44 protein-coding genes are annotated in these 46,799 nt (G+C 70.3%); 28 read left to right on the top strand and 16 right to left on the bottom strand.

The window, feature by feature from the left end; translation table 11 throughout:
* The first annotated feature begins 279 nt into the window (after positions 1-279).
* From secG to ACWF62_RS04890, 13 genes are all read left to right on the top strand, one after another.
* Positions 280-513, top strand: coding sequence for a preprotein translocase subunit SecG (gene secG, locus ACWF62_RS04950; RefSeq protein WP_378506316.1), 234 nt, complete (start codon positions 280-282; stop codon positions 511-513).
* A gap of 483 nt (positions 514-996) precedes the next feature.
* On the top strand, positions 997-1,452 hold the full coding sequence (locus tag ACWF62_RS04945; protein ID WP_378506317.1) for a tellurite resistance TerB family protein: 456 nt from the start codon (positions 997-999) through the stop codon (positions 1,450-1,452).
* Between the two features lie 120 nt (positions 1,453-1,572).
* Positions 1,573-2,148, top strand: coding sequence for a TerD family protein (locus ACWF62_RS04940; RefSeq protein WP_378506318.1), 576 nt, complete (start codon positions 1,573-1,575; stop codon positions 2,146-2,148).
* A 170-nt stretch (positions 2,149-2,318) separates the two neighbouring features.
* Positions 2,319-2,894, top strand: a complete 576-nt coding sequence (locus ACWF62_RS04935; protein ID WP_378506319.1) for a TerD family protein — start codon at positions 2,319-2,321, stop codon at positions 2,892-2,894.
* Positions 2,895-2,973: 79 nt separating this feature from the next.
* A complete protein-coding gene (locus ACWF62_RS04930; RefSeq protein WP_452629543.1) occupies positions 2,974-4,092 on the top strand; it encodes a DUF475 domain-containing protein in 1,119 nt (372 codons plus the stop codon).
* 84 nt (positions 4,093-4,176) lie between these two features.
* Complete coding sequence (locus tag ACWF62_RS04925; protein ID WP_452629542.1) at positions 4,177-4,809, top strand: TerD family protein; 633 nt, start codon at positions 4,177-4,179, stop codon at positions 4,807-4,809.
* A 203-nt stretch (positions 4,810-5,012) separates the two neighbouring features.
* Positions 5,013-6,188, top strand: a complete 1,176-nt coding sequence (locus tag ACWF62_RS04920) for a hypothetical protein (protein WP_452629541.1) — start codon at positions 5,013-5,015, stop codon at positions 6,186-6,188.
* Positions 6,185-7,387 carry an HpcH/HpaI aldolase/citrate lyase family protein gene (locus tag ACWF62_RS04915; RefSeq protein WP_452629540.1) on the top strand — a complete coding sequence of 401 codons (1,203 nt, stop codon included), beginning with the start codon at positions 6,185-6,187 and terminating at the stop codon, positions 7,385-7,387. The genes ACWF62_RS04920 and ACWF62_RS04915 overlap by 4 nt, the downstream gene beginning before the upstream one ends.
* Entirely contained in the window at positions 7,384-8,679 is a 1,296-nt protein-coding gene (locus ACWF62_RS04910) for a phosphoribosyltransferase family protein (RefSeq protein ID WP_378506324.1), read from the top strand. Before ACWF62_RS04915 ends, ACWF62_RS04910 begins: the two co-directional genes overlap by 4 nt.
* Positions 8,676-9,803, top strand: a complete 1,128-nt coding sequence (locus ACWF62_RS04905) for a cysteine protease StiP family protein (protein ID WP_452629539.1) — start codon at positions 8,676-8,678, stop codon at positions 9,801-9,803. The genes ACWF62_RS04910 and ACWF62_RS04905 overlap by 4 nt, the downstream gene beginning before the upstream one ends.
* Before the next feature lie 41 nt (positions 9,804-9,844).
* Positions 9,845-10,663 (top strand): HAD family hydrolase, encoded by an 819-nt coding sequence (locus ACWF62_RS04900; RefSeq protein ID WP_378506405.1) that lies wholly within the window; start codon positions 9,845-9,847, stop codon positions 10,661-10,663.
* Positions 10,660-11,832: a TerD family protein gene (locus ACWF62_RS04895; protein WP_452629538.1), complete on the top strand. Its 1,173-nt coding sequence runs from the start codon at positions 10,660-10,662 to the stop codon at positions 11,830-11,832. Before ACWF62_RS04900 ends, ACWF62_RS04895 begins: the two co-directional genes overlap by 4 nt.
* Before the next feature lie 26 nt (positions 11,833-11,858).
* Positions 11,859-13,412, top strand: coding sequence for a TerD family protein (locus tag ACWF62_RS04890; RefSeq protein WP_452629537.1), 1,554 nt, complete (start codon positions 11,859-11,861; stop codon positions 13,410-13,412).
* Positions 13,413-13,433: 21 nt separating this feature from the next.
* Here ACWF62_RS04890 and ACWF62_RS04885 read toward each other — a convergent pair whose 3' ends face one another.
* The 6 genes from ACWF62_RS04885 to tkt all read right to left on the bottom strand — a co-directional run bounded on the left by ACWF62_RS04885 (position 13,434) and on the right by tkt (position 22,172).
* Complete coding sequence (locus ACWF62_RS04885) at positions 13,434-15,242, bottom strand: TerD family protein (protein WP_452629536.1); 1,809 nt, start codon at positions 15,240-15,242, stop codon at positions 13,434-13,436.
* 414 nt (positions 15,243-15,656) lie between these two features.
* Positions 15,657-16,403 carry a 6-phosphogluconolactonase gene (pgl, locus tag ACWF62_RS04880; protein ID WP_452629535.1) on the bottom strand — a complete coding sequence of 249 codons (747 nt, stop codon included), beginning with the start codon at positions 16,401-16,403 and terminating at the stop codon, positions 15,657-15,659.
* A 59-nt stretch (positions 16,404-16,462) separates the two neighbouring features.
* Positions 16,463-17,371 carry a glucose-6-phosphate dehydrogenase assembly protein OpcA gene (opcA, locus tag ACWF62_RS04875; protein WP_452629534.1) on the bottom strand — a complete coding sequence of 303 codons (909 nt, stop codon included), beginning with the start codon at positions 17,369-17,371 and terminating at the stop codon, positions 16,463-16,465.
* Positions 17,372-17,399: 28 nt separating this feature from the next.
* On the bottom strand, positions 17,400-18,944 hold the full coding sequence (gene zwf / locus ACWF62_RS04870) for a glucose-6-phosphate dehydrogenase (RefSeq protein WP_378506331.1): 1,545 nt from the start codon (positions 18,942-18,944) through the stop codon (positions 17,400-17,402).
* Positions 18,945-18,950: 6 nt separating this feature from the next.
* Complete coding sequence (gene tal / locus ACWF62_RS04865; protein WP_452629533.1) at positions 18,951-20,063, bottom strand: transaldolase; 1,113 nt, start codon at positions 20,061-20,063, stop codon at positions 18,951-18,953.
* A gap of 6 nt (positions 20,064-20,069) precedes the next feature.
* A complete protein-coding gene (gene tkt / locus ACWF62_RS04860) occupies positions 20,070-22,172 on the bottom strand; it encodes a transketolase (RefSeq protein ID WP_452629532.1) in 2,103 nt (700 codons plus the stop codon).
* 399 nt (positions 22,173-22,571) lie between these two features.
* Here tkt and ACWF62_RS04855 point away from each other — a divergent pair, with 399 nt between their 5' ends.
* Complete coding sequence (locus tag ACWF62_RS04855) at positions 22,572-23,552, top strand: heme o synthase (protein WP_378506334.1); 981 nt, start codon at positions 22,572-22,574, stop codon at positions 23,550-23,552.
* A gap of 23 nt (positions 23,553-23,575) precedes the next feature.
* Here the strand turns inward: ACWF62_RS04855 and ACWF62_RS04850 are convergent, their stop codons facing one another.
* Entirely contained in the window at positions 23,576-24,541 is a 966-nt protein-coding gene (locus tag ACWF62_RS04850) for a quinone oxidoreductase family protein (protein WP_452629531.1), read from the bottom strand.
* A 33-nt stretch (positions 24,542-24,574) separates the two neighbouring features.
* Between ACWF62_RS04850 and ACWF62_RS04845 the strand changes: the two genes are divergently transcribed.
* On the top strand, positions 24,575-24,940 hold the full coding sequence (locus ACWF62_RS04845) for a hypothetical protein (protein WP_378506336.1): 366 nt from the start codon (positions 24,575-24,577) through the stop codon (positions 24,938-24,940).
* A gap of 61 nt (positions 24,941-25,001) precedes the next feature.
* Here the strand turns inward: ACWF62_RS04845 and ACWF62_RS04840 are convergent, their stop codons facing one another.
* From ACWF62_RS04840 to mptB, 6 genes are all read right to left on the bottom strand, one after another.
* Positions 25,002-25,493, bottom strand: coding sequence for an SRPBCC family protein (locus ACWF62_RS04840; protein WP_378506337.1), 492 nt, complete (start codon positions 25,491-25,493; stop codon positions 25,002-25,004).
* Between the two features lie 63 nt (positions 25,494-25,556).
* Positions 25,557-26,537 carry a COX15/CtaA family protein gene (locus tag ACWF62_RS04835; protein WP_378506338.1) on the bottom strand — a complete coding sequence of 327 codons (981 nt, stop codon included), beginning with the start codon at positions 26,535-26,537 and terminating at the stop codon, positions 25,557-25,559.
* Between the two features lie 144 nt (positions 26,538-26,681).
* Positions 26,682-28,169, bottom strand: a complete 1,488-nt coding sequence (locus tag ACWF62_RS04830; protein ID WP_378506339.1) for a hypothetical protein — start codon at positions 28,167-28,169, stop codon at positions 26,682-26,684.
* A gap of 68 nt (positions 28,170-28,237) precedes the next feature.
* Positions 28,238-29,032: an ABC transporter permease gene (locus ACWF62_RS04825; protein WP_378569507.1), complete on the bottom strand. Its 795-nt coding sequence runs from the start codon at positions 29,030-29,032 to the stop codon at positions 28,238-28,240.
* A gap of 2 nt (positions 29,033-29,034) precedes the next feature.
* On the bottom strand, positions 29,035-29,973 hold the full coding sequence (locus ACWF62_RS04820; protein ID WP_378506341.1) for an ABC transporter ATP-binding protein: 939 nt from the start codon (positions 29,971-29,973) through the stop codon (positions 29,035-29,037).
* The gene (gene mptB / locus ACWF62_RS04815; protein ID WP_378506342.1) at positions 29,970-31,721 is read right to left on the bottom strand and encodes a polyprenol phosphomannose-dependent alpha 1,6 mannosyltransferase MptB; all 1,752 of its coding nucleotides are present in this window, start codon (positions 31,719-31,721) and stop codon (positions 29,970-29,972) included. Before mptB ends, ACWF62_RS04820 begins: the two co-directional genes overlap by 4 nt.
* Positions 31,722-31,758: 37 nt before the next feature.
* Between mptB and ACWF62_RS04810 the strand changes: the two genes are divergently transcribed.
* The 7 genes from ACWF62_RS04810 to ACWF62_RS04780 all read left to right on the top strand — a co-directional run bounded on the left by ACWF62_RS04810 (position 31,759) and on the right by ACWF62_RS04780 (position 38,344).
* On the top strand, positions 31,759-32,556 hold the full coding sequence (locus ACWF62_RS04810; RefSeq protein ID WP_378506343.1) for a helix-turn-helix transcriptional regulator: 798 nt from the start codon (positions 31,759-31,761) through the stop codon (positions 32,554-32,556).
* Between the two features lie 147 nt (positions 32,557-32,703).
* Entirely contained in the window at positions 32,704-34,110 is a 1,407-nt protein-coding gene (gene sufB, locus ACWF62_RS04805) for a Fe-S cluster assembly protein SufB (RefSeq protein WP_452629557.1), read from the top strand.
* Positions 34,110-35,309, top strand: a complete 1,200-nt coding sequence (sufD, locus tag ACWF62_RS04800; protein WP_378506345.1) for a Fe-S cluster assembly protein SufD — start codon at positions 34,110-34,112, stop codon at positions 35,307-35,309. Before sufB ends, sufD begins: the two co-directional genes overlap by 1 nt.
* Before the next feature lie 55 nt (positions 35,310-35,364).
* Positions 35,365-36,156, top strand: a complete 792-nt coding sequence (sufC, locus tag ACWF62_RS04795) for a Fe-S cluster assembly ATPase SufC (protein ID WP_378506346.1) — start codon at positions 35,365-35,367, stop codon at positions 36,154-36,156.
* 4 nt (positions 36,157-36,160) lie between these two features.
* Entirely contained in the window at positions 36,161-37,456 is a 1,296-nt protein-coding gene (locus ACWF62_RS04790; protein WP_378506347.1) for a cysteine desulfurase, read from the top strand.
* A 1-nt stretch (position 37,457) separates the two neighbouring features.
* The gene (gene sufU, locus ACWF62_RS04785) at positions 37,458-37,937 is read left to right on the top strand and encodes a Fe-S cluster assembly sulfur transfer protein SufU (protein ID WP_378506348.1); all 480 of its coding nucleotides are present in this window, start codon (positions 37,458-37,460) and stop codon (positions 37,935-37,937) included.
* The gene (locus ACWF62_RS04780; protein ID WP_378506349.1) at positions 37,934-38,344 is read left to right on the top strand and encodes a metal-sulfur cluster assembly factor; all 411 of its coding nucleotides are present in this window, start codon (positions 37,934-37,936) and stop codon (positions 38,342-38,344) included. Before sufU ends, ACWF62_RS04780 begins: the two co-directional genes overlap by 4 nt.
* Before the next feature lie 76 nt (positions 38,345-38,420).
* On the opposite strand, the gene ACWF62_RS04775 is transcribed toward ACWF62_RS04780, so the two are convergent.
* Complete coding sequence (locus tag ACWF62_RS04775) at positions 38,421-38,840, bottom strand: hypothetical protein (RefSeq protein WP_452629529.1); 420 nt, start codon at positions 38,838-38,840, stop codon at positions 38,421-38,423.
* 224 nt (positions 38,841-39,064) lie between these two features.
* On the opposite strand from ACWF62_RS04775, the gene ACWF62_RS04770 reads away from it, so the two are divergent.
* From ACWF62_RS04770 to ACWF62_RS04755, 4 genes are all read left to right on the top strand, one after another.
* Positions 39,065-40,195 (top strand): NAD(P)-dependent alcohol dehydrogenase, encoded by a 1,131-nt coding sequence (locus ACWF62_RS04770; protein WP_378506351.1) that lies wholly within the window; start codon positions 39,065-39,067, stop codon positions 40,193-40,195.
* Positions 40,192-40,653, top strand: a complete 462-nt coding sequence (locus ACWF62_RS04765) for a DUF4334 domain-containing protein (protein ID WP_378569502.1) — start codon at positions 40,192-40,194, stop codon at positions 40,651-40,653. Before ACWF62_RS04770 ends, ACWF62_RS04765 begins: the two co-directional genes overlap by 4 nt.
* 73 nt (positions 40,654-40,726) lie before the next feature.
* Positions 40,727-41,308, top strand: a complete 582-nt coding sequence (locus ACWF62_RS04760; protein ID WP_378506353.1) for a TetR/AcrR family transcriptional regulator — start codon at positions 40,727-40,729, stop codon at positions 41,306-41,308.
* A 14-nt stretch (positions 41,309-41,322) separates the two neighbouring features.
* Positions 41,323-42,498, top strand: coding sequence for a GDSL-type esterase/lipase family protein (locus ACWF62_RS04755; RefSeq protein WP_378506354.1), 1,176 nt, complete (start codon positions 41,323-41,325; stop codon positions 42,496-42,498).
* Positions 42,499-42,518: 20 nt separating this feature from the next.
* Here ACWF62_RS04755 and ACWF62_RS04750 read toward each other — a convergent pair whose 3' ends face one another.
* The gene (locus tag ACWF62_RS04750; protein ID WP_378506406.1) at positions 42,519-42,746 is read right to left on the bottom strand and encodes a DUF5313 family protein; all 228 of its coding nucleotides are present in this window, start codon (positions 42,744-42,746) and stop codon (positions 42,519-42,521) included.
* Positions 42,747-42,778: 32 nt separating this feature from the next.
* Positions 42,779-43,603, bottom strand: coding sequence for a non-homologous end joining protein Ku (gene ku / locus ACWF62_RS04745; RefSeq protein WP_378506407.1), 825 nt, complete (start codon positions 43,601-43,603; stop codon positions 42,779-42,781).
* A gap of 109 nt (positions 43,604-43,712) precedes the next feature.
* On the opposite strand from ku, the gene ligD reads away from it, so the two are divergent.
* On the top strand, positions 43,713-45,551 hold the full coding sequence (gene ligD / locus ACWF62_RS04740) for a non-homologous end-joining DNA ligase (protein WP_452629528.1): 1,839 nt from the start codon (positions 43,713-43,715) through the stop codon (positions 45,549-45,551).
* Between the two features lie 106 nt (positions 45,552-45,657).
* Positions 45,658-46,644 (top strand): alkaline phosphatase family protein, encoded by a 987-nt coding sequence (locus ACWF62_RS04735; protein ID WP_378506356.1) that lies wholly within the window; start codon positions 45,658-45,660, stop codon positions 46,642-46,644.
* Positions 46,645-46,799: the final 155 nt, after the last annotated feature.

The raw sequence follows: 46,799 nt of genomic DNA, 5'->3' as shown, positions 1-46,799 counted from the left end.
GTCGTGCTGCATGGATGTCTCCTCAGATGGGTGCTGCTGGGTGGTTGGGGGTCCCAGCGGGCGGGGGGTGGTCCCAAAAGACAGGGGACAAGGTTGGGGGGGCGGTCGGAAGCGGGGGGGTCCCCCCCTCCCCCCCCCCTCCTCCCCGCCCCTCACTCTTCTTCCCCCCTCCCCCCCCCCCAGGCCCCACACCCCCCCCCACGGCCCGCTGCCCGGCGTCGGGTAGGCTGGGACGACTTGTGGCCACCACCGTTTCGTGAAGGGCAGCGTACCGCCGAGATGAGACTTTTCCTGGACATCCTGCTGATCGTTACCAGCCTCCTGCTGGTACTGCTGGTGCTGCTGCACCGCGGCAAGGGCGGCGGCCTGTCCAGCCTGTTCGGCGGCGGCGTGCAGTCCAGCCTGTCGGGTTCCACGGTGGTCGAGAAGAACCTCGACCGGCTGACGGTCTTCACCGCCGCGATCTGGCTGATTGCGATCCTCGGCATCGGCCTCGAGATCAAGTTCAGCTGACCTGGCGGCGCGCCCGTCCAACGACCGCAGGTTCGCGACACCGTCGCGTCCGGCGATGATCCCGACGCTTCCCTGATCCACACCCTCGCCGCCCCGGACCCCGCGCCGGGCGGGGGGATTTTGGCGTACCTCCGACACGCCCTGTGCGGGGCCCGCTCTCGGCCAACGCCTTCGGTCGAAGCACCGGACCGTTGTGGTGAGTGGGGTGTCAGTCGTTTGTGTCGGATTCGCGTGAAATATCCTCTTCGGTAAGTGGGACTTCCAGGTCGGCGAGAACCGGGTCGGCGGACGGGACGGACGCGGCGCCGGGGGTACGGCGGCCACGGAAACCCGGTGGGGTACAGCAGGTAGACGCATTCTCGACGTAGGCGCGGTCTCAGTTCGGATGCCGGCCTCCGTCGCGCAACCGCGTGTTCATCCGCACCCGCGACAGTGCTCACCCATGCGAACGACACGTTGACCGCGACCACAACAGGAGGACAGATGGGATTCTGGGACCAGCTCAAGGCGAAGACTCAGGAACTGAACGGGCAGCTGCAGACGAAGACCGCCCAGTTCAAGAACAAGGAGTTCGCGAACGGCTCGATGGCCATGTGCGCCTTGATCGCCGCGGCCGACGGCAGGATCGACCCGTCCGAGCGCCAGAAGACGGCGGCGCTGATCATGTCGAACGAGTCGCTGAAGGTGTTCACCCCCGACGAGCTGCGCGAGAAGTTCGACTGGTACTGCGACAAGCTGGCTGGCGATTTCGACTTCGGCAAGGTCGAGGCCACCGCCACGATCGGCAAGCTCAAGTCCAAGCCCGAGCAGGCCCGTGCGGTGATTCAGATCGGCATCATCATCGGCGGCGCGGACGGCAACTTCGACCAGTACGAGAAGAACGCGGTCAAGGAAGCATGCTTCGCGGTCGGCATCGACCCCGGCGAGTTCGACCTCTGATCGTCGCATCGGCCGTCGATCGACCGCACACCGGCCACCGGCCGGAAGGTGCACCTACGACGTCGGTTTCCGGAACACGCCGGGAACCGTGACAGCACAACGAGTCCAGGAGGACCAAACATGGGCGTGAGCCTGACCAAGGGTGGCAATGTCTCGCTGACGAAGGAGGCCCCCGGGTTGACCGCGGTGGCCGTCGGTCTCGGATGGGACCTGCGCACCACGACCGGGCAGGACTTCGACCTCGACGCGTCCGCGATCGCGCTGGGTACCGACAAGAAGGTCGTCTCCGACCAGCACTTCGTGTTCTTCAACAACCTCAAGTCCCCCGACGGAGCGATCGAGCACACCGGCGACAACACCACGGGTGAGGGCGACGGCGACGACGAGATCATCAAGGTCGACCTGGCCGCCGTGCCCGCGACCATCGACTCGATTGTCTTCCCGGTGTCGATCTACGACGCCGACAACCGCAGCCAGTCGTTCGGCCAGGTCCGTAACGCCTACATCCGCGTCGTCAACCAGGCCGACAACTCCGAACTGGCCCGCTACGACCTGTCGGAGGACGCGTCCACCGAAACCGCGATGGTGTTCGGCGAGCTGTACCGCAACGGTGCCGACTGGAAGTTCCGCGCCGTCGGCCAGGGCTACGCGTCGGGACTGTCGGGCATCGCCCGCGATTTCGGCGTCAACGTCTAGCACGTGACACGCGGGTGGCGGCGCACCGAGGAAAACGGTTGCGCCGCCACCTGTCCCGGGGCCAGCGCAGTCGCCCCTCTCGTGCCGTAGCACCGTTCGCACCATTCCGAGACGGGGGACGTCGTCGTGCGGTCCCCCTTCCCGGCTCACCACTTTCGGATGGAGATTCCATGAGCGTGTCACTCGCCAAGGGCGGCAATGTTTCCCTGTCGAAGCAGACGGCGAACCTGACGTCGATCACCGTCGGACTCGGCTGGGATCAGCGCACCACCACCGGCGCCGCCTACGACCTCGACGCCTCGGCGCTGCTGACCGGAGCGGAGCGCAAGGTGCTCTCGGACAGCCACTTCGTGTTCTACAACAACCTCAAGTCCCCGGACGGTGCGGTCGAGCACACCGGCGACAACCTCACCGGTGAGGGCGACGGCGACGACGAGTCGATCAACATCGACCTCACCGCCCTCGACCCGAAGGTGACGAACATCTTCTTCCCCGTCTCGATCCACGACGCGGTCGAGCGCGGACAGTCCTTCGGCCAGGTCATCAACGCGTTCATTCGCGTCGTCGACCGCAACACCGGCATCGAACTGGCCCGCTACGACCTGTCGGAGGACGCCTCCACCGAGACCGCCATGATCTTCGGCGAGGTCTACCGCAACGGTGCCGAGTGGAAGTTCCGTGCCGTCGGCCAGGGCTACGCATCCGGTCTGGCGGGCATCGCCCGCGACTACGGCGTCAACATCTGACGTTCCACTTCTCGGTGGTGCCCGAGCCGCAGTGACCCGGCGCCGCCACTTCATTCCCCATTGAGAAAGGCCACCTCCCGTGGTACTCCGCACATTCGGCATCTCCATTGTCGTCACTGTCGTCTCCCTGGTGGTGGCGTTCCTCTACGGTGGACCGCAGGCACTCCTGCTGTGCCTGATCCTCGGCATCTTCGAGGTCTCCCTCTCGTTCGACAACGCGGTCATCAACGCGACCGTCCTGCGCCGGATGAGTGAGTTCTGGCAGAAGATCTTCCTCACGATCGGCATCGTCATCGCCGTCTTCGGCATGCGACTGGTGTTCCCGCTCGTCATCGTCTGGCTCGCCTCCGGGCTCGGCCCGATCGCGGCCCTCGACCTGGCACTCAACCCGCCGGCCGACGATGCCGCCTACTTCCCGGACGGGTCACCGAGCTACGAAACCCTGATCACCGACGCGCATCCGCAGATCGCGGCCTTCGGCGGCATGTTCCTGCTGATGCTCTTCCTCGGTTTCATCCTCGAGGAGAAGGAGATCACCTGGCTGTCGTGGATCGAGCGGCCGCTCGCCAGGATCGGCAAGCTCGATCAGCTCGACGTCGTCATCGCCGCAGGTCTGCTCGTACTCACCGCGGTGTTCATCGCCCCGGCCGACGAGACATCCACCGTCATGATCGCCGGTGCGCTGGGCATGATCACCTACATCGCCGTCAACGGCCTCGGTGAACTGTTCAACGTCGCAGAAGAGGACGAGTCGACGGGACGGTCCGGACCGACCGAGCTGGCGAAGGCCACCGGCAAGGCCGGCTTCTTCCTGTTCCTCTACCTTGAGGTTCTGGACGCGTCGTTCTCGTTCGACGGTGTGATCGGCGCGTTCGCGATCACCTCGGATCCGATCATCATTGCGCTCGGCCTCGGTTTCATCGGCGCCATGTTCGTCCGCTCGCTCACCGTGTACCTGGTGCGCCAGGGAACGCTGTCGGAGTACGTGTATCTCGAGCACGGTGCGCACTGGGCGATCGGTGCCCTCGCGCTGATCCTGCTGTACTCCATTGGAACCCACGTCAACGAGGTCTTCACCGGCCTAATCGGCGTTGTCCTGATCGTTGCTGCCCTGGTCACCAGCGTCATTCGCAATAAGCGCAGTGCCGACACCGGCGGTGACCTCGATCCGGACGATCGCGCCGCGGTCAACGCCTGACCCGCTGGCACCACCCGCGTTACTCGCCGCCCCACCCCGCAGGCCGGGGTGGGGCGCGACATCAACCAGACAAGGAGTCGCACCATGGCGATCAACCTGAACAAGGTGACCCTCGACAAGGCCACCCCCACCATCTCCCTGGCGAAGTCGGGTGACGGCCAGGGCACGATGCGCGTGAACCTGAACTGGACCGCCGGAGCAGCGGCGCCCGCGGGCAAGGGCTTCCTGGCGAAGCTCAAGGCAGCGGCGGCGCCGAGCATCGACCTGGACCTCGCGGCGATGTACGAGCTGGCCGACGGCTCCGTCGGCGTGGTCCAGGCGCTCGGAAACTCGTTCGGCGCATTGAACCAGCGACCGTTCATCCACCTCGACGGCGACGACCGCAGCGGCAGCAACACCGCAGGGGAGAACCTCCACATCAACCTCGCCGACATCAGCAAGTTCCGGCGGATCCTGATCTTCGCGTACATCTACCAGGGTGCGCCGAACTGGTCGCAGGCCAACGGTGTCGTCACCCTGTTCCCGACGTCGGGACCGCAGGTCGAGGTCAAGCTCGACTCGGCGGACAACCAGGCCATCTCCTGCGCGATCGCGATGTTGCAGAGCAACGGTCGCGAGCTGACCGTCACCCGCGAGGTCCGCTACATCCGTGGTGCGCAGAAGGAAATCGATGAGGCGTACGGGTTCGGCATGAACTGGACCGCTGGCCGCAAGTAGCAGGCGAGCAGCCCGGCCAGGGTGTGGGCAGGCGTGTCTGAGGACCGCCCGCCCACACCGGGCACGGCCTTCCCTTGAAAGGATCCGTTCACCTCGTGATCACCCTGACTCGCGGCGCCAACACGACCAGGATCGCAACCATGCGGGCACTCCGGGCCGCCCCGAACCAGCGCCGATAGCAGCGCACCGTGGCCAGGACATTCATGCGTCGACTCTTCGCAGGCGACTCGGGCGACGACCCCGCCGCCGTCGACTCCTACAGCGCGATGACGACGGCATTCCTGCAGTCCGATCAGCTGATCACCGACATCGAAAACGGTGTCGCGGCGGCCCGTGCAACCGACCCGACGGGCCAGGCGACGCAGCAGTGGGCACCGATCAGGGAACAGCATTCCGCGGCGACCGCGAGCTACCTCCAGTTGCAGCGAGCGGAGCCCGATTCGCCGTACCAGGCCGCGTCGGTGTACCAGGAGTGCACTCGCACCCTGGACCGGGTGTGTGCCGAGATGATCCGGTTCCGGGACAGGTTCAGCGACGCGCTCGGCCGGGCCCGCGCGGTGCAGCAGCTCGCAGCCAACGCATCACAGCAGGCACGGGCCGACGCGAATGCCGCCGTCACCGCGCTCGACCGCACGGAGAACCTGCCGTTCCTGCAGTACCCGTCGGTGATCGCCGCCGTCGACGTGCTGGCAGGGCAGGTCCGCACACTCGACGCGGTCACCAACAGCGCCGACGAACGGGACGCCGCGGCCGCGGTGACCGACGCGGCCGCAGCCGTGCACGCGCTACTCGCGGCGGCCCCGGGCCGCGGCGCCGAGGCGCAGAATGCTGTCCGGTCGATCGCGACCCGGATCAGTGCGGTCGCGACCCGCGCCGACCAGCTGGGGCCTGCCCGGTCGGCGTTGCTGCGCGAGTTCAGTGCCGCCTGCTCGAACGACCTGGTCGACAACGACCGGATCGCCGCATCCGCGGCGGCCGCCGCCGAGCAGGAGGTGGCGGCCGCCCGCGGCGAGATCGCCGCTGGCCGGCCCGAAGCCGCGCTGGCGCACTGCGCGTCGGCGCGTGACCACCTGCGGGAGGCCGACGCCGCCGTGGATGCGGTCACCGACCGGCTGCGGTCCCTGCGCGAGGTCCGCGCGAACCCCGCCCGGACGGCGGACACGGTGCGGTTCCGATTGCGGGACGCGCAACAGCTGGCGATGCAACGCGACCTCGTCGGCGAATGGGGGTCGGTCCTCGACGCCCAGGTCGACCGCATCGACCGCGCGTGTGCCGCACTCGACGGGGTGCATCCCGACTACTGGACCTACACGACCGACCTCGAGGCGATCGAGCGCTTCATCGTCGGGGTCGTCGACCGCATGAGAGGACGCGGATGACCCGCCACCTTGCCGACCCCGAGCCCCGGATCGGGCAGACCCTGACGCATTTCCACCAGCTCGATCCACAGACCCGGGACCGGCTGTTCCTGCACCGGCCGACCCCGTTCACCGACACCGACACCCGGGAACGGTTGGCCGTCGCCCTCGGTGCCACCCTGTACGTGCCGGGGAACCGACCGGACCTGGCCGACACCATCATTCGCCGGTGCGCCGAGGGGGTGATGTCGATGGTCATCGACCTCGAGGACGCGGTCGCCGACGACCAGGTCGACGCCGCCCTCGCCGGCGCGGTCGCCGCACTCGACGCCCTCGCCGCCACCCCGGCCCGCGGGATGCTGCTCTTCGTTCGGGTCCGCACCGCCACCGAGATCCGCGCCGTCACCGCGGCGCTCGGCGCCGGAGTCGAGGCACTGACCGGGTTCGTGATCCCGAAGTTCACCGCCGCCACCGGAGCCGGCACCCTGAACGCGGTGCGGGAGGCGTCGGAGACCCTCGGCAAACACCTGTACGTGATGCCGGTCCTCGAATCCCCGGTGCTGGCGTACCGGGAGGCCAGGGACACCGAACTGCAGACGATCGCCGCGCTGCTCACCGAGCATCGGGAGCGGGTGCTCGCGGTGCGGGTCGGGGCCACCGACATGTGCGCACTGTTCGGGATCCGGCGCGACCGCGACCTGACGATCTACGACGTGCGCGTCGTCTCCGATGTGATCGCCAGCATCGTCAACTATCTCGGCCGCACGGACGGCACCGGGTTCGTGATCACCGGCCCGGTGTGGGAGTACTTCGCCGACCACGAACGCATGTTCCGGCCGCAACTGCGGGAAACCCCGTTCGCGGAGCACGACGCGGTGCGGTTCCGCCAGCAACTCGTCAGCCGCGACCTCGACGGCCTGCTCCGGGAGATCGCCCTCGACCACGCCAACGGCATCCAGGGCAAGACCGTCATCCACCCCTCGCACGTCGCGCCGGTGCACGCGCTGGCCGCGGTCACCGCCGAGGAGTACCACGACGCGGTCGACATTCTCGGCGGCGACACCGGCGGGGTCCTCGCATCGGGATACGGCAACAAGATGAACGAACTCAAACCGCACCGGGATTGGGCACAGCGGGTTGCGCTGCGCGCGTCGGTGTTCGGCGTGACCAACCCGGGAGTGACCTTCGTGGACCTGCTGACCGCCCTGGCGGCCCGATGACCACCACCACGGCCACCGGCATCGCACCGGCGTGGGCGACCGCACAGTTCGGCCTCGCCCTCCACGACAGCGACACCGACACCGATTCCCGGTGGCGGGTCACCGATCTCGTGCGGCCCGGACTGCGCCGCAACCCGCGGCGCGCGCACCTGCTGGTGTCCACCGTCCTCGGCAAGCACGTGCCGACCGACCCGGCGCGGGTGCGCGCGGCCGCGGACGCCCTCGCCGATCGGGTGGTCACCGTTCTCGGTGGCGACGCTTCGGCAGCGGTCGTCCTCGGATTCGCGGAAACCGCGACCGGTCTCGGGCATGCGGTCGCCGCCCGGATGGGTGCCGCCTGCTACCTGCACTCGACCCGCCGCCGCACTCCGGGCGTCCCGGTCCTGGGCGGGTTCGAGGAGGGGCATTCGCACGCCACCTCGCATCTGCTGCAGCCGACCTCCCCGGACCTGTTCACCGGTGATGCGCCGCTGGTCCTCGTCGATGACGAGATCTCCACCGGCGCCACCGCCGTCGACGCGATCCGGGCCCTGCACCGGATCGCGGCCCGCGACCGGTACGTGATCGCGTCGCTGGTCGACATGAGCGAACCCCACCACCGGGCGGCGATCGACGTGGCCGCCGCCGAACTGGGCGTGCGGATCGACCACGTCGCGCTCGCCGCCGGTCGCACCGAACTCCCGGACGGGCTCACCGAGCGGGTCACCGCCCTCGCCCCGCCCGTTCTCAACCCGGCCGGCGACCCGGCGGGGGACACGGTGGTCGTGCCGGTCGGCTGGCCGGCGGACCTGCCCGACGGCGGCCGCTACGGCATCCTCGACGCCGACGCCGACGCGTTCACCGCCGCCGTCGCGGCGGCCACGGACACGCTCGTACCGCACCTGGACCCGGCACGCCCGGTGATCGTGATCGGGCACGAGGAGCTGATGTACCTGCCGCTGCGGATCGCCGAACACCTCGCGGACGCCGGGTTCGCCGTCCGCTACCAGACCACCACCCGATCCCCGGCCTACGTCCACGACGATCCCGGCTATCCGCTGCGCCGCGGCTTCGAGTTCCACGCCCCGGAACCGGATCCCGACGCCCGCCGCTACCTGTACAACGCGACCTGGCCCGGCCCGGGGCCGGATGCGCAGCTGCTGATCGTGATCGACACCCCCGCCGACACCGCCGAGCTGCGCTCTCCCGGTGGGCTTCTCGACGTCCTCACCGCCGCCAGCCACGACGTCGTCGTCGCTGTCGTCCCGGCCACCGACCACCACGCCCTCACCGCAGCGAGGAACCGCCCATGACCACCATCCCTGTCGCGCCGTCGCCGTTGACCGGACCCGGCTTCGGCTCCTACGCCGCCGACGAGGTCGCCTGGCTGCTCAAGGACCTCTCCGCCCTCGACCTCGAGGCCGACCTCGCCGAACGCGAGCGGGCCATCCAGGCGGGGACCGCGCACTACGCCGAGTCCCTGCCCGTCGAATACCAGCCCGACGCCGCCTACCGGGACCTGTTCGACACCGCCCTTGCCGACTCCGCGGCGCGTCTCGCGCACGCCGTCGGCACCGTCACCGAACTCCTCGTCGCCGAACGCGGACCGAACCTGACCCTGGTGTCGCTGGCGCGGGCCGGTACCCCCGTCGGCGTCCTGATCCGCCGCTGGGCCACGCGATTCCATCAGGTGTCGTGGCCGCACTACGCGGTCTCGATCGTCCGGGGCCGCGGCATCGACACCGTCGCCCTCGACCACATCACCGGCCGCCACGACCCCGACTCGGTGGTGTTCGTCGACGGCTGGACCGGCAAGGGTGCCATCACCCGCGAACTCACCGCCGCACTGGACGCCTACGCCGCCGCCGGGGGTCCGCGCCTGTCGGACGACCTCGCGGTCCTCGCAGACCCCGGCCACTGCGTGCGCACCTACGGCACCCGCGACGACTTCCTCATCGCGTCCGCCTGCCTGAACTCCACCGTCTCCGGACTGGTGTCGCGCACCGTCCTGAGCGACCGGCACATCGGGCCCGGCGAATTTCACGGCGCCAAGTTCTACCGCGACCTCACCGGCCAGGACGTGTCGAACCGCCTGCTGGACACCGTCACCGCCGAGTTCGACGCCGCCCACCCTGCGGCCGTCACAGCCGCCGGTGCGATCGCCGCGGGGGACCGGACACCGTCGTGGACGGGATGGGCGTCGGTGGACGCGGTCCGTGCCGAGTACGGCATCGGCTCGGTGAACTTCGTCAAACCCGGTGTCGGGGAAACCACCCGCGTCCTGCTGCGCCGCATCCCGTGGAAGGTCCTCGTCCGCGACGCCGACGCCCCCGAACACGCCCACATCCGGATGCTCGCCGCCGCCCGCGACGTCCCCGTCGAGGTGGTGCCCGACCTCGCGTACTCGTGCATGGGCTTGATCAAGGAGCAGCCGTGACCGCACGTTCGTCGCTGGTGGCCACCGACCTCGACCGCACCATGATCTACTCCCGCGCCGCCGCCGGGGCCGACCAGTTCGCGGCGACCGCGCCGGTGTGCGTGGAGATCTACGACGACGCGCCGCTGTCGTACATGACCGCCGCCGCCCACACCCTTCTCGCCGACCTGACCGCGCGCACGGTGGTCGTGCCCACCACCACCCGGACCCCCGCCCAGTACCGGCGGATCGACCTGCCTGGCGGCCCGTACCCGTACGCGGTCACCAGCAACGGCGGCGCCGTCCTCGTCGACGGCCACCCGGACCCGGTGTGGCGGCAACGGATCGACCGGATCGTCGCCGCCGCAGGCCCGCCGGTCACCGCGGTCGTCGACGCACTGCGCACCCGCATCGACGACGGCTGGGTGCGCAGCCTGCGGACCGCCGACGACCTGTTCTGCTACCTCGTCGTCGACACCGCCGCCCAACCCGACGACTTCGTCGCCGCCTGGCGGGCGTGGTGCGCGCCGCGCGGCTGGAACGTCTCCCAGCAGGGCCGCAAGATCTACACGATGCCGAACGCGGTCACCAAGAGCGCCGCCCTGCGCGATGTCCACGACCGCCTCGTCGCCGACGGCGCACTGCACGCGGGCAGCCGGGTCCTCGCCGCCGGTGACGGTGTCCTGGACATCGACCTCCTCGAACACGCCGACGCCGCGATCCGCCCCCGCCACGGCGAACTCGAGGACACCGGCTGGCAGCACCCGGACGTCGCCGTCACCGCGGCCAGCGGTATCGCCGCAGGCGAGGAGATCCTCACCTGGTTCCACCACCACACCGCCCCCACCGAAGCACTGCTCCCGCAAAGGAAGTCGACGTGACCCACCAGCTGACCAAAGGCCAGAACGCGCCCCTGCAGACCGACACGATCGTCGTCTCCGTCGCCCTGTCGACGCAGGCCGACGTGTCCGCGCTGCTGCTCACCGAATCCGGGAAGGTCCGCACCGACGCGGATTTCGTCTTCTTCAACCAGCCCACCGGCCCCGGTGTGCAACTGGTGAGCGGCGCCGCCGGGACGAACCTGCGGATCACCACCGGTCAGATCCCCGCCGACATCGATAAGGTCCGCGCGATCATCACACTGGACGATTCGGGTTCCTCGTTCGGCCAGTTCCCGGCGCCGACCGCGCACGTCGCCGACGCGTCCGGGGCTCCGCTGTTCGAGTACTGCATCGACGGGCTGTCCAGCGAGTCCGTCGTCATCGCCCTCGAGATCTACCGCCGCCAGGACACCTGGAAGGTGCGGGCGGTCGGGCAGGGATACGCCGGTGGGTTCGCGGCCCTGGTCACCGACCACGGCATCACCGTCGACGACGCACCCGCACCCGCACCGACCCCGCCCCCGGCGCCCGCACCGCAGCCCGCACCCGCCCCCGCGGCGGCGCCCGCCGAGGTCAACCTGACCAAGGGGCGTCCCGTCAGCCTCGCCAAGGGGCAGAAGGTGAACCTGCGCAAGGACGGTGGTGTCGCGCTGACGATGGTGAAGATGGGTCTCGGCTGGGATCCGGTGGAGAAGCGCGGCATGTTCGGCAGCCGCGCCGTCGACATCGACCTGGATGCCTCCGCCGTCCTGTTCGCCGACGACCAGATCGTCGACGTCTGCTACTACGGGCAGCTCCGCTCGAAGGACGGTTCGATCCACCACCAGGGCGACAACCTCACCGGCGCCGGGGACGGCGACGACGAGGTGATCAACGTCGACCTCACCCGCATCCCCCCGTACGTCACCACCGTCCTGTTCATCGTCACCTCCTACAAGGGGCAGACGTTCGCGCAGGTGCAGAACGCGTTCTGCCGGCTCGTCGACGCCACCACCAGCAGCGAACTCGCCCGCTACACCCTGCACGGCGGCATGCCGTTCACCGGCATGGTGATGGCCAAGGTGTTCCGCGGCCCCGACGGCTGGAAGCTGCAGGCGATCGGTGACGGCATCCAGGCCAGGCATGCCGGTGAGGCCGCACCGCACCTGGTGCCGTTCACCCGGAACTGAGCACACTCGACCGAGGAGGAACGACGGTGCAGCTGACCCGCGGGCAGAACTCCGTGCTGCCGACCACGACACTGCGGTTCACCGCCACCGGTGACATCGCACTCGACGTGTCCGCGTTGGTCACCGACGCCGCCCTGCAGGCACTGTCGTCCGAGGACTTCGTGTTCTACAACCAGCCGCACACCCGCGGTGTCCGGATGGGGGAGGGCAGCGTCGAGGTCGACCTCGACGCTGTCCACCCCGACGCCAACGCGGTGCTGTGCATCGCCAGCGTCGACCCCCTCGCCGGAGCCGGGGCCGTCGTCACCACCGTCACCGCCGTCCTCACCGACCCGGCGGGGACACCGGTCGCCGGCTGCGACATCGATTGCCGGTCCGCCGAAACCGCGGTGATCTGCTGGGAGCTGTACCGGCGCGGCGGGAAGTGGAAGGTCCGGGCCGTCGGCCAGGGCTACGCGGACGGGCTCGCCGGCCTGATCACTCACCACGGTGTCGACGTCGACCGCGGGGACACCGAACCCGAACCCGCCCCGCCGGCCCCGGCGCCCGCCACCGGCGAGTACGGGCCGATCGAACCACTCGACCCGAACCACATCATCGAACGATTCACCATGATCTTCGAGGACGCGGCCCGCAGCGCCGGTGCACTGATCGCCGCCCGCCGCTTCGCCGAAGACCGTCTCGACCGGGAACTGACCGACGCGGTCGCCGACCCGGCCACCCGCAACAGCGCCCACACCGCGGGCATCCGCGACCAGGCCCGCCGCCGCCACGACACCGTCGTCGCCGACGCCGACGCTCGCTACCGCGGCGACACCGGGCACCTGGACACCGAACTGCGCACGATCGGCCCGCTGTTGCCGCGGTCGTTCGCCGACTGGGACGCGCCCGCCTGGACCGCGGGCACCCCGGAACCCGGTCCGGCCGACGGGATCCGGATCGGTGATCTGTCCGCGCCCGAGTGCGGACCGCTCCGGGTCCCGGTCTGCCTGCCGTTTCCGCTGCGGCGGCCGCTGCGCATCGTCGGCGCCGACACCCCGGCGACCGCGTCCGTCACCGCCGCCGCCGTCCTGCGGATCCTGGCCGCCGACCCGAACATCGTCCTTGACGTCGTCGACCTGTCCGGTGGGCTCCGCCCGCTCACCGACGGATTCGCCCACCGCGGGGGAGTCACGATCACCCGGGCCGATGACATCGGCCCCTACCTCGACACCACCGCGGCGGCAGCCGAACTCGCGCTCCTGGACCGCGGCACCCCGCACGGCGCCCCGCCGCAGCCGCGGTTGATTGTGCTCGACCACTTCCCGTACGGATACGACCCGAGGCGGCTACCGGCCATCGCGTTCCTCGCCGAACACGGCCCGGCGCTGGGGGTGGTCACCGTCCTCGTCACCGACGATCTCGCCGCGGTCGAACGGATCCACCCCGACCTGCCGCGCGGCAGCTACGCCCTGCCCGTGGCGGGCGCCGACGACTGGCGCGACCCCTGGACCTCGACCCCCTGGACGTTCACCGCCGACCGCGCCCCCGCCGACACCGGCCGGGTCGTCGACGTCCTCGCCCGCACCACGAGACGGTAGGCCGGTCCGGGGCGGGGGAGCTCAGTCGTCCTCGACCTCGAGGCCGTAGCCGGTGGCCATCGCCGCCAGATCGTCGTCGTGGCCCTGGCCGACGGCACGAATCCGCCAGGCGCCGTGCCGCCGGTAGATCTCGGTGAGGATCATGGTCCGCTCGACGGTGCCCGCGTCCAGCACGAACGTCGCGAAGGTGTGGTCCGGGCCGTCGACGCTGACCGCGACCGCGCCAAGATCACCGAAGGTGCGGCCACCCTCGATCGCCGCGGCGATCACGACGCGGTGGCAGTCGTCGGGCAGCGCCGCGAGGTCGACCCGGACGCACTGCTCGCTGCCGCCGTCGATGGAGAGCACGACCGCGTCGTCCCCGTCGGTGGGATTGTTGTAGAACACGAAGTCCTGATCCGAGTCCACCCGCCGGTCGTCGCCGAGCAGGAAGGCGACGACGTCGACGTCGAACTCGTCGCCGACGCTCTCCGCCCGCCACGACACGTTGACGGACCACACCGTCGGTGTCGCGGGCAGGTCAACCGTCTGCCCGCGCAACAGGATCGGCGCGGACACCCGCGACTCGTGCCGCATGTGCGGCGGGACGAACCCGGAGGTGATCCCGTCGGTCACGTCGGACTCCCGAATCACCGGCAGTCCGCGTGCCTCGACCCGCGGCATCCGCCGATCGGCGCCGCCGCCCGACAACACCAGCACGTCGGTGACGGCGGCGGTGAGGTTGAGGGACGGGCGGGCACCGAGTTGGATGATGCGAGACCGCATCATCACGCACTCCAGGTGTGTTCCGCCCATCAGCAGGATCCGGCGACCCCGCCATGCAGCACCGGCACGGGAGGCCGCCGGTGCTGGCGCGGGATGCACCACCTCGACCGGGTTGCCCGGTGGGGCGACCGCGGCCCGCGTCGCCTTCGGCTGACCCGGGACGACCCTGGTCAGGAGCCCGTCCAGCTGCGCCTCGGAGATGATCGGGATGCCCTCCGCGGCAGCCCGTCTCACCTTGGCGCGCGGCGACTGCGGATCGTCGCAGACGACGACGCTGGTGTGGCGGCTCACCGAGTTCATCACGTCGAACCCGGCCCCGGACAGGGCGGCGGCGATCGCGGGCCGCGGTGCACGAGTCGGTCCGCTGACGACGATCCTCATGCCCTGGACGAGACCGACCGCCGGGTCGAACCGACCCGGATTCCGGTACCCGGACGGCACCCGCTGCACCTGCTCCGGACGCATCGCCACGCGTCGCCCCGCACACGCGACGACGGGGAGGGGCAGCTGCAGCGCTTCCGCCAATGACACGCTGCGCGTGAACACCTCGGTGAGAACGCGGGCATCGTCGAGGGCATCGTGTGCGTGGAACTGGGGCACTCGCCAGTAGTCCGCCAGGGTGGCCAGCTGATGATTGTGGACGTCGAGTTCGAGTCGCCGCGACAACGCGAGCGTGCACAACCGATTCTCGATCGGTGTGCGCACCCCGGCGCGCTGGAACTCCGCGTCCAGGAACCCGTAGTCGAACGACGCATTGTGCGCGACCATCGTCCGGCCGGCCAGGAGTTCGGCGAGCTCGGCGGCGATCTCGCCGAACTGGGGCGCCCCCGCCAGCCTGCCTGCGGTGAGACCGTGGATGTCGACGGCTCCCGGATCGACGCCCGGATTCAGCAGCGTGGAGAATTCCCGTTCGACGGATCCGTCCTCACGCAACACCACGGCCGCCACGCTGAGGACCCGATGCGACGCCGCATGCATGCCGGAGGTCTCGGTGTCGACCACCACCCACCGGTGGCCCGTCGATACGTCACGAGAACCGGTCTCGCGCGCCGCCACGCTCGTCATTCACTACCTCCGATGTGTGCCACTGCTGTGGAATCCCCGGCAATCATCGCCGATACCGCAGACCTGTACCGCCGCGCCCCGGCCCGGACCCGGATGATGCCGCTGCCGGGTGATCCGAATCCCCGGGTACCCGGCCGCTGAACCGGCGTCTGATCAGGGGGAGTCGGAACCGAGGCGGTGGTGCCCGCGTCAATTCAGGTAGCAGCAGCGTCGATCCAGGAAACGACACGGGGCGGGGACCACCATGGAGCAGTGCACTCGAACGCGGGACTGGCGCACGGGCGTCCGTGCATCCGCATACGCGCGGAGCGCGCCGCGCAGCCGTTCGCTGCTCCGTGGCATCCGGGCGGATGCGGCGCCGCGCGAGACGAATCCGATTGCCGCGGACGAGGAGCCGACCCGGGAGTGAACTCCTCAGGCAGGCAGGTTCGCGGCCGCCGCCCGGTCAAGGAACCAGACGGTCTCCTCGGCGCCGAGCGCACCCGCGGCGGGGATGTCGACGGCATCCGCACCCGCGATCGCGGCGGCGACCGCGTCCGCCTTGTCCGCGCCGGCGACCAGCAGCCACACCCGCCGCGACCGGCGCACCGCGGGCAGGGTGAGGGTGACCCGCTCGGCGGGCGGCTTGGGGGAGTCGGTGACACCGACGACGAAGCGGTCCGCTTCCCGGACCGCATCGGTGTCGGGGAACAGCGAGTTGACGTGTCCCTCACCGCCCATGCCGAGCAGGTGCACGTCGAACTCCGGGATCGGTCCGCCGCCCGCGTGGGCGGCGAGGAGATGCTCGTATGCGTGCGCGGCCGCGTCCGGGTCCCCCGCGTAGGCGCCGTCCCCGTACGGCATCGGGTGTAGCCGCGCGGACTCGACGGGGACGTGGTCGAGCAGCGCGTCGTGGGCCTGCACCTCGTTGCGGTCCGGATGGCCGCGCGGGACGAAACGCTCGTCGCCCCAGAACACGTCGACCCGTGACCAGTCGATCGCACCCGAGTCCGCCCGCAGCTTGCGCAGCAGCCCGATCCCGTTGCCGCCGCCGGTGAGGACGACCGACGCGGACCCCCGTGCGGCCTGAGCGTCGACGATCACCTCGACGAATCGGCGCGCGGCGGCCGAGGTGAGGGCGTCGGAATCGTCGTACGTCTGCACGGTCACGGAGTCAGTCATGGCGAACACCCTATTCGCTGGGGTCTCTCAGGGGGAGGACCGTTTTCGAGTCGAAGGACCTACCCGAACTCGACGCGGGCGAGCCCGGCGAGCGCGGCATGGTAGATCTCGTCCGGATCCAGCCTGGGCAGATCCTCGGCGAGGCAGTCCCGGGTCTCCCTGCGCGCCAGGGACACCAGCGAGTCCGGTGCCCCGGTCCGGCTGAGGGTCGCCGTCTTCCCGGTCTGCGGCCTGCTCAGGGCGATCGTTCCGCTGGTGCGGTGCAGTTCGATCCGCAGGTCCCCGGCCAGTCGGCGCACCGGGCCGTCGATTCGGCTGGCGAGCCACCCGGCGATCAGGTCGACCGCCGGTTCGGTGGGCAGCCCCGACACGGTCGCCGACAGCAGTGGCTGGTGCGGCGGCTGATCCAGGGCGGACGTCAACAGCGCCCGCCACGGGGTGGCGCGCGCCCATGCCAGGTCGGTGTCGCCCGCGGTGTACGCCTGCAGGCGGGACTTGATCGTCGTCGCCGGGTCGGGTGCGCCGGTGGCGTCGGTGATCCGCCGAATGGCCAACCGCCCCAGCGGATCACGTGCGGGAACGGCGGGCGGCTTGTCGGGCCACCACGCGACGACCGGGGTGTCCGGCAACAGGAACGGGATGACGACGCTGTCCTCGTGCCCGGCGAGCTCGCCGTACAGGCGCAGCACCACGACCTCGGAGGCTCCGGCGTCGCCGCCGACCCGGATCTGCGCATCCAGCCGGGACTCGCCGTCCCGGTCACCGCGAGTGACCACGATGACGCGACACGGGTGTTCGCGGCTCGCCTCGTTGGCGGCCTCGATGACCGACTCGGCGTTCTCGTCGTCGTCGGTGCTCACCACCAGCGTCAGCACCCGCCCCAGCGTGACGGCGCCACCGGTCTCGCGGATCTCGACGAGCCGCTTGTTGACGGCGCCGGTCGTTGTTGCGGGGATGTCGATGATCACGAGTGGAATTCTCCCATCAGGAGCGGCGTCACGGCCGCCGCCATTCGCGTCCGGTCCGGCGGAGCATCTCGTGCGCCGACTCCGGACCCCAGGTACCCGCCTCGTACGGGTCGGGTTGTCCGCTCGCCGCCCAGTGCTCGAGCACCGGGTCGAGGATCTTCCACGACAGTTCAACCTCGGCGTTGACCGGGAACAGGGACGGCTCGCCGAGCAGCATGTCCAGGATCAGCCGCTCGTACGCCTCGGGGGACGACTCGGTGAACGCCTGCCCGTAGCTGAAGTCCATGTTGACGTCCCGGACCTCCATCGAGGAGCCGGGCACCTTGGACCCGAACCGCATCGTGACGCCCTCGTCGGGCTGCACCCGAATCACCAGCGCGTTCTGCCCGAGTTCCTCGGTCATGGTGGCATCGAACGGCAGGTGCGGTGCCCGCTTGAACACGACGGCGATCTCGGTGACCCTGCGGCCAAGCCGTTTACCGGTGCGCAGGTAGAACGGCACGCCTGCCCAGCGGCGGGTGTCGACCTCGAGGGTGATCGCGGCGAACGTCTCGGTCGTCGACTCGGGGGAGAAGCCCTCCTCCTCGAGCAGGCCGACCACCTTCCGTCCGCCCTGCCAGCCGCCCGCGTACTGACCGCGGGCGGTGGTCTCGTCGAGGGGTTCGGCGAGCCGGGTCGCGGACAGCACCTTGATCTTCTCCGCCTGCAGTTCGGCGGGTTCGAAGCTGACCGGCTCCTCCATCGCGGTGAACGCGAGCAGCTGCAGCAGGTGGTTCTGGATGACGTCCCTGGCCGCGCCGATGCCGTCGTAGTAGCCTGCCCGGCCACCGAGACCAATGTCCTCGGCCATCGTGATCTGCACGTGGTCCACGTAGTGGGCGTTCCAGATCGGGTCGAACAGCTGGTTCGCGAATCGCAACGCCAGGATGTTCTGCACCGTCTCCTTCCCGAGGTAGTGGTCGATGCGGAACACCGAATCCTCGGGAAAGACCGTGTTGACGACGGCGTTGAGCTCCTTCGCCGAGTCCAGGTCGTGGCCGAACGGCTTCTCGATCACCACCCGCCGCCACTGGTCCGCGACCGGCTGCGCCAGCCCCGACCGCGACAGCTGCTCGCACACGGTCGGGAACGCCGCGGGTGGGATCGCAAGGTAGAAGGCGTGATTGCCGCCGGTGCCGCGTTCGGCGTCGAGCACGGTCAGGGTCCGGGTCAGCTCCGCGAACGCGGCATCGTCGTCGAAGCTGCCCTGCACGAAGCGGATTCCCTCGGAGAGTCGGTCCCACACCTCCTCACGGAACTCGGTGCGGGCGTGCTCGCGGACCGCGTCGTGCACGACCTTGCCGAAGTCCTCGTTCGCCCAGTCGCGGCGGGCGAACCCGACCAGCGCGAACCCCGGCGGCAGCAGGCCCCGGTTCGCCAGGTCGTACACGGCGGGCATCAGCTTCTTCCGCGCCAGGTCGCCGGTGACCCCGAAGATCACCAGGGAGCACGGGCCCGCGATCCGCGGCAGTCGCTTGTCTCGCTCGTCGCGCAGCGGATTGATCCACTCCTGCGCGGCTCCCGTGCTCCCCATCGCCATCTACGAGGCCGCGGTGAGGGACGCGGCGGTGGCCTCGAGGAGCTCGTTCCAGGAGACCTCGAACTTGTCGACGCCCTCCGACTCGAGCTTGTCGAAGACGTCACCCAGGTCGACCCCGACCCCGGCGACCGCGTCGAAGACGTCCTGCGCGGCGGCCGCGGTGCCGGAGATCGTGTCGCCGGTGACGACGGCGTGGTCGGCGACCGCGTCGAGCGTCTTCTCCGGCATCGTGTTGACCGTGTTGGCTGCGACCAGTTCGGTGACGTACAGGGTGTCCGGGTAGTCGGGGTTCTTCACACCCGTCGACGCCCACAGCGGACGCTGCACCCGCGCACCGGACGTCGCGAGCGCGGCAAACCGGTCGCCGGACTCGAAGACGTCCTGGTAGGCCGCGTACGCGAGCCGGGCGTTGGCGACGCCGGCCTTGCCGCGCAGCGCCAGCGCCGCGTCGGTGCCGATCTGCTCCAGCCGGGCGTCGATCTCGGTGTCGACACGGGAGACGAAGAAGGACGCGACCGAGTGAATCGTCGACAGGTCGTGCCCGGCGGCCTTCGCAGCCTCGAGGCCTGCCAGGTAGGCGTCGATGACCGCCCGGTGCCGGTCCACGGAGAAGATCAGCGTCACGTTCACGCTGATACCCTCCGCGATCACCCGGGTGATCGCGGGCAGGCCCGCGAGGGTGGCCGGGATCTTGATCAGCAGGTTCGGCCGATCCACGATCTTCCACAGCTCGATCGCCTGCGCAACCGTGCCGTCGGTGTCGTTGGCCAGCCGCGGATCGACCTCGATCGAGACCCGGCCGTCGACGCCGCCGGACGCCTCGTGCTGCGGCGCCAACAGGTCGCAGGCGTTGCGGACGTCGTCGGTGGTGAGCGCGCGGACCGTGTCGTCGACGTTCGCTCCGCGGCCGGCGAGCTCGTGCAGCTGCGCGTGGTACTCCGAGCCCTGGAGCGCGGCCTGGAAGATCGACGGGTTCGTCGTCACGCCGACCACGGACTTCTCCGCGACCAGCTGCGCGAGGTTGCCCGTCTCGAGTCGGTTGCGGGACAGGTCGTCGAGCCACACCGAGACACCGGCGGCCGACAGTGCGGCGAGATTCTCGTTCTGTGCCATGGCAATTCAGCCCTTCACTGCGGTGATTGCGCGGCGGGCCGCGGCCGTCACGTTCTCGGCCGTGAACCCGAACTCGCGGAACAGGGTCTTGTGGTCGGCGGAGGCGCCGAAGTGCTCGATGGATACGGCCTCGCCCGCGTCGCCGAGCAGTCGCCACCACGGCATCGCGATCCCGGCCTCGACGGAAACCCTGGCGCGGGTCGCGGGCGGCAGCACCTCATCGCGGTACGCCTGGTCCTGCTGGAGGAACCAGTCCAGGCAGGGGACGGACACGACCCGGGTGCCGATGCCGTCGGCCTCGAGGGCGGCGCGGGCCGCCACGGCGAGGTGCAGCTCGGAACCGGTCGCGAGCAGGATCACCTCGGGAGTTCCGGTGGCGGAGTCCTCAAGCACGTACGCGCCCCGCTTGACGCCCTCGGCTGCCTTCTCCTTCGTGCCCTCGAGCACCGGGATGTCCTGACGGGTCAGGGCGAGCGCGGTCGGCCCGGTGGTGTGCTCAAGCGCGTACCGCCAGGCCTGCGCGGTCTCGTTGGCGTCACCGGGACGCAGCACCGACATGTTCGGGATGGCGCGCAGTGCGGCGAGGTGCTCGATCGGCTGGTGCGTCGGGCCATCCTCGCCGAGACCGATCGAGTCGTGCGTCCACACGTAGACGGCGGGGGTGCCCATCAGCGCCGCGAGCCGGACCGCTGGCCGCATGTAGTCGCTGAACACCAGGAACGTGCCGCCGTAGGGGCGGGTCGGACCGTGCAGCGCGATGCCGTTGAGGATCGACCCCATCGCGTGCTCGCGGATGCCGAAGTGCAGCGTCCGGCCGTACGGCTGCGCGGTCCAGTCCTTCGTGGAAATCGATGTCGGACCGAACGAGTCGGAGCCGTCGATGGTGGTGTTGTTGCTGCCCGCGAGGTCGGCGGACCCGCCCCACAGCTCCGGCAGGATCGGGCCGAGGGCATTGAGCACCTTGCCCGAGGCCTTGCGGGTGGCCGCGCCCTTAGCGTCCGGCTCCCAGGTGGGCAGCGCGTCGGTCCAGCCTTCCGGGAACTCCCCGGCGTGCAGCCGGTCGAACAGCGCCTTGCGCTCGGGCTCGCGGGCGGCCCAGGCGTCGAACTCGCCCTGCCAGGCGGCGTGGGCGGCCGCGCCGCGGTCGAGGACCTCCCGCGCGTGCGCCAGGGCGGCCGGGTCGACGTCGAAGCTCTTCTCCGGGTCGAAGCCGAGGGCCTTCTTCACCCCGGCGACCTCCTCGGCGCCGAGCGCGGCACCGTGCGCGTCGCCGGTGTTCATCTTGGTCGGCGCCGGGTACCCGATGATGGTGCGCAGCACGATGATCGACGGCCGGTCGGTGACCGCCTTCGCGGCCTCGACCGCATCCAGCATCGCGGAGACGTTCTCGCCGCCCTCGACCCGCTGCACGTGCCAGCCGTACGCCTCGTACCTCGTGGCGACGTCCTCACCGAACGCGATGTGGGTGTCGTGCTCGATGGAGATCTCGTTGTCGTCGTAGAAAACGATCAGGTTGCCCAACTGCTGCACGCCCGCGATCGACGACGCCTCCGAGGTGACGCCCTCCTGCAGGTCGCCGTCGGAGGCGATCACGTACACGTGATGGTCGAACGGGCTGGCGCCCGCGGCGGCGTCGGGGTCGAACAGGCCGCGCTCGCGCCGCGCCGCCATCGCCATGCCGACGGCCGACGCGAGACCCTGACCGAGCGGTCCGGTGGTGATCTCGACGCCGGTGGTGTGCCCGTACTCGGGGTGACCGGGCGTCAGCGACCCCCAGGTGCGCAGCGCCTCCAGGTCGGCCAGCTCGAGGCCGTACCCGGACAGGTACAGCTGCAGGTAAAGGGTGAGGCTGGAATGCCCGCAGGACAGGACGAAGCGGTCCCGGCCGACCCACTCCGCGTCCGCGGGGTCGTGGCGCATGATGCGCTGGAAGAGCGTGTAGGCGAGCGGGGCGAGGCTCATCGCGGTGCCGGGGTGGCCGTTGCCGACCTTCTGCACGGCGTCGGCGGCGAGGACACGCACGGTGTCGACCGCCTTGGTGTCCAGGTCGGTCCAGTCGCCGGGGTGCACCGGCTGGGTGAGGACGCGGATCTCGTCTGTGATCGACACGAGCTTCAAGTCTCCTGACATCGGGTGATCGGCACGGTGACGGCGGGACGGACGGCGGGTGCGGTGAACCCGGCGTCGGCTCCGACACTCCAGCGTAGTTCCGACCCAAGGGTAGTGCGCGCGTGCACGCCGGTCGATCCGGCGTCCGCCGCGGCGGTGGTCGCGGGCCTGCTGGCCGCCGCGGCGTCCGATTCGGGTCGTTCGACCCGTGCCCGGTTCGGATCTGTTCGCGCCGCCGTCTACCATCGGGTGTAGTAGTGCTCGGGTCCCCGGCCGTGGCGCCGCGTCCGCGGCTGCCCCTGCACCGTGGACCACCGGAGCGGATGTCGCACGGCGCCAGGCCAGTGGGGCGAACCGTGATACCGGGCCCTCGTCGGGGCCCGAGAAGTAGGAGTGACGGTGCGGATAGTGGAGCGTGGCGGACACGGTCTCGCTGGTGCCCCCGATGCCACCCCCCGGAACGGGTCGGACTCCCTCTGGGGTCGGATCACCGGGAAGGTTCTCGCCTACCTGGCGCTGACCAAGCCACGGGTCATCGAACTTCTTCTGGTGGCGACGATCCCGGCGATGCTCCTCGCGGATCGCGGCACCGTCGACTTCCCGCTGATCCTCGCCACCCTGTTCGGTGGCTGGATGGGCGCCGCCAGCGCCAACACCCTCAACTGTGTCGTCGACGCCGACATCGACAAGGTGATGAAGCGCACCGCGCGCAGGCCGCTGGCCCGGATGGCGGTCCCCACCTCGCACGCGCTGGTGTTCGGCCTGGTGCTCGGCGCCGCGTCGTTCTGCTGGCTGTGGTGGGCGGCGAACCTGCTCGCCGGCATCCTCGTGCTGCTGACGATCGCGTTCTACGTGCTGGTCTACACGATGGTGCTCAAGCGGCGGACCTGGCAGAACGTGATCTGGGGCGGTGCCGCCGGCTGCATGCCAGCGCTGGTCGGCTGGGCCGCCGTCACCGGCAGCCTGAGCTGGGAACCGATCGTCCTGTTCCTCGTCGTCTTCTTCTGGACGCCGCCGCACACCTGGGCGCTGGCAATGCGGTACAAGGAGGACTACAAGGCGGCCGGGGTGCCGATGCTGCCGGTGATCGCCACCGAGGAGCGCGTCACCAAGCAGATCCTCGTCTACACCTGGTTGACCGTCCTGACCACCCTGGTGCTCGTTCCGGCCGCCGGCGTCATCTACGCCGCCGTCGCGCTCGTCGCAGGCGCCTGGTTCCTGCTCATGGCGCACCAGCTGTACTCGGGGGTGCGGAAGGGGCAGCCGATCAAGCCGCTGCGCCTGTTCCTGCAGTCGAACAACTACCTCGCGGTCGTGTTCTGCGCGTTGTCCGTCGATGCCGTCCTCGGCTGGGACACCGTCGCCACGTTCTTCTCCTGACCCCGCACCGCCCGCGCCCGCGGTCAGGGAAGCAGGACGATCGACCCGGTCGTCCGGCGGGACTGCAGATCCCGGTGCGCCTGCGCGGCGTCGGCGAGCCGATATGTCCCGCCGACCCGGATGGTCAGCGTGCCGTCGGCGATCGTCGCGAACACGTCACCGGACCGCCACAGCAACTCCTCCCTGGTTCGGGTGTAGTGCGCCAGTGTCGGGCGGGTCACGAACAGCGAGCCTGCCGCGTTCAGGCGCTGCAGGTCGAACGGCGGCACCGGGCCGCTCGCCGCACCGAACAGCGCGAGGGTGCCGCGGACCCGCAGCGACGCCAGGCTCGCCTCGAAGGTGTCGGCCCCGACCCCGTCGTACACCGCAGCGACCCCGTCACCGCCCGTCAGTGACCGCACCCGCTCGGCCAGGTCGGTGCCGTACCGCAGGACCTCGGCCGCCCCGCACTCCCGGGACAGCGCCTCCTTCTCGCCCGTCGATACCGTCGTGATCACCCGGATGCCACGCGCGACCGCGAGCTGCGTCAGGATCTGCCCGACCCCGCCGGCGCCCGCGTGCACCAGAATCGTCTCGCCCGGCTGCGCCGGATACACCGAGTGCAGCAGGTAGTGGGCGGTCATCCCCTGCAGCAGCGCCGACGCGGCCTGCCCGGCCGGAACGTCGGCAGGCACCGGCACCGCGGCCGCGGCGGGTACGACGACGAGTTCGGCGTAGCTCGACGGCGCGTCCGCCCACGCCACCCGGTCCCCGGCCGCGAGATCGGTGACGTTCGCGCCGACCGCCTCGACGACACCGGTGCCCTCGCTGCCCGCGATGTACGGCAGGCTCATCGGATAGGCGCCGGTGCGGCGGTAGGTGTCGATGAAGTTCACGCCGACCGCGTCGGTGCGGACCAGGACGTCATCGGCGCCGGGAACCGGGTCGGGCTGGTCGGTCAGGGTCAGGACGTCGGGTCCGCCGAACTCGGCGACGGTGATTGCGCGCATGAACCCGATTCTGCCCTGTCGTATCCTGAGCGCATGAGTGTGGACACCCAGGATTCCGGCGCGGCAGCGCCGTCCGTCGTCGCGCCGGCCCGCACGGTCACCGCGGTACGCAAGTTCGTCGCCGAGCACGGTGGTTCCGCGACCGCCGTCGTCCAGCCGATCGGCCTCGACGGGGTGCGGATCACCCTCGTCGGCGCCGACGGCGTCCTCGGCGACCAGGTCGTCGACGACCTCGCGACCGCGAAGGCCGTCGTCGCGGGCGTCGACGGCGTCACCGCCTCCGGTTGGGAGCGCTCGGTGACCAGCATCGTCACCCCGCGGGTCGGGCACTGGCAGAAGATGGCAGGCTGGGTCGCGAAGCAGACCCGATTCCCGAAGGCCCGCAACGGCCTCGGCTGAACCACGACACGACGGGCCGGCTCACCGACAGCGGTGAGCCGGCCCGTCGCGTTCCGGACAGCTACCGGTCGGCGAGCCGGGTGAGTGCGGCCAGGTTGGCGGCCATGCCGTCGCGCCACACCGACATCCGATGCTCCAGGATCACGGCCTCCTGCTCCGGATGCCGGTCGATGAACTCCGACAGCGGGGACGCGCCGGTACCGACCTTCGCCCACTGCCGGACGACGGCACCGCTGTCGCCGCCGTCGACCTCGAAACCCCAGAGCGCGATCGGGGACTCCGCCGCCCCGACCCGCCAGACCCAGCGCCTGCCGTTCTCGACCTCGACGACCTCCGACTCGGTCTGCCACTCGCCCATCACGGTGTTGGCGTTGTGCCCACGGAACCGGGCGCCCACCGCGACCCCGGTCGCGCCGTCCAGCCACTCGACCCGCTGCAGTTCGCCGTCGGTGCGGGTCGGCAACTCGATGTCGGTGACCAGGGCCCAGGCCCGCTCCGGGCTACAGGTGAGGCGTTCGGTGACCTCGACGGTGGGGGTGTCGCGCAGACGCATGCCGGCTCCTTCGGATGGATGATCGGAGGTGACGCTGCGCAGATCGTATTCGGTGGGACCCGATCAGTCCGCGACCGCTCCCGCCGTCGCCGCCCCGACACCCGCACGCACCGGTTCCCGCACCCGACCCGCCGCGTACAGCGCCGCGGTGGCGGCGGTGCAGGCACCGGCCAACGCGACATGGATCGACACCAGCGCGGCGGGCACATGCGTCCAGAACTGGACCAGCCCAATGCACGCCTGCAGCGCGACCAGCGCGACCACCACCTTCAGGCGCAGCTTCAGCGCGTCCCGCGCAGCGACCGCGTACAGCGCGAACCCGAGGCCGACCAGCAGCGCCAGGTAGGCGACCAACATCTCGGCATGCAGATGCACCAGATTCGTGATGTCCAGGTCGAGCCGCTCCACGGTCCGTTCCGGATTCTTGTCCCCGGCATGCGGCCCGGCACCGGTCACCATCGTGCCCGCAACCAGGGTGGCCGCCAACGCGACCCCGGACAGCGCCGTCAGCCAGCGCAACTGCCTCGGCAGCACCACCGTGTCGACACCGTCGTCGGGCTGATCGATCTTGTGGTACAGGATCACCGCCAGCCACACCATCGCCATCGACACCAGCAGGTGAATCGCGACGGTCCACCACAGCAGCCCGGTCAGCACGGTGATGCCGCCGATCACCGCCTGCAGCACCGTCGACGCCGGCATCAGCCAGGCGTAGACGAGGACCTCACGGCGACGGGCGGCGCGGGTGACCGCGATGACCACCGCCGCGGACACGGCAACGACGACGAACGTCAGCAGCCGGTTACCGAACTCGACGGCCTGATGGAACCACGGCGCGGTGGAGGTACCGGTCGGGATGAAGCTGCCCGGATGGCACTGCGGCCAGGTGGTGCAGCCGAGGCCGGACGCCGTCACCCGCACCACGGAGCCGGTGACCGCGATGCCGCCCTGGGCGACGATCACCGCGAACGCGATCCACTTCTGAACGGCAAGCGACGGCAGGGGCAGACGGTTGACCAGGCTCACGAACCCGCGATACAGCACGGGGTCGATCGTAGAGCCCGGTCAACTACGCCGTGTCGTTGGGGCGGCTCGCCGCCGTGTCGTCGGTCCGGCTTGCCGCCGTGTCGTCGGTCCGGCTTGCCGCCGTGTCGTCGGTCCGGTTCGCCGCCGTGCCACCGGTCCGGCTCAGCCGCGCGCCACCCGCACGACACCGTTGAGGGTGCCCTGCAGGTAGTCCCCGTCGTCGGTGATCAGGCCGGACATCTGGATCGTGTCGCCGAGCGTGCTGCGCGGCAGGTCCGTGGTGGCCCGGACCGCGCCGTTCGCCGGGTCGATCGCCGCGAACGTGAACCCGTCCAGCGCGCCGCCGGTGCCCGAGCGCAGCACCGTGTAGATGTTCCCGTCGGCGGCGGACAGGTGCGGGACCGCGGCACTCTTGACGTCGGTGTCCCAGACGACCGTGCAGCCCGCCGCGCCGACGTCGACCCGGGTCATGCCGCCCGCGAACGGCGCGGACCCCGGCACCGACGGCCCCGCGCTCTCCGGGACGGCCGGGTACGGGTAGCCGTAGGTGCCCGCGACGAACACGCTCGACCCGACCGCGATCGGTGAGTTCTCGCTGCCCGGACCGCCGTCGGCCAGGACCGGGGTGGAGCACACCTGCGCGCCGTCGGAGACGCGGTACACGAGCAGCGAGACCCGGGTGTCGGCGTTGTCGACGATCGTCACGTACTCGTGCCCGGTGGCCGGACCGAAATAGGTGGGGGTGGAGCCGGTACCCCAACTGAGTTGGCCGGGCTTGCGGGCACTGCCCCGGTCGTAGGCCGTGCGCCAGTCGATGCGGGGGGTGCCGTCGGGACCGGCCGACAGCTGATAGAGCGCGTGTGTGGTGGCGACGGAGGTGCCGGACGGCGAGGTGGAAATGCTGTTCTCGACGCGTTCCCCGGCGGGCAGGTCCACCGTTCGGGCCACCCCGGCGGCGTCGACCACGCCGACCCGCCCGGCGCCGGTCGCGAACCACACGTTGCCTGCCCAGTCCGGGGAGAGGCCGGTCACGGCGTCGTCGGCGGCGATCGCGCCGGACAGGTCGACCGATTCGTCGACGGACAGGGTCCACCTGCCGCCCGAGGCGGCGTGCCCGATCCGGACCAGCCGCCGGGTGCCGTCGACCGCGACGAGGCGGTTCTCGTTGTCCAGGTACGCGTAGACGCCGCCGAGCAGGCTGCCCTTCGGCAGTTGCAGCTCGGCCAGCGACGCGCCCGCGGCCCGGCCACCCGTCGAGGCGGACGCGATCGAGCCGAGGTCGGTCGACCCAAGCCCGCCCGCGGACCCGGACGCGTCGGTGTCGATCAGGTGCACCGTCGGATTCCGGCCGACCATCGTGGTGCATAGCGCGAGGACCATCGAGTCGGATCCCTGCAACAGCGTCGGGCAGGCCGAGGCGAGCGAGGTGGCCCCGACCGTCAGGTTCCCGGTGCCCGGACCGGCGAGCGGGGTGACGTCGGAGGAGCCTGCGTCGCTATGCATCGTCGAGGTCCCCGGGGGTCCGAGGAATGGGTTGTGCGGGGCCAGCGGCCCCCAGGTCGGCTGCGCGGCTGCGGCGCCCGCGCCGAGCGAGACGGACAGGGTGGCGGCGGACAGCGCGGCGATGGCGCGCAACGTTGCGGTGAGCACGGACACTGATCTTGCACAATTGCGATCCGGAATGGGTCGAAACGTCGCAGCGCCACCCCGATCCGGGGTCAGGTGAACTTGAACCAGCGGGTCGCGAGCCACGCCGCGACCGCCCCCCACACCACGATCACGGCGATCGCGAACCAGTCCACCGACCCGGCGACCGCGTGGTCGAGGGCCTCCGCGAGCGCACCCGACGGCACCAGCCGCGCCAGGGTGTGCAGCGCGTCGGGGATACCGTCGCCGCCGAACACGACCGCACCGATGCCTGCCATCACGAACCACAGCACGTTCGCGAGCGCGAGCACGATCTCCGCCTTCAGCGTCCCGCCGAGCAGCAGCCCCAGCGCGGCGAACATCGCGGTGCCGAGTGCGATCACGACCGCACCGCACAGCAGACCGACCACGCCCGGTCGCCAGCCGAGGGCGAACCCGATCCCGCCGAGCACGAGCATCTGGATCGCGACGACGATCACCACGGCCGCCGACTTGCCCGCGATGATCCCCCAGCGGGGCAGCGGTGTCGCGCCGAGCCGCTTCAACGCCCCGTAGCGTCGGTCGAACCCGACCGCGATGGCCTGACCGGTGAACGCGGTCGACATGACCGCGACCATCATCACCGCGGGCATCACCCGGTTGACGCGGGGATCGCCGAGGTCACCGAACGGCAGCAGGGTCAGGCCGATCAGCAGCGTGATCGGAATGAACATGGTCAGCAGCAGCTGCTCGCCGTTGCGCAGCAGCAGCGTCAGTTCCATCCGGGTCTGCGCCGCCAGCATCCGCGCGGGCGGCGCGGCCTGCGGGCGCGGTGCGAAGATGCCGGGCTCGAACCGGTTGTCGGCGAGGCGGTCGGTGCGGGACATGGTCAACCCCGAAGCTCCCTTCCGGTGAGGTCGAGGAAGACGTCCTCGAGGCGGCGCTGGTCGATGCGGATCTCGGTCGCGAGCACGTTCAGCCCCGCACACCAGGTGGTGACCGCGACGAGCACGGACGGGTCGATGTCGCCCTCGACGACGTAGCTGCCTGGGCTCGGCTCGCTCGGGGTGAAGCCCGCGGGCAGCGCCGCCGCCAGCGCGTTCAGGTCGAGGTGCTCGGGGGCGGTGAACCGGAGTTGGCCCGCCGCCCCGTGCCGGGTCAGTTCGCTGGGGGTGCCCTCGGCGACGACCCGGCCGTGGTCGATGATCACGAGGCGATCGGCGAGGGCCTCCGCCTCGTCCATCAGGTGGGTGGTCAGCAGCACCGACACCCCATCCCGCCGCAGCGCGTCGATCAGCTCCCACACCATCAGCCGGGCCTGCGCGTCGAGGCCAGCGGTCGGCTCGTCGAGGAATACCAGCTCGGGGCGGCCGACCAGGGCGCACGCGAGCGCCAACCGCTGCTGCTGCCCGCCCGACAGGCGCCGGTACGGGGTGCGGACCGCGTCGGTGAGACCGAGTTCGCGCAGCAGCCACGCCGGGTCGAGCGGATCCGCCGAGTACGCGGCGACGAGATCGAGCATCTCGCCCGCCTTGGACCCGGGATAGGCGCCGCCGCCCTGCAGCATCACCCCGATCCGGGCGCGCACCTCCCCGGACGCGGTGACCGGGTCGAGCCCGAAGACGCGGACGGTGCCGCTGTCGGGCCGCTGGAAGCCCTCGCACATCTCGACGGTGGTGGTCTTCCCCGCGCCGTTCGGTCCGAGCAGGGCAAGGACCTGGCCGCGGTCGAGGGACAGGTCGAGCCCGTCGACCGCGGTGGTCTCGCCGAACGTCTTGACGACGGCATCGAGTTGGAGCACGGGCGGTGCGGACGCGGAAGAACTCACGGGACCCCAGCGTAGGCGGCGGCCGATGGGCGTCCGTCGCCGGACTCCGCCCGCCACGGCAGCAGGTTGCGGGTGGCGACGATGACGGAGCCGCACACGAGGATCGTCGCGATCGCCGCCTGCACGATGATGAACGGTTCGTACTCGCCGCCGTTCGGCATCACGATCAGGCTCACCACGGACGAGAAGGCGATGGCCGGGATCCGGAACACCGGCCGGGTCGCCCACGCGGCGAGCGGGATCACCGCCCACAGCAGGTACCAGGGCTGGACGACGGGGAACAGCAGCACCAGGAAGCCGAGCGAGACGCCGAGCGCGCCGACCGGGTGGATCCGGCCGACCAGGACGGCGATCAGCATCCGCAGCGCGATGAACGCGGCGACCAGCGAGGCGATCGGACGGGTGAGGCCGAGGACGGCGGTGGTGTGGTCACCGAGACCGAGCAGGACTCCCGCAAGGCCGGTGCCGAGACCGAGCAGCGTCGGCAGCGACATCCAGCTGCGCACCTCGTTCGCGGTGCCGAGGGTGTCCGGGTTGAGCCACCCGAAGCCGAGCCCGCTGACCAGGCTGACGCCCGCGATCACCGTCACCGACACCCCGAGCAGCAGCGCCGCCGCCGAGCCAACGGACCGCAGCGACCCGCCCCACCGCCGGGCCAGCGCCATCCCGACGAAGCCGAGGGCGAGCAGCGTCGGGATCTTCACGGTCGCGGACAGCGCGATCAGTCCGGAGCCGGCGAGCAGCAGCCCGAGGCCGCCGCCGCCCCCGAACCGGAGCGGGGCGGACTGTTCGATGGCCCGCAGCGCGAGCTCGAGCCCGGCGAGCATCAGCCCGATCATCAGGGCCTCGTTGTGGATGCCCGCCACCAGGTGGAACAGCAGCAGGGGATTCGCGGCGCCGAGCCACAACGCGCTGACCGCGGCGACCCCGCACCGGCGGGCCAGCCTGGGTAGCGCCCACACGATCAGCGCGACACCGGCCAATGCGAGCAGTCGGTGCAGGAAGATGCCCGCGACGATGTTGTCCCCGGTGATCGTCGAGATGCCCTTGCCGAGCCAGATGAACAGCGGTCCGTACGGCGCGGGGGTGTCCCGCCAGATGTTCGGGACGGTCCGGGCGAGGACGTGATCCACCCCGAGGGCCTGCGCGGGGCCGATCGCGTACGGGTCCATGCCGCGGGCCGCGATCTCGGACTGCGCGAGGTACGAGTACACGTCCTTGCTGAACATCGGCGGCGCGATGGTGAGCGGAATCACCCACAGCAGCAGGGTGCGGTCGAGTTGGGAGCGGGTCAGCCGCCGCACCGGTGACCCGGCGCGCAGCGAGCCGATCGCGAAGCGGCCGAGCAGCAGCCAGGCCAGCACCACCATCACGCTGCCGGTCAGCGTGATCGTCATCGCGACGCTCGGCATCCGCGCGGGCAGTCCGAGGAGCCGCATCCCCTGAACGGGATTCTGCAGGACCGGTTGGGCCCCCGCGCCGAGGGCGCCGAGGGTCATGAGCAGGGCGCCGGTGGCGCCGAAGCGCCGCACGCGGCGCAGCTGCTCGGTCTCGGTCGCGTTCAGCCCCGGCGCCTCCGCCTCGTCGCCGTGCAGGCTGCTGACCACGAACCGGTCCGGGCGGCCGTCGAGTCCGAGCGCCCGGACGGCCAGCGTCCTCGACCGGGACAGCACGCGACCGACCCGACCTGTCCGGGGTCCGGTCGTCACGCTGTCACCGGGCTCCGGTGTGTCGTCGGTCTGCGGCACACGTCGAAGCGTAGCGGCCCTACCCAGGGCACCCTTGGTGGACCGTCGGATCGAATTCCGTCACACTGGTGTTGTGAAAACGGCAGCAACCCCCAACGCGTACGGTGAAAGCGCAGGTCACGTGCCTGTAGCTGCGCCGCGTCCGGGGCAGTCGCCGGCCACAGTGGCGGGTCATGAGGGTCACACCCGGGCCGCCGTCGTCACCCTCCTTCTGGAGCGGGGGCCGATCACCGCGACCGAGATCGGTGCCGAACTCGGGTTGAGTGCGGCGGGCGTGCGGCGTCACCTTGAGGTGTTGATCGACGCGGGGGAGGCCCGCGCAACGCGGTCCGCCAGCTGGCAGCAGAAGGGGCGCGGCCGCCCCGCCAAGCAGTTTCAGCTCACCGCGGCGGGCCGGTCCCGGCTCGGACACTCCTACGACGACCTGGCGGGCGCCGCGATGCGCCAGCTCAGGGAGATCGGCGGCGACACCGCGATCGTCGAGTTCGCCCGCCGCCGCGTGCAGACGATCGTCGCCGACATCGACCCCGCTGGCGGGCACGACCCCGTCGAGGTGGAGCAGACGGCAGGCTCGATCGCCGAGGCGTTCACGTCCGCCGGCTTCGCGGCAACCACCCGCCCGGTCGGCAACGGCGTGCAGATCTGTCAGCATCACTGCCCGGTGTCCCACGTGGCGTCCGAGTTTCCCGAACTGTGCGAGGCGGAGACCCAGGCCTTCGCCGAACTGCTCGGCACCCACGTTCAGCGGCTCGCGACGATCGCGAACGGCGACTGTGCCTGCACCACCCACGTGCCGCTGGTTCCGCCGGGGGCGCAGCACCAGGAAGCGACCTGACCTGACCTCCAGCACCTCACCCCGACACCGTCATCTCCGTGGGCGCTCAGCCCGCACCGCGGATCCGAGAAGTACCAACGCAACAAGACTCCGGAAGGAGCTCGCATGACCGTCACCCAAGACCAGGCGGCCGGTGGTTCGCAGGCCATGACGCAGGACGAGACCATTGCCTCGCTCGGCCACTACGGCTACGGCTGGTCCGACTCCGACGTCGCAGGCGCCAGCGCCCAGCGTGGCCTGTCCGAGGCCGTCGTGCGGGACATCTCCGCGAAGAAGAACGAGCCGGAGTGGATGCTCGACATCCGCCTCAAGGCGCTCAAGACCTTCGACAAGAAGCCGATGCCGCACTGGGGCTCCAACCTCGAGGGCATCGACTTCGACAACATCAAGTACTTCGTGCGGTCCACGGAGAAGCAGGCCGAGTCCTGGGAAGACCTGCCCGAGGACATCAAGAACACCTACGACAAGCTGGGCATCCCGGAGGCGGAGAAGCAGCGGCTGGTCGCCGGTGTCGCCGCGCAATACGAGTCCGAGGTGGTCTACCACCAGATCCGTGAGGACCTTGAGGCCCAGGGCGTGATCTTCCTGGACACCGACACCGGGCTCAAGCAGCACCCGGAGATCTTCAAGGAGTACTTCGGCTCGGTGATCCCCGCCGGGGACAACAAGTTCTCCGCGCTGAACACGGCCGTGTGGTCCGGCGGGTCGTTCATCTACGTGCCGCCCGGCGTGCACGTCGACATCCCGCTGCAGGCCTACTTCCGGATCAACACCGAGAACATGGGCCAGTTCGAGCGGACCCTGATCATCGTCGACGAGGGCGCCTCCGTGCATTACGTCGAGGGCTGCACCGCGCCGATCTACAAGTCCGACTCGCTGCACTCGGCGGTCGTGGAGATCATCGTGAAGAAGGGCGGCCACTGCCGCTACACGACGATCCAGAACTGGTCGAACAACGTGTACAACCTGGTGACCAAGCGCACCAAGGTGGACGCGGGCGGCTCGATGGAGTGGATCGACGGCAACATCGGCTCCAAGGTGACGATGAAGTACCCGGCCGTGTGGATGATGGGCGAGCACGCCCGCGGCGAGGTCCTGTCGGTCGCGTTCGCGGGCGAGGGCCAGCATCAGGACACCGGCGCGAAGATGCTGCACCTGGCGCCGCACACCTCCTCGACCATCGTGAGCAAGTCCGTTGCCCGTGGCGGCGGCCGGTCCTCGTACCGCGGCCTCGTCCAGATGAACAAGGGCGCGCACGGATCGAAGGCGAGCGTGCAGTGCGACGCGCTGCTCGTCGACCAGATCTCCCGCTCGGACACCTACCCGTACGTCGACATCCGCGAGGATGACGTCTCGATGGGTCACGAGGCCACTGTCTCGAAGGTGTCCGCGGACCAGCTGTTCTACCTGATGAGCCGTGGCCTCACCGAGGAAGAGGCAATGGCGATGGTGGTGCGCGGCTTCGTTGAGCCCATCGCCAAGGAGCTGCCGATGGAATACGCCCTCGAGCTCAACCGCCTGATCGAACTGCAGATGGAAGGGGCCGTGGGTTAGTGGCCAACGCAAGTGAGGCGACCGGCGTGAAGGCCGCCGTCGCCGGTGAGAATGCCGTGCCTGCCGCAAATAAGGGCGAGGTCTTCACCTCGTTCGACGTGAACGCGTTCGAGGTGCCCGCCGGCCGTGACGAGGCGTGGCGGTTCACCCCGCTGCGCAGGCTGCGCGGCCTGCACGACGGCACCGCGGTCCGCTCCGCCGATGCCACCGTCGAGGTGTCGGCAGCGGACGGTGTCACCGTCGAGACCGTCGGTCGCGATGACTCCCGCCTCGGGCAGGGTGGTGTTCCCGCGGATCGTGTTGCCGCGCAGGCCTACTCGAGCTTCGAGACCGCGACGGTGGTGACCGTCGGCGCCGAACGTGAGGTCGCCGAGCCGGTCACCGTCGTGGTCACCGGCCCCGGCGCCGGCCAGGTCGCGTTCGGGCACATCCAGATCCGGCTCGAGGCGTTCTCCGCCGCGACGATCGTGCTCGACCAGAAGGGCAGCGGCACCTACGCCGAGAACGTCGAGTTCGTCCTCGGGGACAGCGCCAAGCTGACCGTCGTCGCTGTCCAGGACTGGGCCGACGACACCGTGCACACCGCGGCCCACCACATCCGGGTCGGACGGGACGCGACGCTGCGCTACACGGCGGTCACCCTCGGCGGCGACGTCGTCCGGGTCACCCCGACCGTCCGCTACGACGGCCCCGGCGGCGACGCGGAACTGCTCGGCCTGTACTTCGCGGACGCGGGCCAGTTCTTCGAGCACCGGCTGCTCGTCGATCACGCGCAGCCGCACTGCAAGTCGAACGTCGTCTACAAGGGCGCGCTGCAGGGCGAGGCGGGCGGCGCGCACAGCAGGGACGCGCACACCGTGTGGGTCGGCGACGTCCTGATCCGCGCGGCGGCCGAGGGCACCGACACCTATGAGATGAACCGCAACCTGGTGCTCACCGACGGCGCCCGCGCCGACTCGGTGCCGAATCTCGAGATCGAGACCGGCGAGATCGTCGGTGCAGGCCACGCCAGCGCCACCGGCCGCTTCGACGACGAGCAGCTGTTCTACCTGCGCTCGCGGGGCATCCCGGAGGATCAGGCCCGCCGCCTGGTGGTCCGCGGGTTCTTCCACGAGGTCATCAACCGCATCGCGGTCCCCGAGGTGCGTGAGCGTCTCGAGGCCGCCATCGAGGTCGAACTCGCCGCGGTCGGCGTCTGAGACCGGGCGCCCGTCACCGCCCTCGACACACCACATTCCCAAAGGACTTCATCACATGACGACCCCCGAAAACTCCGTGCTGGAGATCAAGGACCTGCACGTCCGCGTCGCGCAGACCGACGAGAACGCCGAGCCGATCACCATCCTCAAGGGCGTGAACCTCACCGTCCGCTCCGGTGAGACGCACGCGATCATGGGCCCCAACGGGTCCGGCAAGTCCACGCTGTCCTACGCGATCGCGGGCCACCCGAAGTACGAGGTCACCTCCGGCAGCATCACCCTCAACGGGGAGGACGTGCTGGAGATGAGCGTCGACGAGCGCGCCCGCGCTGGCCTGTTCCTGGCGATGCAGTACCCGGTCGAGGTGCCGGGCGTGTCGACGTCGAACTTCCTGCGCACCGCCGCCACCGCCGTCCGCGGTGAGGCACCCAAGCTGCGGCACTGGGTGAAGGAGGTCAAGGAGGCGATGACCGAGCTGGAGATCGATCCGGCGTTCGGTGAGCGGTCCGTCAACGAGGGCTTCTCCGGTGGCGAGAAGAAGCGCCACGAGATCCTGCAGCTCGGTCTGCTGCAGCCGAAGATCGCGATCCTCGACGAGACCGACTCCGGCCTCGACGTCGACGCGCTGCGCATCGTCTCCGAGGGGGTCAACCGCTACCAGGAACGCGAGCACGGCGGCGTCCTGCTGATCACCCACTACACCCGCATCCTGCGCTACATCACGCCGCAGTTCGTGCACGTGTTCGTCGGCGGCCAGGTGGTGGAGTCCGGTGGACCCGAGCTCGCCGACGAACTCGAGGCGAACGGCTACGTGCGGTTCACGCAGGCCGCGGCCGCGGGAGCCTAACTTCATGACCACCACCGCGGCCGCGCTCGACGTCACGAGCATCCGCAAGGACTTCCCGATCCTGGCCCGCACGGTCCGGGACGGGAAGCCGCTGGTCTATCTCGACTCCGGCGCGACATCGCAGCGGCCGGTGCAGGTGCTCGACGCCGAACGCGAGTTCCTCACCACCTCCAACGCGGCCGTGCACCGCGGCGCCCATCAGCTCGCCGAGGAGGCGACCGACGCGTACGAGGAGGCCCGCGCCGCGATTGCCCGGTTCGTCGGCGCCGACCCCGACGAGCTGGCGTTCACGAAGAACGCGACCGAGGCGCTCAACGTGGTGACGTATGTGCTCGGCGACGACCGGTGCGACCGGCACGTCGGGCCGGGCGACGAGATCGTGATCACCGAGCTCGAGCACCACGCGAACCTGGTGCCGTGGCAGGAACTGGCGCGCCGTACCGGTGCGACCCTGCGCTGGTACGGCGTCACCGACGAGGGCCGCATCGACCTGGACTCGCTCGAGCTGAACGAGAACGTGAAGGTCGTCGCGTTCACCCACCAGTCCAACGTCACCGGCGCGGTCGCCCCGGTCGAGGAGCTGGTGCGGCGGGCACGGGCGGTCGGCGCGCTGGTCGTGCTCGACGCCTGCCAGTCGGTGCCGCACATGCCGGTCGACTTCCACGGCCTCGACGTCGACTTCGCGGCGTTCTCCGGGCACAAGATGCTCGGCCCGTCCGGTGTCGGCGTGCTGTACGGCAAGCGGGACCTGCTCGCGGCGATGCCGCCGTTCATCACCGGTGGCTCGATGATCGAGACGGTCACGATGGAGGCGAGCACCTACGCGCCGCCGCCGCAGCGGTTCGAGGCGGGCGTGCCGATGACCTCCCAGGTCGTCGGGCTCGGCGCTGCGGTGCGGTACCTGGAGGCGATCGGGATGGACGCCGTCGCCGCGCACGAGCACGAGCTGACCGCGCTGGCCCTTGAGCTGCTCGGAGGCATCGACGGGGTGCGGATCGTCGGACCGGCCACCGCCGAAAACCGGGGTGGCGCGGTGTCGTTCGTGGTCGACGGGATCCACGCCCACGACCTCGGGCAGATCCTCGACGACGAGGGCGTCGCGATCCGGGTCGGGCATCACTGCGCGTGGCCGCTGCACCGCCGGTTCGGCATCGCGGCGACCGCGCGGGCCTCGTTCGCGGTGTACAACACCGTCGACGAGGTGCATGCGCTGGCGGCCGCGATCCGGCGGGCCCAGGAGTTCTTCGGGACGCACCCGAGCACGGGCGGCTCCGACGACACGATCGACGGGGCGTCCTGAGATGCGGATGGAACAGATGTACCAGGAGGTGATCCTGGACCACTACAAGCATCCGCACGGCCGCGGGCTGCGGGAACCGTTCGGTGCCGAGGTGCATCACGTGAACCCGACCTGCGGCGACGAGATCACGCTGCGGGTCGCGATCACCGACGACGGCCGGGTCGGCGACGTGTCCTACGACGGGCAGGGCTGTTCGATCAGCCAGGCGTCGACGTCGGTGCTGTTCGACCAGATCGTCGGGATGCCGCTCGACGAGGCGCTGGGCACCGTCGAGGCGTTCAACGAGATGATCACCAGCCGGGGCACCGTCGACGGCGACGAGGACGTGCTCGGTGACGGCATCGCCTTCGCCGGGGTCGCGAAGTACCCGGCGCGGGTCAAGTGCGCGCTGCTGGGATGGATGGCGTTCAAGGACGCCGTTGTTCAGATAGTCGACGACGGCACGACGGTGCCGGCAGGGACCGGAGGAATCGCATCATGACCGACACCACTGCGGCGGAGACGCCGGACTCGGCAGCCACCCCCGACGAGGCCGGGCAGCCCGCGGCGCCGCTCACCCCCGAGCAGCAGGCGTTCGTCGACGACCTCGAGGAGGCGATGCGGGACGTCGTCGACCCCGAGCTCGGGATCAACGTCGTCGACCTCGGACTCGTGTACGGCATCTCGGTCGACGAGGCGGCGGAGACCGTCGCGACGATCGACATGACCCTGACGTCGGCGGCGTGCCCGCTGACCGATGTGATCGAGGAGCAGGCGCGCGGGGCGCTGGTCAAGAGCGGCCTGGTCGACGAGCTGAAGATCAACTGGGTCTGGATGCCGCCGTGGGGTCCGGACAAGATCACCGAGGACGGGCGCGAGCAGCTGCGCGCGCTCGGGTTCACCGTCTAGAGATCCGCGCCCGACACGAACGGGAGCCCACACCGCGCCGGACGGCACGGTATGGGCTCCCGTTCCGCGTTGGCGGTCAGCAGCAGGTCGGGTCGGTGATGAACATCGTGAGGCCGATCTGCTTGAGGAACCCGTTGATGGCGTCGCCGAACGGATCGGCCGCCGCCACCTCGACGGTGACCGGGGACCGACCCATCCCGCCGCCGCAGTTGAACGTGACGGTGTGTGGTCCCGGCGTGACGTTCGTGAACAGCGTCGCGCCGGGGGCGTCGAGGGTGACCTGGTAGTGCTGGACCGGCCCACTCTCGAGGTGGGCGTTGCAGGTGGAGGTGCCTCCCGGCGTCGATCGTTCGGTGGCGACGAGCACCCGGGTGGGTCCCGCGGTGACGGTGGTGGTGAGGTGGCTGCTCGCCTGGGCGGGCCCGGCGCCGACGAGGAAGACCGTCGGCGCGAGCAGGGCGGTCGCGGCAAGCGCGCGCGCTGTGTGGGTGACCATGATGAGACCCCGTGTTCGGATTCGATCAGCCCGGATTGGCTGAGGGGGCATCTCGATCGTCCCACCGGACGTCCGCGCGGAACAGGGAACGCGCGTTCGACGCCGGGGCAGCCGATCGCGGAATCCCGTCGAGACCCGGTGCGGTGCCCTACACTCGCGCCGGATGTGAGTCGCGATTCGCTGCCGGGTTCGGGCGGATCCGGACCGACGCAACTGGGGGAGCGGTGGGAACACGAGCGCGTGCTGCGGTGCTGACCGGCATCGGTGAGCCGGTGCGGGTCCGGGACGTCGAGATCGACACGCTGCGCGAGGACGAGGTGCTGGTGCGGATCGCGGGGGTGGGGATCTGTCACACCGATCTGACCGCGGCCGCGGGCGGAGTCCCGATCCCGCTGCCCGCCGTCCTCGGTCACGAGGGGGCCGGGACGGTCGAGGCGGTGGGCAGCGGCGTCGATACCCTCGCGCCCGGCGACCGGGTGGTGCTCAGCTACTCGGCGTGCCGGGACTGCCGCAGCTGCCACAACGGGCACCCCGCCTACTGTCGGCACTTTGCGGTCCGCAACTATTCGGGCCGCCGTCTCGACGGCACCACCACACTGCACATGAACGGTGCTGCGCTGCACGGAAACTGGTTCGGCCAGTCGTCGATGGCCAGCCACGCGGTGGTGCGTGCCGCCGACGCGGTCCAGGTGTCCGGCGACCTCCCGATCGAACTGCTCGGGCCGCTCGGGTGCGGTATCCAGACCGGGGCGGGGGCGGTGCTGCGGGTGCTGCGCCCGCGTCCCGGCGCCTCGATCGTGGTGTTCGGCGCCGGAGCCGTCGGGCTCGCCGCGGTGCTCGCCGCCGTCGTCGCCGAGTGCGCGTCGATCGTCGTCGTCGACCCGCTCCCGGACCGGCGCGAGCTGGCCCTGAGCCTCGGCGCGACCGCCGCCGTCGACAGCGCCGAAGCGGACCTGCTCCGGCTGCTGCGGACGGCGACCGGCGGCGGCGCCGACCACAGCGTCGACACCGTCAGCACCCAGGAGGTTCTCGCGGCCGCGACGGCGGTGCTGCGCTCGCCGGGCAGCTGCGCCACCGTCGGGCTGCGCGGCAACCGCAACCCGGTGACGCTGGACCAGTCCGCGCTGCTGATGGGGCGCAGCGTCACCGGTGTGATCGAGGGCGACGCCGACCCGCAGCAGTTCGTGCCCGAGCTGATCGCGCTGTGGCGCTCGGGACGCTTCCCCTTCGACCGGATCCTCACCCCGTTCGCGTTCGACGACCTCGACGCCGCCTGGGAGGCCGCCCGGACCGGCGCCGTGGTCAAACCCGTCCTCGTCCTCGGCGCGAACCCCGATCAGGAAGGAACCCGATGAACCACCACGAGCGGACCGAGGAGCTTCTGGCAGCGGAGTCCGTCGACCCGCGGGACCTGGACCGGTTGTGGGCGCAGCTGCCGGTGGTCGGGGTCGACGAGCTGTCGGGGCGCTGGCGGGGCCGCGGTTTCCGGACCGGGCACCGCACCGGCAGGCTGCTGGACACCACCCGCTGGTACGGCAAGACGTTTGGCTCCCGCGTCGACGTGCAGCCGCTGATCTGCCGGGGCGAGAACGATGAGCTGTTCTCCGACGTCGCGGGCGGCAACGGCGAGGCCAGCCTGTGGATGGTCGAGTTCCGCGGCGAGGTCACCGCGACGATGGTCTACGACGGGATGCCGGTGTTCGACCACTTCAAACGGGTCGGCGAGGACACGCTGCTCGGGGTGATGAACGGCAAGAACGTGCTCGACGGCGGGGAGCACTTCTGGTTTGTGCTCGACCGCGACGGGGCATGAGCGGGCGTCGCCTCCATTTGCCTACAGTATGTAGTTAGCTGCATAATGCCATTAGCCAGATTGGGGAGTGCTGATGGTTCGAGTGGGGTTGACCCCTGACCGGCTGACCCTCGCGGGCGCCGAGCTCGCCGACCAGGTGGGCTTCGAGCAGGTGACCGTGTCGGCGCTCGCGCGGCACTTCGGCGTGAAGTCCGCGAGCCTGTACTCGCACGTGAAGGGCACCGAGGACCTGAGAACGCGGATCGCATTGTTCGCCCTCGCGGAACTCGCCGACCGTGCCGCCGACGCCGTGGCAGGCCGGTCCGGCAAGGACGCGCTCGCCGCGTTCGCCGATGCCTACCGCGACTACGCGCGTGAGCATCCCGGCCGATTCGACGCCGCCCGATTGCGCCTGGATCCCGAGACGGCGGCGGCGAGCGCGGGAGTGCGGCACTCGCAGATGATGCGCGCGATCCTGCGGGGCTATGACCTGACCGAGCCCGGTCAGACCCATGCGGTTCGCCTGCTGGGCAGCGTCTTCCACGGCTACGTCACCCTCGAGCTGGCCGGCGGGTTCAGTCACACCGCCGTCGACTCGCAGCAGTCCTGGGAGTGGGTCGTCGACTCGCTCGACATCCTGCTGCGCACCCGAGCAGTCCCTGCCACCGAGAAGTAGGCGAGAAGTAGGAAATGACAAAGACCGACACCAGGTGGGTGACCACACCCATCACCGCAGATCTGCTGCGCGGCTTCCTGGACCTGGAACCGACCCGGCGCGGCGTGCTGCCGCATCGATTGCCCGCGGCGGCGCGCAAGCAGATCCCCGACAGTCAGCTCGCCATGGCCGAGGTGCAGCCGTCCGGAGTGCGGCTCGAATTCCGAACCCGCGCCACCACCATTGAACTGGACTCCCTGCCCACGAAGCGGGCCTACCGTGGCATGCCCGCGCTGCCGGACGGGGTCTACGACCTGCTCGCCGATGGCAAGCTCGCCGCGCAGGCGACGGTCGACGGCGGCAACGTCCACACGATCACCGACCTGCGCACCGGGGCAGCCGAACTGGCGGAGGGGCCAGCTGGCACCGCGCGGTTCACCGACCTACCCGCCGGTGACAAGCACATCGAGATCTGGTTGCCGCACGCGGAGATCACCGAGTTGATCGGCCTGCGCACGGACGCCCCGATCGAACCGATCACCTCCGACGGACGGCGGGTGTGGCTCCACCATGGCAGCTCTATCAGTCAAGGGTCCAACGCCGCGCACCCGAGCAGCATCTGGTCTGCGCTCGCCGCTCGGCACGGCGGCGGGGTCGAACTGATCAACCTCGGCTTCGGCGGTAGCGCGCTGCTCGACCCGTTCACCGCCCGCGCCATGCGCGACACTCCCGCGGACCTGATCAGCGTCAAGATCGGCATCAACATCGTCAACACCGACGCCATGCGGCTGCGCGCGTTCGGTCCGGCGGTGCACGGCTTCCTGGACACCGTCCGCGACGGGCACCCGCACATTCCGCTGCTGGTCGTGTCGCCGATCCTGTGCCCGATCCAGGAGGACACCCCCGGCCCGCTGGCGCCCGACTTCTCGACCGGCAGCATGCGGTTCAAGGCCACCGGCGACCCCGCCGACGTTGCGGCGGGTCGGCTGACGCTCAGCGTGATTCGCGATGAGCTGGCTCGGATCGTCGAACAGCGGGCCGTCGACGACCCGAATCTGCACTATCTGGACGGCCGGGACCTGTATGGGGACAACGACTTCGTCGAGCACCCGTTGCCCGACGCACTGCACCCCAACCCGGAGGGCCATCGCCGGATCGGGGAGAACTTTGTGCGGCACGTCTTCGCGGCCGGACGCCCGTTCGCGGAGTGAGGGCAGCTCGGCGCCGAGGCCTACTGGGTGCGGCGGTAGCGGGACTCGTAGTCGTCGCGTTCGGCGTCGAGCCGCTGCTGCCGATGCGCGTCGAGGAGTTCGGGATCGAGGCCGTGGCTGACGAGTCGGTGGCGCAGGTAGATCCGCTTGAGCGCGAACAGGAAGTAGACGAACGGCAGGAACAGCAGCAGCACCATGCCGATGCGGATGATCCAGGGTCCGGGGATGAGCAGCGGGGCGGCGAGGATCGGGACGCGTTAGAAGGTCTGATTCGGTACCGTCAGCCGGTCTTCGCCTTGTGCTTCGACGCGGGTTTCCCAGGCTCCTTCCTCGCCTCGTCCACGCTGCGCTGCAGCGCGGCGACGAGGTCGACGACCTCCGCGTCGGCCTCCCGCGTCGCACCAGCGGGAACGGACACCTTCTCGCCGCCTGCGGCGATGGTCTCATCCAGCAGCTTCTGCAGCTGCAGCTGGTAGTCGTCGGTGTACGACTCCGGCCGGAAATCCTCCGACATCGACTCCACCAGCATGGTGGCCATCGCGAGTTCCTTGTCGCTCGGCGTCGACGCGCCCTCAAGCTTCTCGAAGTCGGCGGCCCGGACCTCGTCCGGCCACAGCAGCGTCTGGATCACCAGGACGCCGTCGCGGACCCGCAGCGCGGCCAACCGGGTGCGCTGCCGCAGCGTGAAGTGCACCAGCGCGGTCCGGTCGCTCTCGGCCAGCGTCGACGCCAGCAGCTGATACGCCTTCGGTGAGGCCGAGTCGGGTTCGAGGAAGTAGCTCTTGTCCAGCAGGATCGGGTCGATCTGCTCCGACGGCACGAACTGCAGCACCGGAATTTCATGCTTCTCCGCGGCGGGGAGCTTGTCGAAGTCCTCGTCGGTGAGGACCACCTGCGCGCCGTCCTCGGACCGGTACGCCCGGTCGATGTCGGCGTACTGCACCACCTCGCCGCATTCGGAGCAGACCCGGTTGTAGCGGATCCGTCCGCCGTCCCTGCCGTGGACCTGATGGAACTTGATGTCGTGGTCCTCGGTGGCGGAGTAGACCTTCACCGGCACGTTGACGAGACCGAACGCGATGGAGCCTTTCCATATCGACCGCATCATCCCATGATGGTCCATACTGTGGGATCAGGCCAGGTGAAGTCGACTCGGTTGGCGGGGGCAGATGGCGCACAACGCGGTGGTTCGCGTCGGGAACAGGCGTCTGACCTTGACCAATCTCGACAAGGTGCTCTACCCGGAGTCGGGCACCACCAAGGCCGAGGTGCTGCAGTACGTCACCGAGATCGGCCCGGTGTTGCTGCCGCTGCTGACCGGACGGGCATTGACCCGCAAGCGGTGGCCCGACGGCACCGCGGCCGAGCCGTTCTTCCAGAAGAACGCGGAGACCGCGACGCCGGACTGGATTCCGCGGCACCCGCTCGCGGCGGGCTCGAAGACGGTGGACTATCCGGAGGTCACCGAACTGGCCGCGCTGGTCTACTTCGCGCAGTCCGGGGCCCTCGAGTTCCACGTGCCGCAGTGGCGATTCGCGGACGACGGGACCCCGGCCGACCCGGACCGTCTGGTGATCGACCTCGATCCGGGTCCCGGGGTGGATCTCGACGCGTGCGCGCGGGTCGCGTTGCGGGTGCGGGCAGCGCTGGTGGCGCGCGGCCTCGACGCCCTCCCGGTGACGAGCGGCAGCAAGGGGATTCACCTCTATGCCGCGGTCCCTGCGGGGTGGACGTCGAGACGCTGCAGCGAGGTGGCGAAGGCGATCGCGGTGGAACTCGAGCGGCAGACCCCGGAGTCGGTCACCGCGACGATGACGCGGGCGCACCGGACCGGGAAGGTGTTCGTGGACTGGAGCCAGAACTCGGCGTCGAAGACCACCGTCTCGCCGTACTCGCTGCGCGGGACGGCCCGGCCGCATGCGGCGGCGCCGCGCACGTGGGACGAGCTCGCGGCGCCGGGACTGACGCAGCTGGAGTTCCCCGAGGTGCTCGCGCGGGTGCGGTCGGGCATCGCGCCCGCGGTGCTGCCGGGACCGGGGTCCGCCCCTGCCGCGTCCCCGGCGTGGTCGCCGATGCTCGCGACCGCGACCACCGCTGCCGACTTCGCGGGCCGCGCCGACCCTGCGGTGTGGGCGCTGGAGTACAAGTTCGACGGCATCCGCGCGCTGGTGCACTTCGACTCGGACGCCGCATCCGGCACGGAAACGGTGCGCCTGGTCAGCCGCAACGGGCACGATCTGACCGTCGGCTACCCGGAGCTGGTGCGGATTCCGGCCGCGCTACGCGGGCACGCCGGGGTCCTCGACGGCGAGATCGTCGCGTTCGGCACGGACGGCGCACCGAGTTTCGCGCGGCTGCAGCAGCGGATGGGACGCAGCAGGGCCGCTGACGCGGCGGCGGGCGCCGCGGCGAACCCGGTGGCCCTGCTGGTGTTCGACGTGCTCGAACTCGACGGCACCGTGCTCGCCGGGAAGCCGCTGCGGGACCGGCGCACCGTCCTGGACGCGATCCGGTTCGCGGCCGGGGAGCCCTGGCGGATTCCGGATCTCGCCGCCGAGGGGTTCACCGACGCCCTCGCGGCCAGCTCGGAGCGGCACATGGAGGGGTTGGTCGCGAAGCGGTGGGATTCGGTGTACCGGCCGGGGCGCTCGCCGAACTGGCTGAAGATCAAGCACTTTCGCAGCTGCGAGGTGGTGATCGGGGGCTGGCAGGCAGGGGAGGGCGGACGGGCGCGAGGTATCGGGTCGCTGCTCCTCGGTGCGGGTGACCCCGCAGCGCCGCGGTACGTCGGGAAGGTCGGCAGCGGGTTGACCGCGGCGGCACTGTCCGAGCTCGCCGACCGGACGGCGGCGCTGGAGACCGATCGCCCGTCGCTGGTGGGTGTTCCGGACGCCGAGGCACGGACCGCGCACTGGCTGCGTCCGGAACTGGTTGCGGAGGTGCGGTTTTCTGAGGTCACGCCGGACGGCAGGCTGCGGCACCCGGTGTGGCGAGGGCTGCGGCCGGACCGATCCGTCGAGGATCTGGGTGACCCGCCGTCGTCGGCGCGGTGACCGGGAGGGGGAGATCGGGGGCCGTTCGGCGACGGGACGATGAACATCGCGGCGGGAAGGCCTCCTCGCCGTGCGATTGGTCTAGTCCTAAATCAGGATCGGGTGCGTGACCACGAACAAGCACATCGCAGCAACCACCACCACCCTTCTCGCCGCGGTCGCGGCAGGTGCCGTCCTCGCGGGCCCGGCAGCCGCGCAGGGCCTCGGAACCACCATCGTCGACCTCGGATCCACCTCGGGCGCACCGACACCGACCAAGACCGTCGTCATCGGCCTCGACGGAACCATGCTCGACCAGATCAAGGCCGCCGACGCGCCCCGGCTGAACCAACTGATCGCGGAGGGCACCAGCGGTGAGTCGTCCATCGCGGGCCACCCGACCATCTCCGGGCCGTCCTGGTCGACGATCCTCACCGGCGTCTGGAACGACAAGCACGGCGTGCAGGACAACTCGTTCGCCGGGGCGCGGTACGACCAGTACCCGACCGCCTTCACCCGGATCGAGACCGCGAACCCGGAACTGCACACCCAGTCGATCTCCACCTGGGACGGGATCGCGACCATCGCGGGCAGCGGGTCGCCCGCGGCCGACGTCGTCACCACCACCGCCAACGCGGGCAGCGTCGGCGCGACCGACACCGCGACCGCCACCGCTGTCGCGAACCAGATCGCCTCCGCCGGCCCCGATTTCATCTTCACCCAGCTCGACCAGGTCGACGGCGCCGGACACGCCGCAGGCACCGATGGGCCCGGCTACCAGAAGGCCCTGACCCGGGTCGACGCCGAGGTCGGCAGGATTGTCGACGCCGTCGACAGGCGCGCCGCCGACACCGGCGAGCAGTGGACCATCCTCGTCACCGCCGACCATGGCCACAAGCCGACCGGCGGTCACGGCGGCCAGACCCCGGAGGAGGCGACCACGTTCGTGATCGCCCGCGGCGCCGGGTACGCCGCGGGCGCCACCGACAACGGCTACACGATCGCCGACATTACCCCGACCGTGCTGACCAACCTCGGTGTCGCGCTGCCCGACAACCTGGATGGCGCACCGCTCGCGAAGACCGCGGCCGTGCTCCCGGTCTTCGGTTCGTAGTCCCGCCCTACCCTCTTTTCGCCCGCCTCGGCGGTGGTCTTCCCTTGCGCGGCGGGGTTTTTGTTTGGGGTTCGTGCTTCATTCCCCGCCTCCTTGGCGGCTTTCCTCTATCTTTGTGTGTTTTTTTCTCTTTTTGCAGGGGTTTCTTTTGCGCG

This window comes from Rhodococcus sp. NPDC054953 (assembly GCF_053609225.1).
The sequence above is the reverse complement of the archived record's forward strand: the minus strand, read 5'-3'. Positions and strand labels throughout refer to the sequence as shown.

What these genes read in the sequence shown, in the direction of transcription:
- secG (WP_378506316.1), top strand. Translation starts at nt 280, where the DNA reads ATGAGACTTTTCCTGGACATCCTGCTGATCGTTACCAGCCTCCTGCTG.
- tal (WP_452629533.1), bottom strand. Translation starts at nt 20,063, where the DNA reads ATGGCACAGAACGAGAATCTCGCCGCACTGTCGGCCGCCGGTGTCTCG.
- ACWF62_RS04755 (WP_378506354.1), top strand. Translation starts at nt 41,323, where the DNA reads ATGACAAAGACCGACACCAGGTGGGTGACCACACCCATCACCGCAGAT.
- ACWF62_RS04915 (WP_452629540.1), top strand. Translation starts at nt 6,185, where the DNA reads ATGACCCGCCACCTTGCCGACCCCGAGCCCCGGATCGGGCAGACCCTG.
- ACWF62_RS04825 (WP_378569507.1), bottom strand. Translation starts at nt 29,032, where the DNA reads ATGTCCCGCACCGACCGCCTCGCCGACAACCGGTTCGAGCCCGGCATC.
- ACWF62_RS04845 (WP_378506336.1), top strand. Translation starts at nt 24,575, where the DNA reads ATGAGTGTGGACACCCAGGATTCCGGCGCGGCAGCGCCGTCCGTCGTC.
- zwf (WP_378506331.1), bottom strand. Translation starts at nt 18,944, where the DNA reads ATGGGGAGCACGGGAGCCGCGCAGGAGTGGATCAATCCGCTGCGCGAC.
- ACWF62_RS04765 (WP_378569502.1), top strand. Translation starts at nt 40,192, where the DNA reads ATGAACCACCACGAGCGGACCGAGGAGCTTCTGGCAGCGGAGTCCGTC.
- ACWF62_RS04940 (WP_378506318.1), top strand. Translation starts at nt 1,573, where the DNA reads ATGGGCGTGAGCCTGACCAAGGGTGGCAATGTCTCGCTGACGAAGGAG.
- ACWF62_RS04920 (WP_452629541.1), top strand. Translation starts at nt 5,013, where the DNA reads ATGCGTCGACTCTTCGCAGGCGACTCGGGCGACGACCCCGCCGCCGTC.
- ACWF62_RS04840 (WP_378506337.1), bottom strand. Translation starts at nt 25,493, where the DNA reads ATGCGTCTGCGCGACACCCCCACCGTCGAGGTCACCGAACGCCTCACC.
- ACWF62_RS04885 (WP_452629536.1), bottom strand. Translation starts at nt 15,242, where the DNA reads ATGACGAGCGTGGCGGCGCGCGAGACCGGTTCTCGTGACGTATCGACG.
- ACWF62_RS04780 (WP_378506349.1), top strand. Translation starts at nt 37,934, where the DNA reads ATGACCGACACCACTGCGGCGGAGACGCCGGACTCGGCAGCCACCCCC.
- sufB (WP_452629557.1), top strand. Translation starts at nt 32,704, where the DNA reads ATGACGCAGGACGAGACCATTGCCTCGCTCGGCCACTACGGCTACGGC.
- pgl (WP_452629535.1), bottom strand. Translation starts at nt 16,403, where the DNA reads ATGACTGACTCCGTGACCGTGCAGACGTACGACGATTCCGACGCCCTC.
- ku (WP_378506407.1), bottom strand. Translation starts at nt 43,603, where the DNA reads ATGCGGTCGATATGGAAAGGCTCCATCGCGTTCGGTCTCGTCAACGTG.
- ACWF62_RS04900 (WP_378506405.1), top strand. Translation starts at nt 9,845, where the DNA reads ATGATCTACTCCCGCGCCGCCGCCGGGGCCGACCAGTTCGCGGCGACC.
- ACWF62_RS04760 (WP_378506353.1), top strand. Translation starts at nt 40,727, where the DNA reads ATGGTTCGAGTGGGGTTGACCCCTGACCGGCTGACCCTCGCGGGCGCC.
- ACWF62_RS04790 (WP_378506347.1), top strand. Translation starts at nt 36,161, where the DNA reads ATGACCACCACCGCGGCCGCGCTCGACGTCACGAGCATCCGCAAGGAC.
- sufU (WP_378506348.1), top strand. Translation starts at nt 37,458, where the DNA reads ATGCGGATGGAACAGATGTACCAGGAGGTGATCCTGGACCACTACAAG.
- ACWF62_RS04905 (WP_452629539.1), top strand. Translation starts at nt 8,676, where the DNA reads ATGACCACCATCCCTGTCGCGCCGTCGCCGTTGACCGGACCCGGCTTC.
- ACWF62_RS04910 (WP_378506324.1), top strand. Translation starts at nt 7,384, where the DNA reads ATGACCACCACCACGGCCACCGGCATCGCACCGGCGTGGGCGACCGCA.
- ACWF62_RS04850 (WP_452629531.1), bottom strand. Translation starts at nt 24,541, where the DNA reads ATGCGCGCAATCACCGTCGCCGAGTTCGGCGGACCCGACGTCCTGACC.
- ACWF62_RS04945 (WP_378506317.1), top strand. Translation starts at nt 997, where the DNA reads ATGGGATTCTGGGACCAGCTCAAGGCGAAGACTCAGGAACTGAACGGG.
- ACWF62_RS04775 (WP_452629529.1), bottom strand. Translation starts at nt 38,840, where the DNA reads ATGGTCACCCACACAGCGCGCGCGCTTGCCGCGACCGCCCTGCTCGCG.
- ACWF62_RS04935 (WP_378506319.1), top strand. Translation starts at nt 2,319, where the DNA reads ATGAGCGTGTCACTCGCCAAGGGCGGCAATGTTTCCCTGTCGAAGCAG.
- ACWF62_RS04925 (WP_452629542.1), top strand. Translation starts at nt 4,177, where the DNA reads ATGGCGATCAACCTGAACAAGGTGACCCTCGACAAGGCCACCCCCACC.
- sufC (WP_378506346.1), top strand. Translation starts at nt 35,365, where the DNA reads ATGACGACCCCCGAAAACTCCGTGCTGGAGATCAAGGACCTGCACGTC.